Origin of the sequence: Nocardia salmonicida, assembly GCF_036142455.1 — a bacterium.
Taxonomy (GTDB): domain Bacteria; phylum Actinomycetota; class Actinomycetes; order Mycobacteriales; family Mycobacteriaceae; genus Nocardia; species Nocardia salmonicida.
On record NZ_CP108014.1, the window covers coordinates 3,499,933 to 3,557,603 of the forward strand.

Annotated in this window: 54 protein-coding genes (2 of these 54 only partly in view); 23 read left to right on the plus strand and 31 right to left on the minus strand. The window is 68.2% G+C overall.

The features are described 5' to 3' along the window. The 5 genes from OHS03_RS16610 to OHS03_RS16630 all read left to right on the plus strand — a co-directional run. Positions 1–525, plus strand: the 3' portion of a protein-coding gene (locus OHS03_RS16610) for a hypothetical protein (protein WP_328663828.1). The gene continues 6 nt to the left of window position 1, outside the view; only the last 525 of its 531 coding nucleotides appear in the window; its start codon lies beyond the left edge, outside the window; the stop codon is at positions 523–525. 170 nt (positions 526–695) lie between these two features. Beyond that, positions 696–2,414, plus strand: coding sequence for a polyprenol phosphomannose-dependent alpha 1,6 mannosyltransferase MptB (mptB, locus tag OHS03_RS16615; protein ID WP_328663830.1), 1,719 nt, complete (start codon positions 696–698; stop codon positions 2,412–2,414). Further along, entirely contained in the window at positions 2,411–3,343 is a 933-nt protein-coding gene (locus OHS03_RS16620) for an ABC transporter ATP-binding protein (RefSeq protein ID WP_056810401.1), read from the plus strand. The genes mptB and OHS03_RS16620 overlap by 4 nt, the downstream gene beginning before the upstream one ends. Beyond that, positions 3,340–4,122 carry an ABC transporter permease gene (locus OHS03_RS16625; protein WP_328663833.1) on the plus strand — a complete coding sequence of 261 codons (783 nt, stop codon included), beginning with the start codon at positions 3,340–3,342 and terminating at the stop codon, positions 4,120–4,122. Before OHS03_RS16620 ends, OHS03_RS16625 begins: the two co-directional genes overlap by 4 nt. A 68-nt stretch (positions 4,123–4,190) precedes the next feature. Beyond that, positions 4,191–5,162, plus strand: coding sequence for a COX15/CtaA family protein (locus tag OHS03_RS16630; protein WP_328663834.1), 972 nt, complete (start codon positions 4,191–4,193; stop codon positions 5,160–5,162). A 72-nt stretch (positions 5,163–5,234) separates the two neighbouring features. Here OHS03_RS16630 and OHS03_RS16635 read toward each other — a convergent pair whose 3' ends face one another. Continuing rightward, positions 5,235–5,600, minus strand: a complete 366-nt coding sequence (locus OHS03_RS16635; protein ID WP_328663836.1) for a hypothetical protein — start codon at positions 5,598–5,600, stop codon at positions 5,235–5,237. 76 nt (positions 5,601–5,676) lie between these two features. On the opposite strand from OHS03_RS16635, the gene OHS03_RS16640 reads away from it, so the two are divergent. After that, positions 5,677–6,642 (plus strand): quinone oxidoreductase family protein, encoded by a 966-nt coding sequence (locus tag OHS03_RS16640; protein WP_328663838.1) that lies wholly within the window; start codon positions 5,677–5,679, stop codon positions 6,640–6,642. Between the two features lie 43 nt (positions 6,643–6,685). Here the strand turns inward: OHS03_RS16640 and OHS03_RS16645 are convergent, their stop codons facing one another. After that, entirely contained in the window at positions 6,686–7,288 is a 603-nt protein-coding gene (locus OHS03_RS16645) for a TetR/AcrR family transcriptional regulator (protein ID WP_328663840.1), read from the minus strand. Between the two features lie 95 nt (positions 7,289–7,383). On the opposite strand from OHS03_RS16645, the gene OHS03_RS16650 reads away from it, so the two are divergent. Next, complete coding sequence (locus tag OHS03_RS16650) at positions 7,384–8,862, plus strand: FAD-dependent monooxygenase (protein WP_328663842.1); 1,479 nt, start codon at positions 7,384–7,386, stop codon at positions 8,860–8,862. A gap of 98 nt (positions 8,863–8,960) precedes the next feature. Here OHS03_RS16650 and OHS03_RS16655 read toward each other — a convergent pair whose 3' ends face one another. Further along, entirely contained in the window at positions 8,961–9,896 is a 936-nt protein-coding gene (locus OHS03_RS16655) for a heme o synthase (RefSeq protein WP_235569431.1), read from the minus strand. A gap of 502 nt (positions 9,897–10,398) precedes the next feature. On the opposite strand from OHS03_RS16655, the gene tkt reads away from it, so the two are divergent. From tkt to pgl, 5 genes are read left to right on the plus strand one after another with little or no spacing between them, the layout of a single operon-like run. Continuing rightward, positions 10,399–12,540 (plus strand): transketolase, encoded by a 2,142-nt coding sequence (tkt, locus tag OHS03_RS16660; RefSeq protein WP_328663844.1) that lies wholly within the window; start codon positions 10,399–10,401, stop codon positions 12,538–12,540. Positions 12,541–12,545: 5 nt separating this feature from the next. Further along, positions 12,546–13,679, plus strand: a complete 1,134-nt coding sequence (gene tal / locus OHS03_RS16665; protein WP_328663846.1) for a transaldolase — start codon at positions 12,546–12,548, stop codon at positions 13,677–13,679. Positions 13,680–13,683: 4 nt separating this feature from the next. Next, positions 13,684–15,255, plus strand: a complete 1,572-nt coding sequence (gene zwf / locus OHS03_RS16670) for a glucose-6-phosphate dehydrogenase (RefSeq protein WP_328663848.1) — start codon at positions 13,684–13,686, stop codon at positions 15,253–15,255. Then, positions 15,252–16,160: a glucose-6-phosphate dehydrogenase assembly protein OpcA gene (gene opcA / locus OHS03_RS16675; RefSeq protein ID WP_174555374.1), complete on the plus strand. Its 909-nt coding sequence runs from the start codon at positions 15,252–15,254 to the stop codon at positions 16,158–16,160. The genes zwf and opcA overlap by 4 nt, the downstream gene beginning before the upstream one ends. After that, complete coding sequence (gene pgl / locus OHS03_RS16680) at positions 16,153–16,938, plus strand: 6-phosphogluconolactonase (RefSeq protein ID WP_328663850.1); 786 nt, start codon at positions 16,153–16,155, stop codon at positions 16,936–16,938. Before opcA ends, pgl begins: the two co-directional genes overlap by 8 nt. A 48-nt stretch (positions 16,939–16,986) precedes the next feature. Here the strand turns inward: pgl and OHS03_RS16685 are convergent, their stop codons facing one another. From OHS03_RS16685 to OHS03_RS16695, 3 genes are read right to left on the minus strand one after another with little or no spacing between them, the layout of a single operon-like run. Next, on the minus strand, positions 16,987–18,696 hold the full coding sequence (locus OHS03_RS16685; RefSeq protein ID WP_328663852.1) for an ABC transporter ATP-binding protein: 1,710 nt from the start codon (positions 18,694–18,696) through the stop codon (positions 16,987–16,989). Beyond that, complete coding sequence (locus tag OHS03_RS16690; protein ID WP_328663855.1) at positions 18,693–20,465, minus strand: ABC transporter ATP-binding protein; 1,773 nt, start codon at positions 20,463–20,465, stop codon at positions 18,693–18,695. Before OHS03_RS16690 ends, OHS03_RS16685 begins: the two co-directional genes overlap by 4 nt. Further along, positions 20,462–21,427: an alpha/beta hydrolase gene (locus OHS03_RS16695; RefSeq protein WP_328663856.1), complete on the minus strand. Its 966-nt coding sequence runs from the start codon at positions 21,425–21,427 to the stop codon at positions 20,462–20,464. Before OHS03_RS16695 ends, OHS03_RS16690 begins: the two co-directional genes overlap by 4 nt. 280 nt (positions 21,428–21,707) lie before the next feature. Here OHS03_RS16695 and OHS03_RS16700 point away from each other — a divergent pair, with 280 nt between their 5' ends. Next, positions 21,708–22,454 (plus strand): DUF8176 domain-containing protein, encoded by a 747-nt coding sequence (locus OHS03_RS16700; protein WP_328663858.1) that lies wholly within the window; start codon positions 21,708–21,710, stop codon positions 22,452–22,454. A 24-nt stretch (positions 22,455–22,478) separates the two neighbouring features. Here the strand turns inward: OHS03_RS16700 and OHS03_RS16705 are convergent, their stop codons facing one another. Next, on the minus strand, positions 22,479–23,165 hold the full coding sequence (locus OHS03_RS16705; RefSeq protein WP_328663860.1) for a hypothetical protein: 687 nt from the start codon (positions 23,163–23,165) through the stop codon (positions 22,479–22,481). A 262-nt stretch (positions 23,166–23,427) separates the two neighbouring features. Between OHS03_RS16705 and OHS03_RS16710 the strand changes: the two genes are divergently transcribed. Then, positions 23,428–25,605: a thiamine pyrophosphate-dependent enzyme gene (locus OHS03_RS16710; protein WP_328664265.1), complete on the plus strand. Its 2,178-nt coding sequence runs from the start codon at positions 23,428–23,430 to the stop codon at positions 25,603–25,605. Positions 25,606–25,702: 97 nt separating this feature from the next. Here OHS03_RS16710 and secG read toward each other — a convergent pair whose 3' ends face one another. Both secG and OHS03_RS16720 read right to left on the minus strand, forming a co-directional pair. Continuing rightward, on the minus strand, positions 25,703–25,936 hold the full coding sequence (gene secG / locus OHS03_RS16715) for a preprotein translocase subunit SecG (protein WP_056815392.1): 234 nt from the start codon (positions 25,934–25,936) through the stop codon (positions 25,703–25,705). A 34-nt stretch (positions 25,937–25,970) separates the two neighbouring features. Beyond that, the gene (locus tag OHS03_RS16720) at positions 25,971–27,566 is read right to left on the minus strand and encodes an MFS transporter (protein WP_056810461.1); all 1,596 of its coding nucleotides are present in this window, start codon (positions 27,564–27,566) and stop codon (positions 25,971–25,973) included. A 235-nt stretch (positions 27,567–27,801) separates the two neighbouring features. On the opposite strand from OHS03_RS16720, the gene OHS03_RS16725 reads away from it, so the two are divergent. Both OHS03_RS16725 and OHS03_RS16730 read left to right on the plus strand, forming a co-directional pair. Then, positions 27,802–28,311 carry an MmpS family transport accessory protein gene (locus OHS03_RS16725; protein WP_328663861.1) on the plus strand — a complete coding sequence of 170 codons (510 nt, stop codon included), beginning with the start codon at positions 27,802–27,804 and terminating at the stop codon, positions 28,309–28,311. A gap of 68 nt (positions 28,312–28,379) precedes the next feature. Then, the gene (locus OHS03_RS16730; RefSeq protein ID WP_328663864.1) at positions 28,380–29,165 is read left to right on the plus strand and encodes an META domain-containing protein; all 786 of its coding nucleotides are present in this window, start codon (positions 28,380–28,382) and stop codon (positions 29,163–29,165) included. Positions 29,166–29,236: 71 nt separating this feature from the next. Here OHS03_RS16730 and tpiA read toward each other — a convergent pair whose 3' ends face one another. From tpiA to uvrC, 7 genes are all read right to left on the minus strand, one after another. Beyond that, positions 29,237–30,025 (minus strand): triose-phosphate isomerase, encoded by a 789-nt coding sequence (gene tpiA, locus OHS03_RS16735; protein WP_062983072.1) that lies wholly within the window; start codon positions 30,023–30,025, stop codon positions 29,237–29,239. 3 nt (positions 30,026–30,028) lie between these two features. Further along, positions 30,029–31,243 (minus strand): phosphoglycerate kinase, encoded by a 1,215-nt coding sequence (locus OHS03_RS16740; protein WP_328663865.1) that lies wholly within the window; start codon positions 31,241–31,243, stop codon positions 30,029–30,031. A 5-nt stretch (positions 31,244–31,248) separates the two neighbouring features. Further along, on the minus strand, positions 31,249–32,265 hold the full coding sequence (gene gap, locus OHS03_RS16745; protein ID WP_056810475.1) for a type I glyceraldehyde-3-phosphate dehydrogenase: 1,017 nt from the start codon (positions 32,263–32,265) through the stop codon (positions 31,249–31,251). A gap of 217 nt (positions 32,266–32,482) precedes the next feature. After that, positions 32,483–33,466, minus strand: coding sequence for a DNA-binding protein WhiA (gene whiA, locus OHS03_RS16750; RefSeq protein ID WP_056810477.1), 984 nt, complete (start codon positions 33,464–33,466; stop codon positions 32,483–32,485). Next, positions 33,457–34,503, minus strand: a complete 1,047-nt coding sequence (locus OHS03_RS16755; RefSeq protein ID WP_056810479.1) for a gluconeogenesis factor YvcK family protein — start codon at positions 34,501–34,503, stop codon at positions 33,457–33,459. Before OHS03_RS16755 ends, whiA begins: the two co-directional genes overlap by 10 nt. Beyond that, a complete protein-coding gene (gene rapZ, locus OHS03_RS16760; protein ID WP_328663867.1) occupies positions 34,500–35,456 on the minus strand; it encodes an RNase adapter RapZ in 957 nt (318 codons plus the stop codon). The genes OHS03_RS16755 and rapZ overlap by 4 nt, the downstream gene beginning before the upstream one ends. A gap of 119 nt (positions 35,457–35,575) precedes the next feature. Further along, entirely contained in the window at positions 35,576–37,561 is a 1,986-nt protein-coding gene (gene uvrC, locus OHS03_RS16765) for an excinuclease ABC subunit UvrC (RefSeq protein WP_056810486.1), read from the minus strand. Between the two features lie 376 nt (positions 37,562–37,937). Here uvrC and OHS03_RS16770 point away from each other — a divergent pair, with 376 nt between their 5' ends. Beyond that, positions 37,938–38,351: a hypothetical protein gene (locus OHS03_RS16770; protein ID WP_328663868.1), complete on the plus strand. Its 414-nt coding sequence runs from the start codon at positions 37,938–37,940 to the stop codon at positions 38,349–38,351. Between the two features lie 111 nt (positions 38,352–38,462). Here the strand turns inward: OHS03_RS16770 and OHS03_RS16775 are convergent, their stop codons facing one another. Further along, positions 38,463–39,155, minus strand: a complete 693-nt coding sequence (locus tag OHS03_RS16775; RefSeq protein WP_328663870.1) for an HAD family hydrolase — start codon at positions 39,153–39,155, stop codon at positions 38,463–38,465. A 168-nt stretch (positions 39,156–39,323) separates the two neighbouring features. Between OHS03_RS16775 and ggt the strand changes: the two genes are divergently transcribed. Beyond that, positions 39,324–41,276: a gamma-glutamyltransferase gene (gene ggt / locus OHS03_RS16780; protein WP_328663872.1), complete on the plus strand. Its 1,953-nt coding sequence runs from the start codon at positions 39,324–39,326 to the stop codon at positions 41,274–41,276. An 81-nt stretch (positions 41,277–41,357) separates the two neighbouring features. Here ggt and OHS03_RS16785 read toward each other — a convergent pair whose 3' ends face one another. From OHS03_RS16785 to OHS03_RS16800, 4 genes are all read right to left on the minus strand, one after another. Continuing rightward, entirely contained in the window at positions 41,358–41,843 is a 486-nt protein-coding gene (locus tag OHS03_RS16785) for a PH domain-containing protein (protein WP_371852118.1), read from the minus strand. Positions 41,844–41,845: 2 nt separating this feature from the next. Continuing rightward, positions 41,846–42,322: a 6,7-dimethyl-8-ribityllumazine synthase gene (gene ribH, locus OHS03_RS16790; protein WP_194824598.1), complete on the minus strand. Its 477-nt coding sequence runs from the start codon at positions 42,320–42,322 to the stop codon at positions 41,846–41,848. A 25-nt stretch (positions 42,323–42,347) separates the two neighbouring features. After that, positions 42,348–43,592, minus strand: coding sequence for a bifunctional 3,4-dihydroxy-2-butanone-4-phosphate synthase/GTP cyclohydrolase II (locus OHS03_RS16795; protein WP_056810501.1), 1,245 nt, complete (start codon positions 43,590–43,592; stop codon positions 42,348–42,350). A gap of 207 nt (positions 43,593–43,799) precedes the next feature. Then, positions 43,800–44,423, minus strand: a complete 624-nt coding sequence (locus OHS03_RS16800) for a riboflavin synthase (RefSeq protein WP_062983060.1) — start codon at positions 44,421–44,423, stop codon at positions 43,800–43,802. Positions 44,424–44,975: 552 nt separating this feature from the next. On the opposite strand from OHS03_RS16800, the gene OHS03_RS16805 reads away from it, so the two are divergent. Beyond that, on the plus strand, positions 44,976–45,446 hold the full coding sequence (locus OHS03_RS16805; protein ID WP_056810506.1) for a hypothetical protein: 471 nt from the start codon (positions 44,976–44,978) through the stop codon (positions 45,444–45,446). Here OHS03_RS16805 and rpe read toward each other — a convergent pair whose 3' ends face one another. Next, positions 45,447–46,103, minus strand: a complete 657-nt coding sequence (gene rpe / locus OHS03_RS16810) for a ribulose-phosphate 3-epimerase (RefSeq protein WP_056810509.1) — start codon at positions 46,101–46,103, stop codon at positions 45,447–45,449. A gap of 153 nt (positions 46,104–46,256) precedes the next feature. On the opposite strand from rpe, the gene OHS03_RS16815 reads away from it, so the two are divergent. Together OHS03_RS16815 and OHS03_RS16820 are read left to right on the plus strand one after the other, a co-directional pair. Further along, positions 46,257–46,625, plus strand: a complete 369-nt coding sequence (locus OHS03_RS16815) for an ATP-binding protein (protein WP_245661788.1) — start codon at positions 46,257–46,259, stop codon at positions 46,623–46,625. A 119-nt stretch (positions 46,626–46,744) separates the two neighbouring features. Beyond that, positions 46,745–47,530: an RNA polymerase sigma factor SigF gene (locus OHS03_RS16820; RefSeq protein WP_056815400.1), complete on the plus strand. Its 786-nt coding sequence runs from the start codon at positions 46,745–46,747 to the stop codon at positions 47,528–47,530. A gap of 24 nt (positions 47,531–47,554) precedes the next feature. Here OHS03_RS16820 and OHS03_RS16825 read toward each other — a convergent pair whose 3' ends face one another. The 7 genes from OHS03_RS16825 to OHS03_RS16855 all read right to left on the minus strand — a co-directional run bounded on the left by OHS03_RS16825 (position 47,555) and on the right by OHS03_RS16855 (position 53,732). After that, on the minus strand, positions 47,555–47,899 hold the full coding sequence (locus OHS03_RS16825; RefSeq protein WP_328663873.1) for an MmcQ/YjbR family DNA-binding protein: 345 nt from the start codon (positions 47,897–47,899) through the stop codon (positions 47,555–47,557). 94 nt (positions 47,900–47,993) lie between these two features. After that, the gene (locus OHS03_RS16830) at positions 47,994–49,352 is read right to left on the minus strand and encodes an RsmB/NOP family class I SAM-dependent RNA methyltransferase (RefSeq protein ID WP_082844177.1); all 1,359 of its coding nucleotides are present in this window, start codon (positions 49,350–49,352) and stop codon (positions 47,994–47,996) included. A gap of 719 nt (positions 49,353–50,071) precedes the next feature. Next, positions 50,072–50,995: a methionyl-tRNA formyltransferase gene (fmt, locus tag OHS03_RS16835; protein ID WP_328663875.1), complete on the minus strand. Its 924-nt coding sequence runs from the start codon at positions 50,993–50,995 to the stop codon at positions 50,072–50,074. Further along, entirely contained in the window at positions 50,995–51,534 is a 540-nt protein-coding gene (def, locus tag OHS03_RS16840; RefSeq protein WP_056810519.1) for a peptide deformylase, read from the minus strand. Before def ends, fmt begins: the two co-directional genes overlap by 1 nt. Positions 51,535–51,609: 75 nt before the next feature. Next, complete coding sequence (locus OHS03_RS16845; protein ID WP_082844159.1) at positions 51,610–52,629, minus strand: esterase/lipase family protein; 1,020 nt, start codon at positions 52,627–52,629, stop codon at positions 51,610–51,612. Positions 52,630–52,691: 62 nt separating this feature from the next. Beyond that, positions 52,692–53,369 (minus strand): PadR family transcriptional regulator, encoded by a 678-nt coding sequence (locus OHS03_RS16850; protein WP_328663876.1) that lies wholly within the window; start codon positions 53,367–53,369, stop codon positions 52,692–52,694. An 84-nt stretch (positions 53,370–53,453) separates the two neighbouring features. Further along, the gene (locus tag OHS03_RS16855; RefSeq protein WP_328663879.1) at positions 53,454–53,732 is read right to left on the minus strand and encodes a hypothetical protein; all 279 of its coding nucleotides are present in this window, start codon (positions 53,730–53,732) and stop codon (positions 53,454–53,456) included. A gap of 214 nt (positions 53,733–53,946) precedes the next feature. Between OHS03_RS16855 and OHS03_RS16860 the strand changes: the two genes are divergently transcribed. Continuing rightward, complete coding sequence (locus OHS03_RS16860; protein WP_328664267.1) at positions 53,947–54,282, plus strand: nuclear transport factor 2 family protein; 336 nt, start codon at positions 53,947–53,949, stop codon at positions 54,280–54,282. 24 nt (positions 54,283–54,306) lie between these two features. On the opposite strand, the gene OHS03_RS16865 is transcribed toward OHS03_RS16860, so the two are convergent. Further along, a complete protein-coding gene (locus OHS03_RS16865; RefSeq protein WP_328663881.1) occupies positions 54,307–54,894 on the minus strand; it encodes a TetR/AcrR family transcriptional regulator in 588 nt (195 codons plus the stop codon). A gap of 80 nt (positions 54,895–54,974) precedes the next feature. Between OHS03_RS16865 and OHS03_RS16870 the strand changes: the two genes are divergently transcribed. Beyond that, positions 54,975–55,820: an NAD(P)H-binding protein gene (locus tag OHS03_RS16870; RefSeq protein ID WP_328663883.1), complete on the plus strand. Its 846-nt coding sequence runs from the start codon at positions 54,975–54,977 to the stop codon at positions 55,818–55,820. Positions 55,821–55,841: 21 nt separating this feature from the next. Here OHS03_RS16870 and OHS03_RS16875 read toward each other — a convergent pair whose 3' ends face one another. Beyond that, positions 55,842–57,671 carry the 3' portion of a primosomal protein N' gene (locus OHS03_RS16875; protein ID WP_328663884.1) on the minus strand. 354 nt of this gene lie beyond the right edge of the window, so 1,830 of the gene's 2,184 nt are visible here — the last part of the coding sequence; its start codon lies off the right edge, out of view — the gene reads right to left on this strand; it ends in the stop codon at positions 55,842–55,844.

The window sequence follows — 57,671 nt, forward strand, 5'->3', positions numbered from 1 at the left end:
CGGTCGGGGAGACTGGTCAACCCGATGACGCTGGTGTGGATATCGGGTGTGGTGGTGGGTTCGGTGACCTTCCTCGGAGGCGCACTGAATCTCGGTATCGCACTGGCCCGATGGACCGGTTCCGACGTCGCCATGGCGCTGTTCTTTCCAGCGAGCCTGATACTGGGCGTCTGGGGATGGATGGGCGTCCTGGCCGGTGTTTGGCGGGTGCGGCGGGCTTATCTCCAGCGGGTCGGCAGCGAGGTGTCCGCAGTCGTGGTCGAGTCGGATCTGGAATGTGAACGCGGTAGAAGGCTGTTCAACTTCGATTCGTGGCGGCTCCAGATCGAAGCTCAGTTCCCGCACCCGGATTCCGGCGCGGAGGTCCAGGTACAGAAGCAGTTCTTGTACCACCAGTTCCGCGTATCCAAGGCACGAGCAATGAGTGAACGGCTGAGCATAGGGGCCCCGGTTCCCCTCGTCGTTCATAAGAAGTCGGCCTTGATCGACGTTCCGAAGCGGCCCCTGTGGATCGATATCTGGTGATGTGCGGATCGGTGGGGACTGCTCGATGAAACTGTGGTCCACGAGGCGGAGAACGTCCGGTCCGGTTCGCGGATGCCCCGGTCGCTGCCGCGTCGACTCGGTCGCGGCCGCAACGGTCCCGTTCGACCGCCCGAGGGTAATCGTGTCCGCGCACACTAGGCTCTGACTTCGTGGCAGTACTGGAGGGCGCGGCGCGCAAGACACTGGCGTTCGGGCGTAGAGCTCTCGGGCTCGACGTGTCGGCGCCCGATCACACCGTCGCGGTGCTGCATCGCGACGAGACCGAGGTCCCCGGGCTCGACAAGCGCGAACGCGCGCAACTGGACCGGATCCGGCTGATGGGCGCGACCGGTGCGGTGCTCATGGCGATCGCGGCGCTCGGCATCGGCGCCCAGCCGGTGCATCAGAATCCGGTCTCGGGCGTTCGCGTGCTCGGCATCTTCGCGCGCGCGCACACCGGCTCACTGGCAATGTGCATGTTCGGCACCGCGCTGGTGATCGGAGCGTGGCTGCTGCTGGGGCGCTTCGCCATCGGCAGGCTCGCCGGTTCGCCACTACACCGGCTGAGCCGCTCGCAGCTGGATCGCACGCTGCTGCTGTGGATCATTCCGCTGTCCGTGGCGCCGCCCATGTTCAGCAACGACGTCTATTCCTATCTGGCACAAAGCGAGATCGCCGCGCGCGGCATCGACCCCTATTCCGAGGGTCCGGTCGCCGGACTCGGGATCGACAATGTGCTGACCAACAACGTGCCGACGATCTGGCGCGATACGCCCGCGCCGTACGGTCCGCTGTTCCTGTGGATCGGGCGCGGTATCGCGGAGCTGACCGGGGACAACATCATCGCGGGGGTGTGGGTGCACCGGCTACTGGCGCTGGCCGGTGTAGCGCTGATCGTGTGGGCGCTGCCGCGGTTGTCGGTGCGCTGCGGGGTCGCGCCGGTGAGTGCGCTGTGGCTCGGCGCGGCCAATCCGCTGGTGCTGTTCCACCTGGTCGGCGGCGTGCACAACGACGCGCTCATGCTCGGCCTGATGCTGGCCGGTGTGGAGCTCATGCTCCGCGCGGTCTACGGCGAGGGCGGCAGACCCGACCGGCTGACGGCCACGAATCTGCCACCGTTCGATGCCCGCGCCTACGGGCTGCTGATCGGTGGCGCGGTGGTGATCACGCTGTCGTCGTCGATCAAACTCACCTCCATCATCGCGCTCGGGTTCGTCGGGATGGCACTGGCCAGACGCTGGGGCGGCTCGTTCGTCGCCATCGTGAAGGCCGCCGCGCTGCTGGGCGTCATCGCCGTGGCGACAACGCTTTTCATCGGATTCGCCAGTGGTCTCGGCTTCGGCTGGGTCCACACCCTCAGCGTCGCCAACGCCGTCCGGAGTTGGATGTCGCTGCCGACCATCATCGGAATCGTCACCGGATTCGGCGGCGTGCTGCTCGGCCTCGGCGATCACACCACCGCGCTGCTCTCGATCACCCGCCCGATCGCGGGCTTGGTCGCGGTCTTCGTGACCGTCCGCATGCTCGTCGCCACCAGCATGGGCAGGCTGCATCCGGTCGGTGCGATGGGCGTGTCCCTCGCGGCGATCGTGCTGCTGTTTCCGGTGGTCCAGCCCTGGTACCTGCTCTGGGCCATCGTGCCGCTGGCCGCGTGGGCCACCCAGCCGGTGTTCCGCGTGCCCGCTGTCGCGTTCTCGGCGGTGGTCTCGATGTTGGTGATGCCGCGTGGCGCGGAATTCCAGGTCTTCCAGATCATCGGCGCCGCACTCGCCGCCGTCGTGTGCTTCGCGCTGTTCTTCGCGCTCACCCGGCACACGCTGCCATGGCGGGCACAGGCGGGGGTGTCGGCTCCGTCACAGGAGGGCACGGCTTACCGTGTGAGATCGTGACAAGTCGCCCTGGACCCGCCGTTAGCGTCGACGGTGTGGTCAAGCGCTATGGCGAGACCACCGCAGTAGACGGTCTCCGGTTCGACGTGGAGCCCGCCCAGGTGTTCGCTCTGCTCGGCCCCAACGGCGCGGGCAAGACCACCACCGTCGAGATGTGCGAAGGCTTCGTGCGCCCGGACGCGGGCACCGTACGCGTCCTCGGCCTCGACCCGATCGCCGACTCCGAGCAGTTGCGTCCGCGCATCGGCGTAATGCTGCAGGGTGGCGGCGCCTATCCCGGCGCCCGCGCCGGGGAGATGCTCGATCTGGTCGCGGCCTACTCGGCCGATCCCATCGATCCCGATTGGCTGCTGTCGACGCTGGGTCTGCAGGACAACCGCCGCACCCCCTATCGACGCCTGTCCGGTGGTCAGCAACAGCGGCTCGCACTCGCCTGCGCGCTGGTCGGCAGGCCCGAGATCGTCTTCCTCGACGAACCCACCGCCGGTCTGGACGCCCAGGCCAGGCTGATCGTCTGGGAACTGATCGACGCCCTGCGCCGCGACGGCGTGAGCGTCGTGCTCACCACACACATGATGGACGAGGCCGAACAGCTCGCCGATCAGCTCGTCATCATCGATCACGGGCAGATCGTCGCCCAGGGCACTCCCGCCGAGGTCACCGCTCATGGCGCGGCAGGCCAGCTGAGGTTCTGCGCCCCACCGAAACTCGACCTGAACCTGCTGACATCGGCTCTCCCCGAAGGCTTTTCGCCGCGAGAGACGACGCCGGGCACCTATCTCGTCGAGGGCGAGATCAACCCGCAGGTGCTGGCCACCGTCACCGCGTGGTGCGCCAGGATGGACGTGCTGGCCACCGACATCCGCATCGACCAGCGTCGCCTCGAAGACGTCTTCCTCGAACTGACCGGACGGGACCTGCGCGGATGAGCGAGACCACCAGCCGTTTCCGGCCCGGCACCTTCACGCCCGACCCGCATCCGGCCACGCGGGCGGCGATGCTCACGGCGCAGACCGGGCTCGAGCTGAAACTGTTGTTGCGCAACGGCGAACAGCTGCTGCTCACCATGTTCATCCCGATCACCCTGCTCATCGGGCTCACCCTGTTGCCGTTCGGCGACCTCGGCGAGCACCGGGTCGACCGGATCGTGCCGATGGTGATGATGACCGCGGTGATGTCGACCGCGTTCACCGGCCAGGCCATCGCCGTCGGCTTCGACCGCCGCTACGGCGCCCTCAAACGCCTCGGCGCGACACCGCTGCCCCGCTGGGGCGTGATCGCGGGCAAGTGCGCGGCCGTGCTGATCGTGGTGGTGCTGCAGGCGATCCTGCTCGGCGCGATCGGCGTCGCGCTGGGATGGCGGCCCGGTATCGGCGGACTCGCCCTCGGCGCGCTGGTGATCGCCCTCGGCACGGCCGCCTTCGCGGCGATGGGGCTGTTGCTCGGCGGGACGCTCAAGGCCGAGGTCGTGCTCGCGCTGGCCAATATCCTGTGGTTCATCATGCTCGGCATCGCCAGCCTGGTCCTCGTCGGCGACACCCTGCCCACCGCGCTGACCGTGATCGCGCGGCTCATCCCGTCCGGTGCGCTGGCTTTCGCGCTGGACACGGCCTTGACGGGGTCGATCGACTGGTTCGGAGTGGCGGTGCTCGCGGTGTGGGGCGTGGTGTGCGGCTGGCTCGCGACCCGGCTCTTCCGGTTCCACTGACGTGACCAACGACGCACTGTAGTAGCCCTGGTATCAGCGCCGAATCCTCGGCCGGTACCATTCCTGACGTGCTGTATCGCGCCTTCATTGGCCTCGTCGACCGGCTACCGCTCCCCTCGCTGCGGGTGCAGCGGCTCATCGCCGTCGCGGTGATCCTGAGCCAGGCGGGCATCTCGGTGACCGGCGCCATCGTGCGCGTCACCGCTTCCGGCCTCGGCTGCCCGACCTGGCCGCAGTGCTTCCCCGGCAGCTTCACCCCCATCGGGGTGTCGGAAGTGCCGGTCCTGCACCAGACCGTGGAGTTCGGCAACCGGCTGCTCACCTTCGCGGTGACGCTGTGCGCCGCGCTGATCGTGCTGGCCGTCGTCCGGGCGCGCAGGCGCAAGGAAGTTCTGGTCTATGCCTGGCTGATGCCCGGCGGCACCGTCGTGCAGGCCGTGATCGGCGGAATCACCGTGCGCACCGGCCTGCTCTGGTGGACGGTGGCGGTACACCTGCTCGCCTCGATGGCGATGGTGTGGCTCGCGGTGGTGCTGTACGCCAAGATCAGCGAACCCGACGACGGCATCGAGACCGTCCAGGTACCCGCTCCCCTGCGTTGGCTCACCGCGCTGTCCGGCGTGGCGCTCGCGGGTGTGCTCGTCGCGGGCACGCTGGTCACCGCCGCCGGACCACATGCCGGCGACAAGAGCATCGACCGACAGGTCGAGCGACTGGAAGTCGAGATCGTCACGCTGGTGCACCTGCACTCGCAGCTGCTGATCGGCTACCTCGCGCTGCTGATCGGACTCGCCTTCGGCCTGTACGCCGTCGGGATGTCGGCGGCCATCCGCAAGCGGTTGTTCGTGCTGCTCGGGCTGGTGCTGGCGCAGGCGCTCGTCGGCATCGTCCAGTACTTCACCGATGTGCCCGCCGCGCTCGTCGCCATCCACGTCGGTGGGGCCGCGGCCTGCACCGCGGCGACCGCCGCACTGTGGGCGTCACTGCATACGCGCGAGAAGATCGACGCGCCTGCCTTGTCGCAGCCTTCCCCGCGCTGACATCCGACCACCTCGAACAACGAAAAAGCCCGCGTCGCAGTGCGATTCGCGGGCTTTTCTCGTCGGTGGCCGTCAGGCGCCGGCGAGCAGCTTCCAGTTACGCGCCTTCGGGAACTTGGTCTGACGGGCGACCCAGCCGGCCATCTTGGCCCAGTGCGTCGGGGCGGGAGTGACGATCGAGCCGAGCTCACGGCTCCACTCGTCGGTCTCGGCGAGGCCGTCGACGCGCTCGACGAGCGCCTTCGCGATCGCCATATCGCCGACCACCCGGTCGCCGAGGATGCCGTCGGCGCCGACCAGGGTGATCCGCACGCCCTGCTTGCCGAGGTACTGCAGCACGGCCGTTCCCGAACCACCGTGCTGGGCGAGGAACTTCACGATGGACTTCTCGACCTCGGCCGGCACCTTCACGGCCTCGGGGGCGGCGGTTGTACTCATGGCGGTGAGTTTACCGGCAGGTAGTTTCCAGTCCAGCCCCGAGTGGTCCGGAACACGGGGTGTAGAAAGGGGACTCATGCGCGCGATTCAGGTTTCCGAGCACGGTGGTCCCGAGGTCCTGCGGTACGTCGAGGTGCCGGACCCGCAGGCCGGGCCGGGTCAGCTACTGGTCGATACCCAGGGCGTCGGCGTCAACTACATCGACATCTACTTCCGCACCGGCCAGTATCCGCAGGCGACGCCCTACCTTCCCGGCTCGGAGGGCACGGGCATCGTGGTGGCGATCGGCTCGGACGTCACCGAGTTCGCCGTCGGCGACCGAGTCGCCTGGGCGTCGGCGCCCGGCAGCTACGCGGACCTGGTCACCGTCGACGAGGCCGTCGCGGTGAAGGTGCCCGACGACGTCGAACCCGCTGTCGCGGCCGCTGCCCTCCTGCAGGGCATGACCGCCCACTACCTGACCGAATCGGTGTTCTCCCCCGAACCCGGCGACCCAGTACTCGTCCACGCGGGCGCGGGCGGCGTCGGCCTGCTGCTCACCCAGATGGCCGTCGCGAAGGGCGCCAGGGTCATCACCACGGTCTCCACCGACGCCAAGGAAAAGCTCTCGCGCGAAGCGGGCGCCACCGAGGTCCTGCGCTACGACGACGACCTCGCCGCCCGCGTGCGCGACCTCACCGACGGCATCGGCGTCGCCGCGGTCTACGACGGCGTCGGCGCCAGCACGTTCGAAGCCAGCCTCGCCTCGCTCCGCGTCCGCGGCACCCTCGCCCTGTTCGGTGCGGCCAGTGGCGCGGTCCCGCCCTTCGACCCCCAACGCCTCAACGCCGCCGGTTCCCTCTGGCTCACCCGCCCGTCGCTGGGCGCCTACACCCGCGATCGCACCGAATTCCTCTGGCGCGCGACCGAGGTCTTCGACTGGATCGCCGCGGGAACCCTGAACCTCCGCATCGGCGCCACCTATCCGTTGGCCGATGCCGCCCAGGCGCATCGCGACCTGGCCGACCGCAAGACCACCGGCTCGATCGTCCTGCTGCCCTAGCCGACACCGGCCGGGCACTCCGGTGCCCGGCCCTGCGCTCGGTTCAGTAGTCGCGGCCCGTGAGGCCGCGGTAGACGAAGCGGGTGATCGACTCGATCGCCTCCTCGTCGGTGAGGGTCACCGACCCGTCTTCGACCATGCGCAACATCCCGTCGACCGCCGCGAACATCATGGCCAGGCTGGCGTCGACCGTTCCCGGCAGGCGTAGTTCGCGTTCCGGGAAGTCCGCCACGTGATCGGCGATATCGGCGCGCTGCTCCGCGCCGAACCCGGCGATGATCCGGGCGAAGTCCGGGCTGACCAGCGCCGCCTGCCCGATCGCGCGCAGGACCGAGGCGTGTTCGCGGGCGAAAGTCCAGTAGCCGCGCACGTGGTATCGCACTGCCGCCGGATCGGTGAAGTCGCCGTTGTGCTCGGGATCGGCCGCGCGCTCGTCACCCGCGACGGCCATATCGCGCAGAAGCGCTTGCAGCAGTTCCTCTTTGCTCGCGAAGTGGTTGTAGAACGAGCCCGCGGCGCGGCCCGCGGCGGTGGTGATGTCGGTGATCTTCGCGTTCAGGTAGCCGTGTTCGGCGAAAACCTGCCGGGCGGCGTCCTTGAGTGCCTGCTCGGTTTCCGCGGATTTCTCGCGCCTGCTGCCCGCCACCGGACATCACCTCCTTGACAAGCACGGTACCAACACTGAAACTGAATTCATATTCACTGAATGTCGGTTCAGTTCTTGTTTCAGGAGGTATTTCCATGTCAGAACAGGTACTCGTCGCCGGTGCGGGCCCGACCGGTCTCACCCTCGCCATCGACCTCGCTCGGCGCGGCGTGGACGTCCGGATCGTCGACCGGGCCGATTCTCCGTTCCAGGGATCACGCGGGGACGGCCTGCAACCGCGCACCCTGGAGGTGTTCGACGACCTCGGCGTCATCGACGCGGTACTGGCGGCCGGGCGCGAGCTCCCGGTGATGCGCGCCTACTTCGCGGGGGCCTTCGTCGGCGAGCGGCGCATGGCCGAACCGGTCGAGCCGACGCCGGATGTGCCGTATCCGAATGCCTGGGTGCTCGGCCAGTCCGACACCGAGGCGATCCTGCGGGCACGGCTCGCCGAGCTCGGGGTGCGAGTCGAATTCGGCACGGCGCTAGCCGATTTCACTCAGGACGACACCGGTGTCACGGCGACATTGCACCGCGACGGCACACCGGAGACGGTGCGCGCGAGCTACCTGATCGGTGCCGACGGTGGCGCGAGCGCGGTGCGCAAGCGCCTCGGGATCGCGTTCGACGGCAGCACCGACGACTCGATCAAGATGCTGCTCGGCGATGTCCGCGCCGACGCCCTCGACCACGAGTACGGCTACTGGTTCGCCGCCGCGGCCGACCAGCCGATGACCGGCTTCGCCCTGTCTCCACTACCGGGCGCGCGGCGCTTCCAGTTCGCCGCCCCGCTGGCCGACGACCGCTCCCCCGATCTGGCCACACTGCAGGATCTCGCCGACCGCCACGGCCCCGAGGAAGGTCTGGTGCTGAGCGACCTGTCCTGGATCACGGTGTGGCGCCCCAACATTCGACTCGCGCAACGATTCCGCGACGGCCGGGTGCTCCTCGCGGGCGATGCCGCCCACGTCCACCCGCCCACCGGCGGCCAGGGCTTGAACACCGGTGTCCAGGACGCCTACAACCTGGGCTGGAAACTGGCCGCCGCGCTCGGCGGCGACCCCGCCCCGCTCGACACCTACGAATCCGAACGTCGCACGGTCGCGGCCCGGATCCTCGGCCTGAGCACCGAACTCCTCGACAAACTCGTCGACGGCGACGAGGACGCGATGCAGCGCGGCCCCGAAACCCGCCAGCTCGGCATCACCTATCGCTCCCCCACCGAGCACGGCCAGCTCGTCGCGGGCGACCGCGCACCGGACGCCCCGCTACACGACGAATCCGGCCGACCGATCCGCCTGTTCGACCTCTTCCGTGGCCCGCATGCCACCCTGTTGCGTTTCGCCCCGACGCCCGGGCCCGCTGCGACGGACGCCGCAGCCCTCGATGATCCCGACGTCCACACCGTCGAGATCCACCGGTTCGACGCCCCCGGCGACCGATCCACCGACACCGACCGCCCCACGTTCACGACACTCGTCGACACCGACGGCCACGCCTTCACCGCCTACGCGGCCACCTCCGGCACCGCCGTCCTGATCCGACCCGACGGCCACCTCGCACATCGCTGGTGACGTTCACCCGACACCGCCCTTGACCCGACGAGCGTGACCGGGTCCGGAAACGCCAGTGGCCGGGCATCGCTGCCCGGCCACTGTCGCGAAAGAATGTCTTACAGCCCGACGAGGCTGCCCACCGTGTCCCACCCGAGCACCGAGTCGACGGCCAGGCCACAGAACACCACCGCCAGGTAGTTGTTCGACTGCAGGAACAACTTCAGCGGCTTCACCGACTCACCACGGCGCACCCCGGAGTAGAGCTGGTGCGCCATCAGCAGGAACCAGGCGCCGGCCACCAGCGCGACCGCCGCGTAGATGACGCCCGTCGCGGGCACCAACGCCATCGTCGCCAGCACGGTCAACCAGGTGTAGATGACGATCTGCTTGGTCACCACCTGCTCGGTGGCGACCACCGGCAGCATCGGCACACCGGCCGCGCGGTAGTCCTCCTTGTAGCGCATGGCCAGCGCCCAGGTGTGCGGCGGCGTCCAGAAGAAGATCACCGCGAACAGCACCAGTGCGGGCCAGCCGATATCGCCGGTCACCGCGGACCAGCCGACCAGAGCGGGCATGCACCCGGCCGCGCCGCCCCACACCACATTCTGCGAGGTCCGGCGCTTGAGGCCCTTGGTGTAGACGAAGACGTAGAACAGGATCGTCGCGACGACGAGCGCGCCGCTGAGCAGGTTGGCCTGCCACCACAGCCAGGCGAAGGAGATCGCGCCGAGCGCGACGCCGAACACGAGCGCGTGCGAGGTGGGCACCGCATCGCGGGCAAGTGGCCGCCGCGCGGTCCGCTTCATCACCTTGTCGATGTCGGCGTCGGCGACACAGTTGAGGGTGTTGGCACTGGCCGCGCCCATCCAGCCACCGAACAGGGTGACCAGGATGAGTCGGATGTCGACGGTGCCGCGGTCGGCCAACAGCATCGTCGGAATGGTCGCGACGAGCAGCAGCTCGATGACGCGTGGTTTGGTGAGCGCGATATAGGCAAGGGGCTTGCGCACGATTCGCGCGGCCAGACTGTCGCCCGCGAGGCGGTCGGCCAGGGCCGTCGACGAAGTTCCGTGCGCACCGCTACTACCCGGCTCGTGACCGATCCGCACTGTTTCTCCTCGCACGCTGTGCTTCGCTTCGCATCCGGTAATGGAACGAGCAGCGCGCGGCTGCGGCGCGGCCACTACTACAGAGGATGGTAGACCCACTCACCTGCCGCTCCGCGCCAGACCCCCGCCACCGTGGGCGCGGTCACTACTCCTCGCGACCGGGTATCCCGGGCCCACGCGGCGGTGAACCCGTATCGACGCGCAGGTGAACGGCACCGCGACGATCCTCGCGTGCGTCGCGGCGACGGTCGACACCGCACACCGCCGGTACGCGGCGATCCGCACTAGACTCACTGCCAGGGTTCGCGCCGATCCGGTGTCACAGCACCACTAGGGTATTCCTGTACATCGGTACGCACCCCGGCCGCGTGCGACCCGCTTCGATCATCATCGCCGCAGCCAAGCTATCGCCGTCGACGAAACCTAGGTCAGGAGAACCACGGTCGTGCCAGTCACAGACGACATTCGCGCCCTCACTCAGCGGAACTACCCCAGCGACTGGACGGACATCGACACCAAGGCCGTCGACACCGCCCGGGTACTCGCTGCCGACGCCGTGCAGAAGGCGGGCAACGGGCACCCCGGCACCGCGATGAGCCTCGCGCCGGTCGCCTACACCCTCTTCCAGCGCACGATGCGCCACAACCCCGCGGACCCGAGCTGGGTCGGTCGCGACCGGTTCGTGCTGTCCTGTGGGCATTCCAGCCTCACCCTCTACATCGAGCTCTACCTGGCCGGTTTCGGCCTGGAGCTGACCGACCTCGAGCAGCTGCGCCAGTGGGGCTCGCTCACCCCGGGCCACCCCGAGTTCCGCCACACCGACGGCGTCGAGATCACCACCGGCCCGCTGGGTCAGGGTCTGGCTTCCGCGGTCGGCATGGCGATGGCCGCGCGACGTGAGCGCGGGCTGTTCGACCCGAACGCCGCCGAGGGCGCCAGCCCGTTCGACCACTTCATCTACACGATCGCCTCGGACGGCGACCTGCAGGAGGGCGTCACCGCCGAGGCCTCCTCGATCGCGGGCACCCAGCAGCTGGGCAACCTCGTGGTGATCTACGACGACAACGAGATCTCCATCGAGGACGACACCGACATCGCCTTCACCGAAGACGTGGCCAAGCGCTACGAGGCCTACGGCTGGCAGGTACAGATCGTCGAAGGCGGCGAAGACGTGGTGGCCATCGAGAAGGCCCTCGACGCGGCCAAGGCCGAGACGTCCAAGCCCTCGATCATCATCCTGCGCACCATCATCGGCTTCCCGGCCCCGAACAAGATGAACACCGGCGGCGCGCACGGCGCCGCCCTGGGCCCCGACGAGGTCGCCGCGGTGAAGAAGGCGCTCGGCTTCGACCCGGAGAAGTCCTTCCAGGTCGACCCGGCCGTCATCGAGCACACCCGCAAGGCACTGGCCCGCGGCGCGCAGGCACAGGCGCAGTGGCAGCAGGGCTTCGACGAGTGGGCCGAGGCCAACCCGTCGAACAAGGCGCTGTTCGATCGCCTGCAGACCCGCACCCTGCCCAAGGGCTGGACCGAGGCGCTGCCGAGCTTCGAGGTCGACCCCAAGGGCATGGCCACCCGCAAGGCGTCGGGCAAGTTCCTCGCCGCGGTCGCCGACGAGCTGCCCGAGCTGTGGGGCGGTTCGGCCGACCTGGCCGAGTCCAACAACACCACGATGCCCGGCCAGCCGAGCTTCGGCCCCGAGTCGATCTCCACCGGCGCGTGGAAGGCCAACCCGTACGGGCGCACCCTGCACTTCGGTATCCGTGAGCACGCGATGGGCTCGATCCTCAACGGCATCGCGCTGCACGGCCCCACCCGCCCCTACGGCGGCACCTTCCTGGTGTTCAGCGACTACATGCGCCCGGCCGTCCGCCTGGCCGCGCTGATGCGGGTGCCCGCGATCTACGTGTGGACCCACGATTCCATCGGCCTCGGTGAGGACGGCCCGACCCATCAGCCGGTCGAGCACCTGGCCGCGCTGCGCGCGATCCCCGGCCTCAATGTCGTACGCCCTGGCGATGCCAACGAGACCGTCCACGCCTGGCGCACGATCCTCGAGCGTGACTCCGACGAGCACACCTCGCACTTCCCGGTGTACGAGTCGCCGCAGCAGGACGGCCCGTCCGCACTGGCGCTGACTCGCCAGGACGTTCCCACCCTGGAGGGCACCAGCTACGAGGGCGTCAAGAAGGGCGGCTACGTGCTGGCCGAGGCGTCCACCGGCGCCCCGGAAGTGATCCTCATCAGCACCGGCTCCGAGGTCCACCTCGCGGTCGCCGCGCGCACTACCCTGGAGGAGCAGGGCATCCCGACCCGCGTGGTCTCGATGCCGTGTGTGGAGTGGTTCGACGTGCAGGATCAGGGATACCGCGACGAAGTGCTGCCCCCGTCGGTGCGGGCAAGGGTCGCGGTCGAAGCCGGTATCGCGATGCCGTGGTACCGATTCGTCGGTGATGCGGGCGAAATCGTGTCCATCGATCACTTCGGCGCGTCGGCCGACTACAAGACTCTGTACCGCGAATTCGGTATCACCCCCGATGCCGTCGTCCGCGCGGCACTGCGTTCCACCGACAAGGTGAAGGGGTAAAAACCATGGCACAGAACGAGAATCTCGCCGCGCTCTCGGCCGCGGGCGTCTCGGTGTGGCTCGACGATCTCTCGCGTGATCGCATCCAGTCCGGCAACCTCGCCGAACTGGTCGCGACCCGCAGCGTCGTCGGCGTCACCACCAACCCGAGCATCTTCCAAGCCGCGTTGAGTGTCGGCCACGCCTACGAGGGACAGCTCAAAGACCTTGCGTCCCAAGGCGCCGACGCCGACGCGGCGATCCGCACGATGACCACCGACGACGTGCGCGCCGCCTGCGACGTGCTCGCGCCGGTGTTCGAGGCGACCGGTGGCGTGGACGGGCGCGTGTCGATCGAGGTCGACCCGCGCTTCGCCTTCGACGCCGACAAGACCGTCGCCCAGGCGATCGAGCTGTGGAAGATCGTCGACCGCAAGAACCTGTTCATCAAGATCCCGGCCACCGAGGCGGGCCTGCCCGCGATCACCTCGGTGATCGGTGAGGGCATCAGCGTGAACGTGACGCTGATCTTCTCGGTGCCGCGCTACCGCGCGGTGATGGGCGCCTACCTCGACGGTCTGCGCAACGCCAAGATCGTCGGCCACGACCTGGCCAAGATCCACTCGGTCGCTTCGTTCTTCGTCTCCCGCGTGGACACCGAGATCGACAAGCGCCTCGAGGCGATCGGCACCCCGGAGGCCCTCGCGCTGCGCGGCAAGGCCGGTGTGGCCAACGCTCGGCTGGCGTACGCCGAGTACCAGGATGTGTTCGACGGTGGCGCGCATACCTCCACCTACAACCACCTGGCCGCACAGGGCGGCAACCGGCAGCGGCCGCTGTGGGCGTCGACCGGGGTGAAGAACCCGGATTACCCCGACACCCTCTACGTCACCGAACTCGTCGGCCCGAACACAGTCAACACCCTGCCGGAGAAGACCCTGCAGGCGTTCGCCGATCACGGCGAGGTGCTGGGCGACACGCTCAGCGGCCGCGGCGCCGAGGGTGCCCAGGTCTTCGCCGACCTGGCAGCGGTCGGTATCGATCTCGACGATGTGTTCGCGCTGCTCGAGCGCGAAGGCGTCGACAAGTTCGAGAGCGCGTGGGGTGAACTGATCGAGGCGACCACCGGCGCGCTCGGCGTCGCTGCGGAGGGCAACTAACACGATGGCCGGCACAGCATCGACGGATCAGGCGGCGGGGCTGTGGCACAACCCGCTGCGCGACGAACGCGACAAACGGGTTCCCTTCATCGCGGGCCCGTGCTCCATGGTGATCTTCGGCGTCACCGGAGATCTGTCCCGTAAGAAGCTGATGCCGGCCATCTATGACCTGGCGAACCAGGGGTTGCTTCCCCCTGGTTTCGCTCTGGTCGGCTTCGCTCGGCGCAACTACGCCGACGAAGACTTCGCCTCGGTGGTACTCGAGGCGGTGAAGAAGCACGCGCGCACCCCTTTCCGCCAGGAGGTCTGGGACCACCTGGCCGAGGGAGTGCGGTTCGTGCAGGGCAGTTTCGACGACGACGCGGCCTTCGCGACGCTCGCCGACACCTTGAAAAATCTCGACCAGACCCGTGGCACCGGCGGCAATTACGCCTTCTACCTGTCGATTCCGCCGAATATGTTCCCCGTGGTGCTCGATCAGCTCTCCGAGCACAATCTGGCTCAGGCCACCCCGGACCCCGACGGGTACACCCCGTGGCGGCGCGTGGTGATCGAGAAGCCGTTCGGCCACGATCTGACCAGCGCCAAGGAACTCAATGCCCTGGTCAACCGGGTCTTTCCCGAAGAGCAGGTCTTTCGCATCGACCACTACCTCGGCAAGGAAACGGTCCAGAACATTCTGGCGCTGCGCTTCGCCAACGAGTTGTTCGAGCCGATCTGGAACGCCAACTACGTCGACAGCGTGCAGATCACCATGGCCGAGGACATCGGATTGGGCGGTCGCGCAGGCTATTACGACGGGATCGGCGCCGCGCGTGACGTCATCCAGAACCACCTGTTGCAGTTGCTCGCGCTGACCGCGATGGAGGAGCCGACCTCCTTCGAGCCGATGCAGCTCACCACCGAGAAGATCAAGGCCCTCTCGGCCACCAAACTCGTCGCGCCGCTGGACGAGACCACCGCGCGCGGGCAGTACACCGAGGGCTGGCAGGGCAGCGAGCACGTGGTCGGCCTGCATCAAGAAGAAGGCTTCGATCCGCAGTCGCGGACCGAGACCTACGCCGCGCTCACCCTGCACGTGGAGAACCGCCGCTGGGCGGGTGTGCCGTTCTATCTGCGCACCGGAAAACGCCTCGGCCGCAGGGTGACCGAGATCGCGGTGGTGTTCAAGCGCGCGCCGCACCTGCCCTTCGACCAGACCATGACCGAGGAACTCGGCCAGAACGCACTGGTCATCCGGGTGCAGCCGGACGAGGGCATCACCTTGCGCTTCGGCTCCAAAGTCCCTGGCTCCGGCATGGAAGTGCGCGACGTGAACATGGACTTCAGCTACGGCGAGGCGTTCACCGAGTCCTCCCCCGAGGCCTACGAACGGCTGATCCTCGACGTGCTGCTCGGCGTGCCGTCGCTGTTCCCGGTCAACGCGGAGGTCGAATTGTCCTGGCGCATCCTCGATCCCGTGCTCGCGCACTGGGCCGCGGGCGGCAAACCCGAACCCTACGAGGCCGGTACCTGGGGGCCCACCTCGGCCGATGAGATGCTCGCGCGCAGCGGGCGGGAATGGCGGCGTCCGTGATCGTCGACATGCCCGATACCAACACTGTCGATGTCGGCAAGCGGATGGTGCAGTTGCGCGAGACCAACGGCGTGATCACCCAGGGCCGGGTGCTCACCCTGGTGGTGTGCACGCTGGACTCCTCCGAGGCCGAGGACGCGATCGACGCCGCCAACGACGCCAGCCGCGAACATCCATGCCGCGTCATCGTTCTGGCCCGCGGTGACCGCGATGCCGAGACCCGCCTCGACGCTCAGATCCGCGTCGGCGGTGACGCCGGTGCGGCCGAGGTGATCGTGCTGCGCCTGCAGGGCGCGCTGGTGAACCACGAGAGCAGCGTCGTGACCCCGTTCCTGCTGCCCGACACCCCGGTGGTGGCGTGGTGGCCGCGTGGCGCGCCGGACTTCCCGTCGATGGACTCGGTGGGCAAGCTGGCCAAGCGCCGCATCACCGATGCCACCTACGCCCGCGATCCACAGGCCGCGATCAAGAAGCGCCGCTACTCCTACGCGACCGGCGACACCGATCTGGCGTGGAGCCGCATCACCTACTGGCGGGCACTGCTGGCCGCGGCGCTGGACGAGCCGCCGTTCGAACCGGTCATCTCGGTGACCGTGTCCGGCCTGGCCTCCGAACCCGCGCTCGACACCCTGGCCGGTTGGCTGGCGTCCCGTCTGCACTGCCCGGTGATCCGCAAGACCGGGGAGTTGAAGGTGGAAATCCAGCGCGCCACCGATTCGATCGCCATCGAACGCCCGCAACTAGGAAGGACGGCAACGCTGACCCGCACCGGCGAACCCGATCAGCGGATCGCGCTGGCACGCCGGGAAACTCGCGATTGTCTCGCCGAAGAACTGCGTCGGCTCGATGCCGACGAGATCTACGCCGAGGCGCTCGCCGGAATCGAGAAGGTGACCTATGAGTGACCACGTAGACGTGCACGACGACCTCGGTGCCGAATTCCCCGCCAACACGATCGAGATCCACGACGACGCCGACTTTCTCGCCGACGCGGCCGCCGAGCGCTTCATCGATGTGATCGTCACCGCCCAGGCCGAACGCGGCCACGCGTCGGTCTCTCTCACCGGTGGCAGCGACGGCATCCGCCTGCTCGAGCGAGTCCGGCAGTCCCCCGGCGACATCGACTGGTCCACCCTCTACGTCTACTGGGGCGACGAGCGTTTCGTCCCCGACGGCGACAAGGACCGCAACGAACTCCAGGCCCGCGAGGCGCTGCTGGACTTCGTCCCGCTCGACCCGGCGCACGTCTTCCCGATCGCTCCTTCCGACGGCGCCTACGGCTCTCCAGAGGAAGCCGCCGCCGCGTACGCCCAGCTCGTGCACACCGAACTCGACGAGCGCGGCGAGTTCGACCTCACCGTCCTCGGCATGGGCGCCGAAGGCCACATCGACTCCCTGTTCCCGCACTCCCCCGCAGTGCAGGAAACCAAGGAATACGTTGTCGCCGTGCACAATTGCCCGAAGCCTCCGCCGACCAGGATCACGATGACCCTGCCCGCGATCCACCGCTCCCGCCACGTGATGCTCGTGGTCAGCGGCGAGGCCAAGGCCGCCGCGGTGGCCGCCGCCGTCAACGGCGCCTCCCCCGACGACATCCCGTCGGCAGGCGCGGTCGGGATCGAGTCGACCACCTGGGTGATCGACGAACCCGCGGCGACAGGTCTGCTGCTCGACGACGAATAACGCACCTGACGAAGCCGGGCCCGATGATCGCGGCCCGGCTTCGTCGTGTCAGGTGACCGGAGTCAGGGAGCTCGCCCAGAAGTCGGCGTAGCGGCCTGCTCGGTGGAGAAGTTCGTCGTGGGTGCCGTCTTCGGCGATGTGGGCGTTGTCGAGGAAGACGATGCGGTCGGCGCGGCGGACGGTGCGGAGGCGGTGGGCCACCATCACGACGGTTCGCCCGGCCATCAGGCGTTCGATGCCCTCATGGACTGCTGCCTCGTTCAGGGGGTCGAGGGCCGAGGTCACCTCGTCGAGTAAGACGATCGGGGCGTTCTTCAGGAGGGCTCGGGCGATCGAGACTCGTTGGCGCTCACCGCCGGACAGCGCTGTGCCGCCTTCGCCGACGTTCGTTGCCCAGCCGCCGGGGAGTCGGTCGATCACCTCGTCGAGACGGGCCGCACCGGCCGCGGTTCTCACCTCTTCGTCGGTGGCGTCGGGGCGGCCGAGGCGGATGTTGTCTTCGATCGTGCCGTCGAAGAGGTAAACGTCCTGGAAGACGATGGCGAACTGGGCCATCAGCGTGTCGGTGCCGATGGAGCGCACGTCGACGCCGCCGATGCGTACGGTGCCCGCGTCGACGTCGTAGAAGCGGGCGATCAGTTGCAGGAGCGTGGTTTTGCCCGCTCCGGACGGTCCGACCACGGCCAACCGTTGGCCTCGGGGAACCGTCAGCGATACATCGTCGAGCACCGTGCGGCCGCCGTGCCGGAAGGTGACGGCATCGAAGGACAGGTCGTGGGCTTTCGGCTCGAGCGGAGTCGCGGGTTCAGGCAGGGTTTCGGTCCGCAGGAGTGCTTCGAGGCGCACCAGTTCCGATCGGGCGCTGCGGAGTTGGCCGCCGATATCGGCGAGCGACAGGAGCGGGTCGGCGCAGCGGGCGGCGAGGACGAGGATTGCCAAAACTTCTGCGGAACCGATGTTTCCGTCGAGGGCGAGGTAGGTGCCGAGGGCCAGCAGCCCGGTGAACACTGTTTGCACCGCGAGTGAGAGGCCGAGGATTCCGGGCAGCGCTGTGAAGGCGCGACGGCGCGAGGTACGCGCGACTTCCTGGAGCGAATCGTCGAGCAGGTCGAACCGTTGCGCGGTGCGCCCTCCTGCCCGCAGCACCGGCTGCGCCTGGAGATATTCGATGACGCGTTGCGCGGCGTCGTGGTCACGTTCGTGCCGCTGCGCGTCGTCGGCCGCCATCGCGCGCCCCGACCAGACCTGGATCGCCGCCACGATCGGCACAGCGACAGCGGCGGCCGCGCCCATCTGCCAGTTGAACGCGAAGATCACGACGATGATCGTCAACGGGGTCACAGCGGCGGAGATCAGCGGCGCCATCAGGTGTGCGAGCACGCTCAACGCCTGCAGCACACCACGACTGGCGAGCACCGACACCTCACCCACGCGACCCGCTGTGTACCAACCGATGGGCAGGCGGGCCAGATGATCACCGAGCCGGTAGTACACCCCGCGCAGCAGCGTGGTTCCGACGCGGAAGCCGGAGAGGTCGCTGCGGTAGCGCAGCATCGCGTAGACGGCGACAGCGATGCCCATCGCGATCAGCCAGGGGCGCGCGCCGGCGGGATCGTCGCCGAACAGCGACCGCAGCACGGGAACCAGCAGCGCGTAGGACAATCCCTCGGCGACCGCGGTCACGGTCATCAGCGCGACGGTGCGCCGGACCGGTCCGGCGTATTCGGGTCCGAGCACGCGAAACAGCATGCGAATCATCGTGGGTCTCCCTGTAATTCCGCGGTCACCGTTCGGTGCGAGTGCCAGAAGTCGGCGAATTTTCCCTGTTGGGATAGCAGATCGGCGGGTCGGCCGCGTTCGACGATCGTGCCGTTGTCGAGCATCACGACCATGTCGGCATCGGCGATCGTTTCCAGCCGGTGGGCGATCACGAGCAGGGTCCGGTCGCGACCGAGCGATGTCAACGCCTGGCGCACCGCCTGCTCGGTCTGCGGGTCGGCGAAGGCGGTCGCCTCGTCCAGGACCAACACCGGCGCGTCGGCGAGTAAGGCCCGCGCCAGCGAAATCCGCTGCGCCTCACCACCGGACAACGCCGTGTCATCGCCGATCACCGTGTCGTAGCCGTGCGGCAACTCGAGAATACGCTCGTGGATATTCGCCTGGCGGGCGGCGCGAATCACGTTGTCGCGGTCCGTCTGTGGAACGGCGAGGGCGATATTGTCCGCGACCGACGCGCGCAGCAGTCGCACATCCTGGAAGACGAACGAGACCGTCCGATAGAGCTCGCGGCTGCCGAGTTCGCGCAGGTCGACTCCGCCGAGGGAGACGGTGCCCTCGACCGGATCGAAGAACCGCGGCAGCAACTGGACCAGGGTGGATTTGCCGCTGCCCGACGGCCCGACGAGCGCCGTCACGGTGCCGGGTTCGAGCACCAAGTCGATCCCGCGCAGTACTTCGTGTTCGGCGTCGTACCCGAACCGGACCCCGCGCATTTCCACCCGGTGCCCCTGCGGTGCTCTCGGCTGGGTCGGCTCGGGCAGCGGCGCCTCGTCGAGAACGTCGCGAATCCGGCCTGCCGCGCGACCAGCGGCCTGGAGATCGTCGAAACCGTGCCCGAGCGCCGCCACCGGTGCGGTCAGGCCGATGCCGAGTAGCAGGAACGGCAGCAGATCGGCCGAGGCCATCCCACCGTTCGTGATCAGCGCCGTACCGCCGATCAGCACGACCAGCAGCACGAACGGCGGCGACAGCGCCACCTGCATGCCCGCCGCGATTCCGGCCAGACCACGCACCATCCGCAGGAAGATGTCGGCGAAATCGTCGGTGGCGGTGCGGAATCTGCGATGAGCGCGCTCGGACCCGCCGAAGGCCTTCACCACCGCGATGCCCTGGACGAACTCGACGACCGAGCTGGCGATCGCGCCCATCGCGGTGTCGAAATCCTGTTGTTCGCGTAGCCGACTCGGGGTCATCATCAATGGGACCAGCGCGATGGCCAGCACCACCGGGATCCCGGTGATGAGCGTGAGCCGCCAGTCGACGGTGAACAGGTAGATCAGCGAGACCAGCGGCACCACGAACGCCGACACCAATTCGCCGGGCGCGTGAGCGATGAACGGGTGCACAGCGCTCACGTCGTCGCCCACGATCTTGGCCAGCTCACCGGTGCGACGCCGCGCGAACCAGCCGATCGGCACCCGCCCCAGCTGATCGGCCAACTGCCGCCGCAGCGACAGCTGGACTCGATCGTCGAGCAGGTGTCCGATCGCCGAAGAGGCTGCGGTACACAGCAATCGGACGAGCAGGCCCACCGCTCCGGCCAGCACGACGAACCACACGTGAGCGCGGTCGACCTCACCGGGCGACAACAGGGTACGACCCAGCTCGACGACTGCCAGCAAGGGAGCCAGCCCCGCCACGGCGCCGACGACCTGCAGGATCACCACCGCGCCGAAGCTGCCGAGATACGGCCGAAGCAGGCTCGTGAGACGCGTTGTTCGAGTCGGATGTTCGCTGATGGTGGTCATCGGCGCACTCCCGAACGCACAGCCAGGTGGCTTCGCAGATGGTCGAGGATCTCCGTGCGGGCGGGTCCGGCGGCCGGGATCAGGCCCTGCATGCTCAAGAAGCCATGTGTCGCTTCGGGATAGCGGGTCAGCGTGACTTCGACACCGGCCTTTCGTAGACGATCGGCGTAGGCGGGCGATTGATCTTCTAACGGATCCAGTCCAGCGGACAGGATGAGGGTGGGGGCCGAACCGGCGAGGTCGTCGTGGAACATCGGCGATATCGTCCGCGCATCGAAGCCTTCGGGCAGCGCGATACGTTGCACCGCGCGGCAATTGGCCGGTGTCGCGGTGGGACTGTCCGCGTTCTCGGTGAACGAGGGGTACTCGAACACCCCGTCGGTCCAATCGAGTTGCGGGTTGATCAGGACCTGCGTCCGCAGCGCAGGCGTCTCGAAGGCGGTCAACACCGCGAGCGTCGCGCCCGCGCTGCTGCCGAGCAGCGCGAGCCGAGTTCCGTCCGCACCCCACTTTTCCGCCTGGGCGACAAGTTCCGGCACCGCGTCGCGGGCATCCTCGACAGCGGCGGGAATCGGATGCTCCGGCGCGAGCCGATAGTCGACCGAAACGACCACCGCCGGACACTCGGCAGCCAGGTGGCTCAGCAGCCAATCATCTTGCTCGGGAACGCCACTGATGAATCCGCCACCGTGGAACGCGACGATCAGGTGCAGCCCCGAACCCTCGCGGACCGGTCGATGCACCCGAACATTCACGGTACGACCGGGCAGTTCGAGCGTGTGCGTGGTGCTGCGCGCACCCCGGTCCGGCTTACCGGTGATGAACGTCCCGATGGCGGACCGACGCAACTTCTCCTGTGCCCCACGCAGCTCGACGATCTCGGTCGGCGTGATCGAATCCCAATCCGGCCCACTATTGAGCGCGGACAACACTCGCATCCGTAAGGGAACTCTGCCTCGCATGATGTGCCTCCTGGCGCTCGCTCACCACCCGCTCTCGCGGCGGCGTAGAGCAACCCTGGCAGGAAGGCTCACCGGTCCGCTTTCGGAAACATGCGGTTCCCGCCCAGCCGTTTCGCGACAGCGCCTGGTTAAAATGTCGGGCGATCGGTGTGGCGGGGGGACGAGTTGCCAACCGGGAACATCATGGGTTGCCGACCTGTGGTGGTGCCGTGCCCCCGTGCGCTGAGGTAGCGCTTGGGTCGGATGCGAGGTGCCGGCATGGGAAGGGAAAGGGTGATGGGTGGCTTCCACAGGACCGCGGGAGGACGGGAGTTCGGGGTTACCGTTCGGTCCACCACTGGACGTACTCGGGCCTGATCCGGCCGCGATTGTGCCGGGGTACGCGCCGACTTCGTGGCGACCGGCCGATCCGGAGCCGATGATTCCGCCGCCACCCCCGCAGTTCCAGGCGCACAAGAGGATCGAGCCACAGAACACGGGTCGCAGCAGGATCGGCTTCGTCGTTCTGGGTTCGGTGGCAACGATCGTGGTCGGCGTGGCGGCGCTCACCTACGTCGTGGCAGGTCGAGACAGCGAGCCAGAGGAAGCCGTGCTCATCGCCGCCACAAGCCCGCCGACGACCAGGAAGACGGCTGGACCACTGCCCTGCGCCGACGAACAGCGCGGCAGCCTGACCATCGGCCGCGGTCCGGGTGACCACAACTCCGGTCCCGGCGCGATCCTCGGCTTCGAGTACGCGTTCTACAGCGACCGCGATGGTGAAAAGGCGCGGTCGTTTGTGGCGCCCGACGCCGACACCGTCGGTTCGGCCCCGAGCATTCAGCGCGGCATCGACGAGCACGTTCCGCGCGGAACCACCTACTGCGCCCAGATCAACCAGATCGGTCCGGACAACTACGAACTCGACCTCACCGAACGTCGCCCCGGCGGCACGTCGGCAGAAGACCTGCTCTACACCCAACTCATCACCACCGCGGTCCGCGACGGGCGAACGATGATCACGGCGATTGCCGTACGGGGACAGTGAGATTCGGCTCGACCCCCGAGACTGTCAGCCCGAGACCGCGCGCGGATCCGGGAGGTACATGCCGGCCTTACCGCGCACGGTGCTCCACATGGCGAATCCCAGCACGGGAGTGTTCTGAGCGATCATCATCTGACGGTTGCCCAGGTCGATGACGGCGGGCACCACGACAGTGCCGTAGCTCATGGCTTTATTGGTCACGGCGCCGAAACTGGCCGGGTGTACTCGGTCGGAGATCAACGCGGCGACAGCGCACGCGCTACCTTTCACCGCGAAGGCGCTGGGGCGACGGATCGAGCGGGCGAATTCGTCTACCTGCCGGGTGAATCCGGCAACCGTCGCGGGTGAGATCTCACCCGCGTGGCCGACACAGACGGCCAGTTCGATCGGGTTCAGCGAACTCTTGATCACCGCGCCGATACCGATCAGGGAAAGCACCGGACCGATCCAGTTCCGGCTCACCTGGAGGCCGCCCCTAGTCATGTGGTGAGCGACGGCCGCCAGATAAGCCTGCACCGCCGCACTCTCCGGTGGTGCGACCGGACCCGGCGGTTGCTGTGGCGCACCGTAATTCGGTTGCGGAGCACCGAATTGAGCAGGCGCCTGCTGGTACTGCGGTTGCTGCGGCGCAAGATGCGGCTGCCCGTACTGCTGCGGCGGGTACGGCTGCTGCGGATACCCCCACTGACCTCCCGGCCCACCCGGCATAGTCAATGCCCCTCCATCGCCGTCCCACATGAACACCGGACACTACCGCGCACCCGGATCACCCCACACACGAGCTCCATCTACGAGATCGATGTTCGTCGGCGGATAACGCAGTTGCGCGCTTCTGGCGGGAATTGCCCGTCGTTCATCGAGGAGCACAGTAGCTTTCTTGGCATGCCGACGGTTCGGACGTCGACTCGACTGCGGGCGAGGAGTTGTGACGGTGGCACTGGGTTCGCTTGACCTCGATGGGGCGTTTCGGGCCGCGATGGACAGTCTCGCTGTGCCCGACCGGATCGAGCCGATCGCGACCATCGATGCCGCGTTCGGGATCGAATTGTTCGAATCGCAGGTTGCCAGTCGGCATCTCGATCTGGCGGCTCGGCGGTTAGGGGCCGCTCGGCAGGGGTTCTACAGCATCGGGTCCTCGGGGCATGAGGGGAATGCGGCGGTGGCGGCGGCGGCGCGCGTCGATGATCCGGCGTTGTTGCACTATCGGTCGGCGGCCTTTTTCGTCCAGCGATGCAAACAGATTCCGGGGCTGGATCCGATTCGGGACGTGCTACTCGGGGTTGTGGCGGCGGCCGCTGATCCGATTTCCGGTGGTCGGCACAAGGTGATCGGGAGCGCGGCGGCGTCGATCATCCCGCAGACCTCGACCATCGCTTCACATCTGCCGCGTGCGGTGGGGTTGGCCTTCGCGCTGGATCGGGCCGCGAAACAAGGGGTTTCGTGTCCGTGGCCCGCTGACGCGGTGGTCGTGTGCAGTTTCGGTGATGCGTCGGCCAACCATTCGACGGCGGTCGGTGCGATCAATGCCGCCCTGCATGCCGCTCATCAGGGCGTGCCGATGCCGCTGGTGTTCGTCTGCGAGGACAACGGTCTCGGCATCAGCGTGCCGACCGCCCCGGACTGGATCGAACGTGCCTACGGCCCGCGCCCAGGGCTCACCTACCTCGCCGCCGACGGTTGCGACCTGCCCGACGTTCTCGGTGCCGCCGAAGACGCGGTGCACCTGGCGCGGACCTGGCGGATGCCGGTATTCCTGCACCTGCGCACGGTCCGACTCGGTGGGCACGCGGGATCCGATGTCGAGTCCGCCTATCGCGGTCGGTCCGATATCGCCGCCGACCTCGCCCGCGACCCCCTTCTCGGCTCCGCCCGCTATCTGATCGCGGCGGGTGCCGCCGACGCGGGCGATCTCCTCGAGCGCTACGAGCGGATCGGTGCGCGCGTGCGCGAGACCGCCGACGAGGTGGTTCACGAAGCGCGGCTCGATTCCGCCGCGGCCGTGATCGCGCCGCTCGCGCCGACTCATCCCACCGCGATCCGCGACGATGTCACCCGCCTCGGTCCGCCGATGCCCTCTCCACAGTCGGCGGCTGACGAACGGGCTCGTGAAGCGTCGCCCCGGCCTCCCGATTCCTCCGGGACAACCGACCTCCGGATGACGCTGGCGCAGGCGATCAATCACACCCTCGGTGAACTCCTCGCCAAGGATCCCGATGTCCTGGTATTCGGCGAAGACGTCGGACGCAAGGGCGGCGTCTACGGCGTCACGAAAGGACTCAGAAAGCGGTTCGGAGCGCGCCGGGTCTTCGACACCCTCCTCGACGAACAGTCCGTCCTCGGCACCGCGCTCGGTACCGGATTGGCCGGATTCATCCCGATCCCCGAGATCCAGTACCTGGCCTACGTACACAACGCGGCCGATCAGATCCGCGGCGAAGCGGCCACACTGCAGTTCTTCTCGAACGGGCAATACCGCAATCCGATGGTCCTGCGCATCGCCGGCCTCGCCTATCAAAAGGGCTTCGGCGGCCACTTCCACAACGACGATTCCCTGGCGGCGCTGCGCGATATCCCCGGCGTCGTCGTCGCGGTGCCCGCGCGCGCCGACGACGCGGCCGCGATGCTGCGCACCTGCGTGTCAGCGGCTCGAGTCGACGGCCGAGTATGCGTGTTCGTAGAGCCGATTGCGCTGTACCACACCAAAGATCTCCATCCCGGAGACGAAGCCTGGCTGGCCTCCCCCACCAGCGACCACATCCCGATCGGCAGTGCCCGCGCCTACGGCGAAGGCACCGACCTCACCATCGTCACCTTCGGCAACGGCGTCCCGATGAGTCTGCGCACGATGAATCGCCTTGCCGCCCAAGGAATTCACGCACGGGTGCTCGACCTCCGCTGGCTCAATCCCCTACCGGTCGCCGACCTGATCCACCACGCCGAAGCCACCGGAAAGGTGTTGGTCGCCGATGAAACCCGGAGCACCGGTGGAGTTTCCGAATCGGTCTACGCGGCGCTGATCGACTCGGGCTACCGTGGAGCGCTCGCCCGAGTCACCAGCGAGGACAGCTTCATCCCACTCGGTCCCGCCGCGGACACCGTGCTGCTGAGCGAGTCGGCGATCGAGACCGCCGCACGGCGTCTGCTACTGGGCTAGGTCGAGAACCGATACCGGCGCAGCGCCCCTGTAGGTCGCGGAAAAAACCCTACCGACATGCTCTGCGCTGGTCGGTAGGGCAGCACGTAGAGCGAACTCAGGCGAACTTGATCTCGAGGCCGATGCCGAGGATCGCGATGAACCAGACGACGCCGACGAAGATGGTGATGCGGTCGAGGTTCTTCTCGACGACGGTGGAGCCGGACAGGCTCGACTGCACGCCGCCACCGAAGAGGCTGGACAGGCCGCCGCCCTTGGCGCGGTGCAGCAGCACCAGCAGCACCAACAGCAAGCTGGTGATCACAAGGAGGATATCGAGGAACAGCGACATGACGTTCATCCTAGGTGGTGCGGGACCGACTGGTCTAACCAGGCTCGACGGCGACCAGGTGTGAGACCGTCTGGGGGCCCGCGGAGTACTCGACGACGGCCTGTTCTATCTCCCGATCACGGGCGGTCAGACGCACCTGATGCTGGTGCATGTGCTCGGCCCATGACCGCACGACGAAGGCTTCCACGAAACGGTCGACGGTGCCGACATCGCGGTAGAGCCGCCATTCCATCGCGCCCGTACGCTGCCGGGATCGCCCGACCAGCGCCATCGACTCGGTGAAGGCCGCGACGTCGCCGGGTGGCACGTCGTAGCCGCGCATCACCAGGACGGGGCCGTCCGCGGGTTCGGGCTCGACGACGAGTTGCGGCTCGGGCCAGTACGCCGCCGGGGAGAGGTCGATCTCCTCGACGTTGTGCCGGATCGGCCACCACAGGGTGCTCACGGCGCAGCATGCCAGCATCGCCGCCGCGATCAGCAGCGCCGTCACGGCACCGTAGGCACCGGCGACCAGGCCCCAGAGCAGCGACCCGATCGCCTGCCCACCCATGAACACCAGCATGTACACCGACAGACCGCGGGCGCGGACCCAGGCGGGCAGCAGCAACTGCATGGTCGAGTTCAGCGTCGACATCGCCAGCAGCCACGCCAGCCCGGCCCCGACCAGCAGGACGAGGACCAGCACCACGTTCTGGACCAGCGCGGCCGCAACCGCGCCGAGGCCGAACAGGACCGCGGCGAGCGCGAGTCGCTGGGTGGGGGTGAACAGGACCCGCAGGCGCGACAATCCGAGCGCGCCACACACCGCGCCGAGCCCGAGCGCGCCGAGCAGCAGACCGTAGCCGGACGACGACAGTCCGAGGCGGTCGTGCGCGATCACCGGCAGCAGCGACCACACCGCGCTGGCGGGGGCGATGAACAGGCTCGCACGGAACAGCACCCTCCTGATCGCGGGCGCGGCGCGGATGAACCGGGTGCCCGCCTGCAAGGCCGCGAGCGGCCGTTCACTGGGCAACGGGCTCGTTCGCGTCGGCCACTTCGACACCAGCAGCACCACGACGATGCCGATGAACGACACCGTGTTGAACCCGAACACCACGGTAGGCCCCGCTATCGACACGATCACCCCCGCGACCGCGGGTCCGACGGCTCGACCGATATTGACGCTCATACTGCCCAGCGCCGCCACCGACGTGATCTGGTCGCGCGGCACCAGCTCGGGCTGTATCGCCTGCCACGCGGGAGCCGTGAGCGCCTGCCCGCAACCGAGTAGGAACAGCAGGCTGAGCAGGACCGCGGGGGTGGTATGGCCGGTGGCCGTGAACACCGTGAGGGTGAGCGAGGCAAGGGCCATGCCCGCCTGCGCGCCGATCAGCAACCTGCGCCGGTCGACCAGGTCGGCCAGCACTCCGGACGGAATCGACAGCAACATCACCGGCAGGGTGAGGGCGGTCTGCACGAACGACACCAGCGCCGCCGCGTTCGGTTGATCCACGAGAATCCACTGCGCGCCGACCGTCTGCATCCAGGTGCCCAGATTGGACACGAGCTGCGCGATCCACAGCGCCCTGAACACCGGCGAACGCAACGGCGCCCAGGTCGAGATCCGCTCCGCCGCCACAGTGCCCACGCGTCGAGCATATCCCTGGCGACCACCGAGCCCCGGCACGCAGTCTCCGCCGCGACAACGGCGGGCTACCGACACCTCCTTCTGCGACGGATCACCCTGAACCACCAGATGCCTTGTGCTTCAAGCCGATATCCCTGCGATTCTTCGATGCGGTGTTACCTTCTGGCCGCCTTCGAGCGATCAGTACAGAGCTCCCGTGTCGTTCGGAGAGCCCGCACCACACGGAGGAAACCGCATGACTGTCCCACCCGGCCACCCGCAGCAGCCCTATGGCCAGCAACCGCCGTACGGCCAACCACCCGGCGGTGGTTACCCGCAGCAGGGTGGCTACCCGCAGCCGCCGCGCAAGAAGAAGGTGTGGCCGTGGGTGCTCGGTGGTGTCCTGGTGGTCCTGCTACTGATCGTCGGCGGTTGTGTCGCGCTCGTCGGCACCGTCGCCAATGAGATCGAGAACGAGGTCAGCCGGGAGGTCACCGTCTCCTATCAGGCCGGTGGCACCGGGACCTCGACGGTGACCTATTCCGACGGAAGTCTGGATGTCGCACAGGAATCCGATGTGACGCTGCCGTGGTCCAAGGAGGTCACGGTCACCGGGCTGGTGAAGTTCGTTTCGCTGAGCGTGCTCTCCGGGGCCGACGGCGGATCGGTCTCCTGCAAGATCACCGTCGGCGGCACAGTGATCGCCGAGGACCAGGCCAGCGGCCAATTCGCGAGCGCCATCTGCTCGGGCGACGCGGCCGGCTAGGTAACGAGTTCGCGAACCGCCCCGAACACCGCGCCGTGGCGTTCGGGGCGGTCCGTACCATCGGCTCCATGCGGATATCACCTCGTCCTCTGGCTGTTCTGCTCGCGCTGGTCGGCACCGTGGCGGCCGGGTGCGGGTCAGCCGACAAGGAACCGGTGGACGACACCGCCACGCCGACGGACCGCACCTACGTCTCCACCGAGGTCGTCGGCGACCAGATCCCGGGCGGCGGTCCGATGACGCTGACCTTCACCGACGGCCGGATCTCGGCGAACTCCGGCTGCAACTCCGCGGGCGGCACCGTCGACCTGAGCAACCACGTCGTGCACACCTCGCCGCTGGCGAGCACCCTGATGGCGTGCGCCGACGGCCGTGACGGCGCCGACGCCTGGCAGAACACCTTCCTGGAATCCGGCCCCACCTGGCGCCTCGACGGTGATCGGCTGACGCTGACGGGCAAGTCCGTCACCGTCCATCTCACCGACAAGAAGATCGTGAGCCCCGACAAGCCACTGACCGGTACCACCTGGGTGGTCACCACGATGCTCACCCCGGACGCGCAGATCCGCTCGACCACCCTCGACCAGGTGAGCCCGAATCTCACCATCGGTGACGGCGGCACCGTCAACGGCTTCGCGGGGTGCAATCGGATCACCGGAACCGCGGGCGTCGGCCCCGGCGACGCGGTGAACTTCGCCGTCGCCACCACCAGAATGATGTGCCCGCCGGAGGTGATGGAGGTCGAGCAGAACGTGCTGCGCGCGCTGGACGGCCGAACCACCGCCACCATCGACGCGGCCACTCTGACCTTGCGCAACGACAACGGCTACGGCCTCATCCTGCACGCGCAGTAGCCTCGCAGCGCACGACAAGCGAAGGGCCGGAAACCCAACACGTTTCCGGCCCTTCGGCGTTCAGAACCCGATCAGGGCAGCGGTCCGCCCGCGGCGATCGCCGACAGGGTGGCGAACTCGTCACCCTTGAGCGAGGCACCGCCGACCAGCGCGCCGTCGATATCGGGCTGACGGATCAGCTCGCCGATGTTCTTGGCGTTCACCGAGCCGCCGTAGAGCACGCGCACACCGGCGGCGATCTCCGGGGAGGCCAGCTTCTCCAGCTCGCCACGGATCGCGCCGCACACTTCCTGCGCGTCGCCCGCCGAGGCGACCTTGCCGGTGCCGATGGCCCAGACCGGCTCGTAGGCAATGACGACCTGCGAAATCTGTTCCGCCGTCAGACCTTTGAGCGAACCACGCAGCTGCTCGAGGTTGTACTCGACGTGCGTACCCGCCTCGCGGACGCCGAGACCCTCACCGATGCAGACGATCGGGGTGATCTCGTACTTCAGCGCCTGCTTGGCCTTGGCCAGTACAGTCGCGTCGTCCTCGTGGTGGTACTGACGACGCTCCGAGTGCCCGACCACCACGAAGGTGGCGCCCAGCTTCGCCAGCATCGCCGCGCTGATCTCACCGGTGTAGGCGCCGGAGTCGTGCGCCGAGACGTCCTGCGCGCCGTAGGTGATCAACAGTTTGTCGCCGTCGACGATCGACTGCACACTGCGCAGATCGGTGAACGGCGGAATCACCGTCACGTCGACCTTCGCGAAGTACTTCTCCGGCAGCGCGAACGCCACCTTCTGCACCAGGGAGATGGCCTCGAGGTGGTTGAGGTTCATCTTCCAGTTGCCAGCGATGAGCGGTTTCCGTGTTGCCATCGCTCAGCCCTCCAGCACCGAAATACCGGGCAGCTCTTTGCCTTCCAGGTATTCGAGAGAAGCGCCGCCACCGGTGGAGATGTGCGAGAAGCCGTCGTCGGGCAATCCGAGGGAGCGCACGGCGGCAGCCGAGTCCCCACCGCCGACCACGGTGAACGCACCCTTGGAGGTGGCGGTCACGATGGCTTCGGCGACGCCACGGGTACCCGCGGCGAACGCGTCGAACTCGAACACGCCCATCGGGCCGTTCCAGAACACCGTCTTGGCCTCGGTCAGCAGCGCGGAGAACCGCGACACCGACTCGGGGCCGATATCGAGGCCGAGCCAGCCGTCGGGGATCTCGGTCGAGGCGACGGTCTTCGTGTCGGCGTCGGCCGCGAACTTGTCCGCCACCACGATGTCGACCGGCAGGTGCAGCACGTCGCCGAAGCGCTCGAGCAGCGACTTGCAGGTGTCGATCATCTCGGTCTGCAGCAGCGAGCCGCCGACCGGAAGTCCTTGTGCGGCAAGGAAGGTGAAGCACATGCCGCCGCCGATCACCAGGGTGTCGACCTTGGGGGCCAGCGCCTCGATCACCGCGAGCTTGTCCGAAACCTTGGAGCCGCCGAGCACCACCGCGTACGGACGGGCCGGGTCCTCGGTGAGCTTGCGCAGCACCTCGACCTCGGCCGCGACCAGGGTGCCCGCGTAATGCGGCAGCACCTGTGCCACGTCGTAGACCGACGCCTGCTTGCGGTGCACCACGCCGAAACCGTCGGAGACGAACGCGCCGTCGTCGCCGACCAGCTCGACGAACGCCGCGGCCAGCTTGGCCCGCTCCGAGTCGTCCTTGCTGGTCTCGCGCGGGTCGAAGCGCACGTTCTCGAGCAGCAGCACGTCGCCGTCGGTGAGGCCTTCCGAGCGCGAGAGCGCGTCGTAGCCCACCACGTCACCGGCCAGCTGGACGTTGCGGCCCAGCAGCTCGGCCAGCTTCGCCGCCACGGGAGCGAGCGAGAACTTGGCCTCGGGCTCACCCTTGGGACGGCCCAGGTGCGCCATCACGACCACCTTGGCGCCGGCATCGACCAGCGCCTGGATCGTCGGCACCGAGGCGATGATGCGGCCCGGGTCGGTGATCTGGCCGTTGTCGTCGAGGGGAACATTCAGGTCGGAGCGCACGAGCACGCCCCGGCCCTCGACACCCTCGGTCAGGAGATCCTGCAGTGTCTGCACTGTCATCGCGATCAGAGCGACTTGCCGACGAGATCGACCAGGTTGGCCAGGCGGTTGGAGTAGCCCCACTCGTTGTCGTACCAGGAGACGACCTTGACCTGGTTGTCGATGACCTTGGTCAGCGGCGCGTCGTAGATCGACGAGTGCGGGTCGGTGACGATGTCGCTGGAGACGATCGGGTCCTCGTTGTACTTGAGGATGCCCTTCATCGGGCCCTCGGCGGCGGCCTTCATCGCGGCGTTGATCTCCTCGATGGTGGCGGGCTTGGCCAGGGTCGCGGTCAGGTCGGTGACCGAGCCCGTCGGGACCGGAACGCGCAGCGCGTAGCCGTCGAGCTTGCCCTGCAGCTCGGGCAGCACCAGGCCGATGGCCTTGGCGGCGCCGGTGCCGGTGGGCACGATGTTCAGGGCCGCGGCGCGGGCGCGACGCAGGTCCTTGTGCGGCGCGTCCTGCAGGTTCTGGTCCTGGGTGTAGGCGTGAATGGTGGTCATCAGACCGTTAACGATGCCGAACGAGTCGTTGAGCACCTTGGCGATCGGACCGAGGCAGTTCGTGGTGCAGGAGGCGTTGGAGATGATGTTCTGGCTGCCGTCGTACTTGTCGTCGTTGACGCCCATCACGATGGTGATGTCGTCGCCGGTGGCGGGCGCGGAGATGATGACCTTCTTGGCACCGGCGGACAGGTGACCCTTGGCCTTCTCGGCGGCGGTGAAGATGCCGGTCGACTCGACGACCACGTCGACGTTCAGGTCGGCCCACGGCAGCGCCGAGGGGCCTTCCTTGATCGCGAGCGCCTTGATGCGCTGCTCGCCGACCACGATGGTGTCGCCCTCGACGGAGACATCCTGCGGCAGACGACCCAGGATCGAGTCGTACTTCAGCAGGGTAGCGAGGGTGTTGATGTCGGTGAGGTCGTTGACCGCGACGATCTCGATATCGGTCTCGCCGACGGCCTTCAGCGCCTCCACCGCACGGAAGAAATTACGTCCGATACGACCGAAGCCGTTGATACCTACCCGGACAGTCACGTTATCGCTCCTCAGCTTTCAAGCGGATTCATTCCGACGGTAACCACAGTAGTAGCCGCGCCAGCCTTTCACGACAGCCACCTGTGAGTTGTGAGCTCCCCGGCCTCAGGCCTGCGGAGCCCCCAGAATAGAGGGCAGAGCGGTCATCGATGACCGCTCTGCCTTAATCGTCGGATTCGCCACACCTTTCGGCGTGCGGAGTCTGTCGATATTCCTATTACGCGTCGTCGAGCAGTTCCGCCGTCACCGCGGACTCGGTATCGGGGATGCCGAGGTCCTTGGCGCGACGGTCGGCCATCGACAGCAAGCGCCGGATCCGGCCGGCGACAGCGTCTTTGGTCATCGGCGGCTCGGCCAGCTGACCGAGCTCCTCGAGCGAGGCCTGCCGGTGCTGCACCCGCAGCCTGCCCGCCGCGGCGAGATGCTCGGGCACATCGTCGGCGAGGATCTCGAGCGCCCGTTCCACCCGAGCCGCCGCCGCGACGGCCGCACGCGCCGAACGACGCAGGTTCGCATCGTCGAAGTTGGCGAGCCGGTTGGCGGTGGCCCGCACCTCACGGCGCATCCGCCGTTCTTCCCAGGTGAGCCGGGTGTCCTGCGCGCCCATGCGGGTGAGCAGGGCGCCGATCGCCTCGCCGTCGCGCACCACGACCCGATCCGTGCCGCGCACCTCGCGCGCCTTCGCGGTGATGCCGAGCCTGCGCGCCGCGCCGACCAGCGCCAATGCCGCCTCCGGCCCGGGGCAGCTCACCTCGAGCGCCGAGGAACGACCCGGCTCGGTGAGCGAACCGTGCGCGAGAAACGCGCCACGCCATGCCGCTTCGGCGTCACCGATGCTGCCGCCGACCACCTGTGCGGGCAGCCCGCGAACGGGACGTCCGCGCACGTCGAGCAACCCGGTCTGGCGCGCCAGCGCCTCGCCTTCCTTCGACACCCGCACGACGTAGCGGGAGGTCTTACGCAACCCGCCCGCGCCGAGCACATGCACGTCGGAGCCGTATCCGTACAGCTCGAAAATCTCTCTGCGCAGTCGCCGGGCGATGGACCCCATGTCCACCTCGGCTTCCACGATCACCCTTCCCCCCACGATGTGCAGACCGCCCGCAAACCGCAGCAACGCCGACAGTTCCGCTTTGCGCGAGCTGACCTGCGATACCACGAGCCTGCTCAGCTCGTCCTTCACCTCGGCTGTCATCGCCACGAGACGCGCTCCTTTCCCACCGACCCGGAACGCACATCTGAGACACTGTGTCGTCCCTCGACTCGAAGCCCTGCCAGTTGCGACCGCGGCGACCGGATCAGCTGATCCAGTGCGGCGGCAAGTTTTCCGGGATGATGCCGATCCGTTCCCGGCTCGGCGACATCGCAGAACGTTACCCGTGCACGCAACTGTTCGGCGGCTCTTGCCACATGTTCCCGTTGCCGCCCCTCGGGCACCGACGCCGAGTCGACGAGCACATCGTCGACCGCGAAATCCGGTGCGTGCTGGGACAATACATGCAGATGACGTTCCGCGGAAAAGCCGGCGGTCTCGCCGGGCTCGGCCGCCAGATTCAGTACGAGCACTTTGCGTGCCTCGGTGCGTACCAGCGCCGCGTGCAATTGCGGCACGAGGACATGCGGAATGACGCTGGTGAACCACGAACCAGGTCCCAGCACAACAACATCCGCGTCTTCGATGGCCGCGGTCGCCTCGGGACTGGCAGGCGGATCGGACGGAATCAGCCGCACCCGCCGGACCTTACCCGGCGTGGTCGCCACCGCAACCTGACCGCGTACACACCGGCCGATCCGCGGATCCGACTCGAGGCCCGACACTTCGGCCTCGATGTCGAGCGGAATCGGCGACATCGGCAGCACCCGGCCGGTGATCCGCAGCAGGCGGCCCACCTCGTCGAGCGCGGCCACCGGGTCACCGAGGATGTCGGTGAGTCCGGCCAGGATCAGATTGCCCACCGAGTGCCCGGCGAGCGCGCCGGTGCCGCCGAAGCGGTGCTGCACCGTCGTGGTCCATACGTCGCCGGCGTCCTCGGACAGCGCCGCGAGGGCCATCCGCAGATCTCCCGGCGGGAGCATGCCCAGCTCGGCGCGTAGCCGACCGGACGACCCACCGTCGTCGGCGACGGTGACCACGGCGGTGATCCGCCGCGTCAGCCTTCGCACCGCTGTCAATGTCGCGTACAGCCCATGTCCACCGCCCAACGCGACAACGGCTGGGTCGGCTTCGGTTCCACTCATTCGCGCCCCAGATCCCGGTGCACGACGCGAACGACGTCCACCGCCGCGTGTCCGGTATCGGCGCCGATGCGCTCACCCAGTGCCTCGGCGATAGCGACACTGCGATGTTTGCCGCCGGTGCACCCCACTGCCACGGTCATGTATCGCTTCCCCTCTTGGCGGTATCCGGTCGTCGTCAAGTCGACCAGGTGTTTGCCGGTCTGCAGGTAGTCCCGCGCACCGGGCCTGGACAGCACGTAATCGCTGACCACCGACTCCTGTCCTGTGTGTTCCCGCAACTCCGGAATCCAATGCGGGTTGGGTAGGAATCGCACGTCCAACACCATGTCGGCGTCGAGGGGAACACCGTACTTGAAGCCGAATGATTGCACGGTCAGTTGCAGTGCGGCTGGCGCGCCCGCGCCGTATGCCTCCTCCAGCTTGCGGTGCAGCTGGTGGATCGACAGCTCGGTGGTGTCGATGACGAGGTCGGCGGCGCCCTTGACCGGGGCCAGCCTGGCTCGTTCGGCGGTGAGCCCGGCCGAGAGCGTCCCGTCGGGGCTGTCGCTCTGCAGCGGATGACGGCGTCGGGCGAAGCCGAATCGCCGGATCAGCACATCGTCGGACGCCTCGAGAAACAGCACTCTGGTGCGGATGCCCGCGCCGCGCAACTGCTCGGTGACGCCGGACAGCTCACCGGTGAAGAAGCGGCTGCGCACGTCCATGACCAGCGCGAGCCGACGGATCGGCGGGTCGGCGGCGGCGCCTAGTTCGATCATCCGCCCGATCAGTTCGGGCGGTAGGTTGTCGGTCACGTACCAGCCCAGGTCCTCCAGCACGCGCGCGGCAGTGCCGCGGCCCGCGCCGGACAAGCCGGTCACGATGACCACTTCTACTGGTTGCTGTGTGTCGGTGACCGTCCCGGATTGACCGGGTGCCGCCCCCGCATTGCTATTCGATTCGACGCGTGTCATGTCCTACCGGATCCGTTTCTGGGTGCCTTTCGATCATCCCGCACCGGTTCGGGTATCGGGCGCAGACACACAACGTACGGCACACGCAATCTTGCGTCCTGCGATCCCGCCCGTCGCGGTTACGGACTGTTGAGTGCCGCGAGCACTGCTTTCGCCGTCGATACTCCGATTCCGGGCACCGAGGTGATTTCCTCGACGGTCGCGTCCTTGATCCTGGCGACCGAGCCGAAGTGGGTGACCAGGGCCGTTCGCCTCGTCTCGCCGAGGCCCGGCACCGAGTCCAGTGCCGATGCCGTCATCCGACGGGAGCGTTTGCTGCGGTGGAAGGTGATGGCGAAACGGTGAGCCTCGTCGCGCACCCGTTGCAGCAGGAACAGCGCCTCGCTGTTGCGCGGCATGATCACCGGGTCGGCTTCGCCGGGCACCCATACCTCTTCGAGGCGTTTGGCCAGACCGATCACCGCCACGTCGGTGATACCGAGTTCATCGAGGACCTCGGCGGCGGCGGCGACCTGGGGTGCGCCGCCGTCGACGACGTAGAGGTTGGGCGGGTAGGCGAAGCGGCGCGGGCGGCCCGTGGTGGGGTCGATGCCGGGGCGTGAGGCGGGTTCGTCTACCTCGTCGGGTTCGATCTCGACGGGTTGTTCGCGGTCGCGGGCCAGGCGGGCGAAGCGGCGGCGGGTCACCTCGGCGATGCTGCCGACATCGTCGGAGCGGCCGTCGCCCGCGGCCTCCTTGATCGCGTAGTGGCGGTAGTCGGACTTGCGCGCCAGGCCGTCTTCGAAGACCACCAGCGAGGCGACCACGTCGGTGCCCTGCACATGGCTGATGTCGACGCATTCGATCCGCAACGGGGCGCTGTCGAGTTCGAGTGCGTCCTGAATATCTTGCAGCGCTTGCGATCTCGAGGTGAGGTCACCGGCGCGGCGGAGCTTGTGCTGGGCCAGTGCCTCGGCGGCGTTGCGCTGCACCGTCTCGGCGAGCGCCTTCTTGTCGCCGCGTTGCGGGATGCGCAGCGAGACCGCCGAGCCGCGCATCTCGCTGAGCCACTCGCCGATCTCCTCGGCGTCGGCGGGCAGTTCGGGCACCAGCACCTCACGCGGGACGACGATGGCCGCGTCGCCGTTCTGATCGGCCATGGCGGCCTGTTCGCCGTAGAACTGGGTGAGGAACTGTTCGACCAGGGCCGCCATCTCGGTTCCCGATTCCGCGACGTCGAGCGCGTCACCGGATTTGTCGACGACCCAGCCGCGCTGGCCGCGCACGCGTCCGTCGCGGACGTGGAAGATCTGGACCGCGGCTTCGAGTTCGTCGGTGGCGAAGGCGATCACATCGGCGTCGGTGCCGGTGCCGAGCACCACGGCCTGCTTCTCCAGCGCGCGGCGCAGCGCCTGCACGTCGTCACGCAGGCGGGCGGCGTTCTCGAAGTCGAGGTCTTCGGCGGCCTCGTGCATGCGGCGTTCGAGCGCGCGCACCATCTTGTCGGTCTTGCCGGAGAGGAAGTCGCAGAAGTCCTCGACGATCTGGCGGTGCTCGTCGGCGCTGACCCGGCCCACACAGGGCGCCGAGCACTTGTCGATGTAGCCGAGCAGGCAGGGGCGCCCGATCTGGTTGTGCCGCTTGAAGACTCCGTTGGAGCAGGTGCGCGCGGGGAACACCCGCAGCAGCAGATCGAGGGTCTCGCGGATCGCCCAGGCGTGGGCGTAGGGGCCGAAGTACCGCACGCCCTTCTTGCGTGCCCCGCGGTAGACGAACAGCCGCGGATACTCCTCGTTGAGGGTCACCGCGAGCACCGGGTAGGTCTTGTCGTCGCGGTAGCGCACATTGAACCGCGGATCGAATTCCTTGATCCAGTTGTACTCGAGCTGCAGCGCCTCCACCTCGGTGGACACCACCGTCCACTCGACGGCGGCCGCCGTGGTGACCATCTGCTTGGTACGCGGATGCAGCGAGTACACATCGGCGAAGTAGGAATTCAGCCGACTCCGCAGGCTCTTGGCCTTGCCGACATAGATGACCCGCCCGTGCACGTCCCGGAACTTGTACACACCGGGTTCGACGGGGATCGTGCCCGGCGCCGGCCGGTACGTCGCGGGATCTGCCACCCATCCAGCCTAGCGAGGGACTCCGACAGGTCCGCACCGCCGAGGTGCCGACTGGCGCGGGCGACCCTTGACCGACACCGAAACCGTTCTGGCACAATCCTTTCCGCGTCCGAAAACGCCACACGGACTCAGCCCTACCTGAGCGCGACGAAACCGTCCGACCGGCGGCTGGGAGATCAGGACGACGGCTATTGTGGTCGGCGGGTCGACGGCCTTGTGTGGGCTCGGCTCGATGGCGAGTCAGGCACCGCCCGAGTTTGCTCAGGATTGCTGACCAGCGGGGTCGGCGCAAACCTGCTCGCGAGGTCGCCGGGGTGAGCTGTGCGCCCGCCTGTGTAGCGTGAGTGCTCGGATTCTGTGCCCGAAAGGACGTCCGATGAGCAATGCCGCCGCCCTGTCACAAACCGGCGATGACCTGTACGACGACGAGGCGTCCCCGCAGGGAGCCATGCCGGGGACGGTGCGCGGGGCGCGGCTGATCGCCGCGGTAGCGACCGCTGTCGGTGTGGTGCTGATCGCGATCACGGTGGCGCTGGGCGGCTCGCTCGGCGCGCTGCTCGCCGGGTATCTGCCGTCCTTCGCCCTGATTCCGCTGGTGCTGTTGTTCCGGCAGGGTGGCGATCTGGTGCGCAAGGCGGCGATCGGGGTCGCGGTGCTGGCGTGCCTGGTGTCGTCGACGGGCATTCTCACCGGGCTGCCGCCGGGGGTGGTCGGCGTCGTCGCCAATGCCGCGGTCGCGGGGATGCTGCTTCGGCCCTCGGCCCGGGCCTGGTTCACCCGCGAACGCTGACCTGCGCCTCGCGCTGGTCAGCACGGCAGTGCGCGTCCGCGGGCGTCTCGACCGGGGCGTAGGAGTCGGTTGCCGGGCACGACTACCGACCGACGAGTCGCCCGCATACGGTCAGTCGGCAGTTCGGATGCCGTGTTCGGCGAGTGCGTCGATGAGGGCACGGGGGCGATCGATGGTGGGGACCGCGTCGACAAGGACGAAGCGGGCACCGAGGGAGGTGGCGCCGCCGTCGGCTTCGGCGCTGTCGCCGATCATGAGGACACGTTCGGGGTCGACGCCGAGGCGGTCGGTGGCGTCGCGGAAGATCTGGGCGTTCGGTTTGATGGCGCCTACTTCGTAGGACAGGGTCATCGCACCGATCAGGTCCGTCCAGCCGTGCTTCGCGAAGGCGGGGCGGATGTCGAAGGCGATATTGCTGACGATGCCGACCGGGATTCCCTGGGCGGCAAGCGATTTCAGGACAGTGCCGGTATCGGGGTACGGAGTCCAGGTGAGCGGGTCGATGAGGCGTTCGTAGAGGCGCGTCGCCTGGGTATCGGGCAGGCCGGATCCGCGCAGCACCTCCAGATAGGCGTGGCGGTGCAGGGCGGGGTCGAGATCGCGGTTGTCCCAGGCATGTTGGCCCGCGGCGTCGAAGGTCATGAACTGCTCGACCGGGGCCGTCATCCGCCGCAGCACTTCGGCTTTCGCCGCGATGTCGAAGGGTGTGCCGTCGTCGCCGACGAGCTCGTCGGCCCAGGTCCGGTCGTCTTCCAAACGAAAGACCGTGCCCGAGTAGTCGAAGAGCACCGCGTCGATATCCATATCAGCCAGGGTAGCCAGACGGCGAGTACGGCTCCGGCGGAAACCGGCCGGGGAGTCCAGGATTCGCGAACACGTCATCCGGGCGTCGAGATCACCGAGGAGGTCGGCGACCTGCGCCCCGGCGGAAAAAGCTCGAATGGTGTCGGACCGGCGCGTTACGCTGCCTCTATGACGCCAAGGCGACGGACGTGGATCGGGGCCACGACGGCCGCAGTGCTCGCGGTGGGGGTACTGGCCGGATGTTCGACAGATGAGAAGACGGCTGCCGAGTGTACGAGCACGCCCAACGGCACACCGGTGTCCGCGGCGCCCGCGACCGGTGCGGGTGCGCCGACCTCGCAGAACCTCAGCACCAACCCGGAGATCTCGTCGGGATACCGCTCGGACATGACGGCGGTCCGCACCAGCACCTACGCGGTGTCGACCGCCAATCCGGTTGCCACGGAGGCCGCGTGCAGGGTGCTGCGCGCGGGTGGCACCGCCGCCGACGCGCTGGTCACCGCACAGGCGGTGCTCGGGCTGGTCGAACCGCAGGCTTCCGGAATCGGCGGCGGCGCGTTCCTCGTCCACTACGACGCGAAGTCGCGCACGGTCGACACCTACGACGGCCGCGAGACCGCGCCCGCCGCGGCGACCGAGAACTATCTGCGCTGGGTCAGCGATACCGACCGCACCGAACCCGCGCCGAACACCCGCGCCAGCGGTCGCTCGATCGGTGTTCCCGGCGTGCTGCGGATGCTCGAACTCGCGCACCAGGAGCATGGGATGAGCGCCTGGAAGGAACTGTTCGATCCCGCGATCAGTTTGTCCGACAGCGGTTTCGAGATCAGTCCGCGGCTGGCCGGGCAGATCGCAGAGTCCGCCAAGGACCTGGCCGCCGACGAAGCCGCGCGCGGCTACTTCCTCGAGGCCGATGGTTCGCCCAAGAAGTCCGGCACCGTCCTCACCAATCCGGCGCTGGCGAAAACGCTGTCGACGATCGCGACCGACGGCGCGAAAGCCTTCTACAGTGGCGCCATCGCCCAGGACATCGTCGAGGCCGCGGGCAGCACGGCGGGTGGTCGCACCCCGAGCGCGCTGACCACGACCGACCTGGCGAATTACGAGGCCAAGAAGCGCACGGCACTGTGCACCGGGTACCGCAAGTACGAATTGTGCGGCATGCCCGCGCCGTCCTCCGGTGGCAGCACCGTCGCCGCGACGCTGGGCATCCTCGCCAACTTCGACCTCCCCGCGCTGCGTCCCCAGGAGCTCGACGCCAACGGCGGCCGCCCCGACGCGCAGGCCGTGCACCTGATCTCCGAGGCCGAGCGGCTGGCCTACGCCGACCGCAACAAGTACGTCGCCGACCCGGATTTCGTTCCGCTGCCGGGTAATTCGGCCCTCTCCCTGGTCCACCCGCAGTACCTCAAGGAGCGGTCGACGCTGATCGACCCGCAGCGCAGCATGGGGACCGCCAAGCCGGGCAACCTCGGCCCGGTCCCCCTCGGCAACGGCCCACAGCCGCCCGAACACGGCACCAGCCAGATCTCCGTCATCGACAAGTACGGCAACGCCGCCGCGATGACCACGACGGTCGAATCGGCGTTCGGGTCGTTCCATCTCGTCGACGGATTCGTCCTCAACAATCAGCTCACCGACTTCGCCGCCGACCCCGTCGACCCCGACGGCACCCCGGTGGCCAACCGCCTCCAGCCCAACAAGCGCCCGCGCAGTTCGATGGCTCCGACCCTGGTGTTCGATCGTGACGACAAGGGCGACCGTGGCGAACTGAAGCTCGTCACGGGTTCACCGGGCGGTTCGGTGATCATCCAGTTCGTCGTGAAAACGCTGGTCAACGTTCTGGATTGGGGTCTCGACCCGCAACAGGCGGTCTCCGGGGTGTCGTTCGGCGCGGGCAATACGCCGGTCACCGGCGTGGGCGGCGAGCACCCCGACATCGATGCCACCGACAACGGCGCCCACGATCCGCTGGTCGAGAAGCTACGGGCGATGGGCCATCAGGTCTCCGTGGCGCCGCAGTCCAGCGGACTCAGCGCCCTGCAACACAACGGCGAGGACGGCTGGATCGGCGGTGCGGATCCGCGCCGCGAGGGAGCGGTCCTCGGCGACACCCGCTGACGCGTCGGCCTGTGCGTCACCAGGTGGCGCACAGGCCGCTGTCGGCAGACAGCGGCCCCGGGTGACTACGGTCAGCGAAATTCAGTCCTGCGGAGCGTAGCGGGCGCCGAGTTCGCGGACGCGTTCGATGGCGTCGGCAGCGTGGGTCTTGTCGTTGGAACGGATCGCCAACATCGGGACATAATCGTCATCGGCCAGTTCGAGGCGGGCCCACGCCTTGCCGTCCGGGAAGGCCGCGCCGCGGATGTAGGCCCACGGGTACACCTGCTCGCCCAAGATGTTGCGTACCCCGACACCCTGGCTACCCACGCGCACTCGCGGCCGGGTCAGCATCAGTACCGCACCCGCACCGACCACGCCGATCAGGATCATCGCGACCTGATCGGCGACCCGGAAGTTCACCCCGGTCGACCCGGTGCGCAGCAGCACCCCACCCGCGGTGAACGCGACGAGGATGATGATCGCGACCACCACGGCGGTGCGGATCGCCCGGCGCGGACGCACCTCGAACTCCCAGCCCGAGTCGGGCTCGGGAGCACCGCGACGCCACGTCCGCACCACCGGCACGGTCACACCGATCGCAGCGCGCGCAACGTGAGCGCGGCATCGAGGGCAGCGGCACACGCCTGCTCGCCCTTGTCCTCCGACGAACCGGGCAGCCCGGCCCGATCGCGCGCCTGCTCCTCGTCGTTCGTGGTGAGCACGCCGTTGGTGACGGGAGTGGCCGCATCCAGCGACACCCGGGTCAGCCCGGCCGTCACCGCATCACAGACATACTCGAAATGCGGTGTGCCACCACGGATCACGACGCCGAGCGCCACGACAGCGTCATGGGTGCGCGCCAGCTCCTGCGCGACGACCGGCAGCTCCATCGCGCCGGCGCAACGCACCACGGTCACGTGTTCGACGCCGGCGTCCTTGGCCACCCGTTCGGCGTTCGCCACCAGGGTGTCGCAGATCTCGGTGTGCCAACGCGAGGCGACGATGCCGAGCTTGACGTCTTTGGCCTGCGCCAAGGCGAAGGACGGAACACCCGTGCCGCTCATCGTTACTGCCTTTCCGAAGTGGTGATCACTGCGCGGTTTCACCCAGGTCGAGATCGTCGAGGCCGACCAGGTCGTGGCCCATCCGATCGCGCTTGGTGCGCAGGTAGTGCAGGTTCTCGGCATTGGCGCGCAACGGCATCGCAACGCGCTCGGTGATCGCGAGGCCGTAGCCGTCGAGGCCGACTCGCTTGGCCGGATTGTTGGTGAGCAGTCGCATCGAGCGGATACCGAGATCGACCAGGATCTGCGCGCCGGTGCCGTAATCACGAGCGTCGGCGGGCAGGCCGAGATCGAGGTTGGCGTCGACGGTGTCGCGACCGGTGTCCTGCAGCTGGTAGGCCTGCAACTTGTGCATCAGACCGATGCCACGGCCCTCGTGCCCGCGCATGTAGAGCACGACGCCGCGCCCCTCCTGATCGACCATCTCGAGCGCCGCGTCCAGCTGCGGGCCGCAATCGCAGCGAAGCGAACCGAAGACGTCGCCGGTCAGGCACTCCGAGTGCACGCGCACCAGCACGTCCTCGCCGTCGCCGATGTCGCCGCGCACCAGCGCGACGTGCTCGGCGTCGTCGAAGATGCTCTGGTAGCCCACGGCCTTGAAGTCGCCGTGCGCGGTGGGGATCCGGGCCTCGGCCACCCGCACGACATGCTTCTCGTGCTTGCGCCGCCAGGCGATCATGTCGGCGATCGAGATCATCGCCAGGTTGTGCTCGTCGGCGAACACGCGCAGCTCGTCGGTACGGGCCATGTGCCCGTCGTCCTTCTGGCTGACGATCTCGCAGATCACGCCCGCGGGACGCAGTCCGGCCATCCGCGAGAGATCGACCGCGGCCTCGGTGTGGCCGGGCCTGCGCAGCACGCCGCCGTCCTTGGCGCGCAGCGGCACCACGTGGCCAGGGCGGGTGAATTCGTCGGCCTTGGCCTCGGCGCTGGCCAGCAAGCGCATGGTGACGGCCCGGTCGGCGCCGGAGATGCCGGTGGTGATGCCCTCGCGCGCGTCCACCGAGACGGTGTAGGCGGTGCCGTGCTTGTCCTGGTTCATCGCGTACGCGGGCGGCAGGCCGAGGCGGTCGCAGTCGTCGGCGGTCAGCGGCACGCAGATGTAGCCGGAGGTGTAGCGGATCATGAACGCGACCAGCTCCGGGGTGGCCTTCTCGGCCGCGAAGATGAGATCGCCTTCGTTCTCCCGGTCCTCGTCGTCGATGACGACAACAGCCTTGCCGGCCGCGATATCGGCGACCGCGCGCTCGATGCTGTCCAACCTGGTCACGTCTGCTTGCTCCGTATATTTGGCGGCCGGGGCCGCGGGTTTCTCGGCCCGGTGGGCCTCGATCTTCCCTCCCGGCGGGCACTCCTTCGTCGCACCCTCTGGTCAGTCCAGATCGAGGCGGCCGAGAAACTGCCCTGGGATGGCAATGACTTCCTACATTACGACGGTGGCGACGGGGTGTTCTGTGAGGCCCGGCGCAGATCGGTGTCAGCCTCGTTGGGCGAGGCGTTCTACGTACTTCGCGATGACGTCCACCTCGAGGTTGACGGTGGCGCCGACGGGGGCGGTACCGAGGACGGTCAGTGCGAGGGTGGTCGGGATCAGCGAGACCTCGAACCAATCACGGCTTCCGTCGGCACCGGGTTCGTCGTCGATGCCGAGACCCGAGACGGTGAGGGAGACGCCGTCGACCGTGATCGAGCCCTTCTCCACCACATAGCGCGCGATGGAATCCGGCAGCGAGATCCGCACGATCTCCCAGTTCTCCGACGGGCTGCGGCGCAGCACCGTGCCGGTGCCGTCGACGTGGCCCTGCACGAGGTGCCCGCCGAGGCGACTGTTCAGCGCGGCCGCGCGCTCGAGGTTGACCGGCGATCCGGTGACGAGGCCGCCGATGCTCGAACGCTTCAACGTCTCGTCCATGACATCGACGGTGAAGCTGTCGCCGTCGACCACGTCGACCACGGTGAGGCAGACGCCGTTGACGGCGATCGAATCGCCGTGTCCGGCATCGGAAGTCACCAGCTTGCCGCGGATCGTCAACCGGGCGGCGTCGGTCAGCGCTTCGGTGGCCACGACCTCGCCGAGCTCCTCGACGATCCCTGTGAACATGCCTGAACTCCCTTGTCGCGTCATCCGTACCCGTTGGGCCCAACAGCAGGCGGGTGGCCGCTATTCCCACGCGACCGCCCAGCTCGTCGCACAGCCTAGTAGCGCGGCCGGTGAGCCCGGGTCGGGGGCCGAACCCGACCGTGGGCAGCACTCGGCCACCGGAACCGATCGACAGGGCATCGTTTCGGCGGCGAAGGTGTATCGACATGACGTGACACCGCCGTTAATCATCCCGGCGGTTGTCGTTCAATCCAATTTTCAGCGAACCGGTCCCCCGCATTCATCGGGCGGCCTTAATCTGGGAATACCCAGCCATCACGAACTGGAAACACGGTGAGTGGAATGCTTGCGCCCCCCGCACCATTGACGCAATATTGTTACGTCATTGATTCCTGCTGTTCAACCAGATGTCGGGGCCTGGAACTGCGGGTTCTTCCCGACATCATCGCTCGGAGCGCCGCTGCCACCGAGTGTTCGCCCCAGGGATAGTCCACCACTCCAGGAAGACAACACTGTGGGTTACAACAGGTTCGCGATATGTGGGGGTGCCGCATGAGCACATTGATCGATTCGACGCTGGAAATGCGCTGCGTGCGTTATCGGCGCGAGTTGCATCTACCGGCCAAGATAGATTTCGATTCCCGCCGCATTCTGCTCCAGATCGGCGCGCACTACGGCGCGGTGACCATGCCCGGCGACTTGGGCGAGCGAGTGCAGGCCAAGCTGCGCGAGGCCGCTATCGCGGGTCCGGTCGTCGATCACCCCCGTGCCCGGCGTTGGACGTTCCTCACCGGCCCGTGCCGACCCGACTCTCTCACCGCGACCGCCTCGGCCGAACTGTTCCGCCTCTACGCGACCGTCGCCTGCGCGGGCAGCCAGATCGTGCTGCCCTCCCCCGACGACGAGCGCACCGGCTATCGCACCTGGGTGCAGGAACCCGAATCCGGCGACCATCGGCCGCCGGTGCAGGCCGTCATCGACGCGGCGCGAGCGCTGGGCACCCGCAAACTCCGCGCCCTGTAGCTAGGGCAGCCAGACCGCCGCTGCGAGGTTGCGCAGCGTCTGCACAGCGGCACCCGGATCGGCGGTGTTGTAGACCGCCGATCCGGCCACGAAGCAATCGATACCGGCCGCGGCGGCCTGCTCGATGGTGTCGTCGTTGATGCCGCCGTCGATTTCGACGACCAGGTGCAGCTCACCCGAGTCCACCAGGTTGCGCACGATCCGCGCCTTCTCCAGCACGCCGGGAATGAACGACTGCCCGCCGAATCCGGGTTCCACGCTCATCACCAGCAGGGTGTCGAACTCGCGCAGGATTTCCAGGTACGGCTCGATCGGGGTGTTCGGCTTCACCGACAGCCCGGCCCGGCCGCCCGCGGCGCGGATATCGCGCGCCACCGCGATCGGATCATCGGTGGCCTCGGCGTGGATGGTGACGTTGTAGGCGCCCGCCTCGGCGTAGCTCGGCGCCCAGCGGCCCGGATCATCGATCATCAGGTGGCAGTCGAACGGGATATCGGTGGCCTTCAGCAGGCTCTGCACGATCGGCAGACCCAGTGTGAGGTTCGGCACGAAGTGACCGTCCATGACGTCGACGTGGAGCCAATCGCATCCTTCGACAGCCGCGGCCTCGGCTGCCAGGTTCGCGAAGTCCGCGGACAGGATTGACGGGGCGATCATCGGCTTGGACGGACGAGAGAACGTCGGAGTGGACACAGCGCGCCAGTGTAGCGACGGCGATGGTGATTGCCCTGCCGGGATATGGGTAGCCTTCTGAGGGTGACCAATTTTTCGGCGGAACATGGGCCCTTCGGCGCCCCGGTGGAGATTCGTGTGGCAGCACAGCTGACGCAGCTGCCAATCGTGCGCGGACTGGCCGAAACACTGGTACTACTCAGTGATTTCACCCTCGACGAGGTAGCCGACGTGCGCCTGGCGGTGGACGAGGTGTGCTCGACTCTGATTGCGATCGCCGCCCCCGATACGCTACTCACCTGCGAATTCCTCGTCGGTGACACCGAATTGCAGGTCCGCGTCGACGGCGTCGCGGGATCGCAGGGCATGCCGGATCAGCGCAGCTTCGGGTGGCATGTGCTGCGCACGCTGTGCGACGAGGTGACTGCCGAGCAGCAGGATTTCGACGCAGGCGTGTCCGGGTACCCGACGACGGTTCGATTTCGACGGGTCCGGGGGAAGGCGTAGTGCACGGCGAGGACACATCCGACCAGCACAGTCTCAGCGAACCCGACAAAACCGACTCCCCTGCCGCGGAATCGGACAAGGCCGCTGAACCGGACAAGGAAGCCCTCGAGCAGGAATCGCTGGAGGACGAGACCGAAACTCCGGAGCCGGTATCCGGGTACGACGACGTCAGCGCCCTGTTCGAGCGTCTCGCGGCGACCGAGCCGGGCAGCGTGGCGCACGCGGTGGCGCGTGACGCGCTGATCAACCGCTGCATCCCGCTGGCCGACCACATCGCGCGCAAGTTCAGCGGGCGCGGTGAGCCGTTCGACGACCTGTCGCAGGTGGCGCGGGTCGGTCTGGTGCACGCGGTGGATCGGTTCGATCTGAGCCGGGGCTCGAACTTCCTGTCCTTCGCGGTGCCGACCATCATGGGCGAGGTCCGGCGATATTTCCGGGACAACACCTGGGCGATGCGGGTTCCGCGGCGCGTCAAGGAAACCCACCTGCGCATCGGCGCGGCGGTGGATCAGCTCTCGCAGCGACTGGGACGCTCCCCCACCGCCAAGGAGATCGCCGCCGAACTCGATGTCGACCCCGACGAAGTCACCCAGGCGGTCATCGCGGGCAACGCCTATCAGCCGACATCGATCGATGCCGCGTCGATCGGGCGCGACAGCGATGCGTCGCTGCTCGACACCCTCGGCGAGGAGGAATCGCAGTTCGACCGGGTCGAGGAGTACATCGCGGTGCGCCCGCTCCTGGCGGGCCTGCCCGAGCGTGAGCGCCGCATTCTCACCATGCGGTTCTTCGAATCGATGACGCAGACGCAGATCGCCTCGCAGCTGGGGATCTCGCAGATGCACGTATCGCGGATTCTCGCGAAAACCCTTGCACGCCTGCGTGAATTGTCCGAACGGGACTGACGCCAGCGGGACAACGGAGTCCCCCTACGCGCTCTCCCTGGCGCGCCGAAGCTTCGCGGGTGCGCGCAGCCACCAGGCGCTGTCGATCAGCTCGGCGAGCTGTCGCGGGTCGACCGCGGCGAGGTCGACGAGAACGAACGGGTGCCCGTCGTAGTGCGGGGTCGTGTAGAACGCTGGATCGCCGGAGGCGAGCAGGGCTTGCTTCTCCGCGAGCTCGCAGAGCAACGCCAGGCCGCCCTCCGCTTCGACACGTAATCGTGCGAAGCCCTTTCCGCTCACCTTCAGGCCGGGACTGCGCCACCAGGTGCCTTCCTCCACACCCGGCAGCGCCGTCGCCACCGCGACCACCTGCTCCCATGTCATCGCCATACGTCGATTCTGCACCGCGGCGATCGGCACCCGCTTGGACGAATGGAACGGCGCCGCTCCCGGTATGGGAACGGCGCCGTGTGTTCGCGCGGGGCTACTTCTTGCGCAAGGTCGCCAGGAACATGGCGTCGGTACCGTGGCGGTGCGGCCAGAGCTGTGCGGACGGGCCGTCGCCGAGATCGGTGACGCCGGGCAGGAACTCGCGACTGTCGAGTTCCTCGGCGCCGGTGCGACGGACGAAATCGGCGACCACCGACACAGTTTCGGCGAGGTGCGGTGAGCAGGTCGAATACACGACGACACCGCCCGGACGCACCAGATCCCATGCGGCGGTGAGGAGCTCGCGCTGCAAGGTGACCAGTTCGGCCACGTCGGCCGGGGTGCGACGCCAGCGTGCCTCCGGGCGCCGGCGCAGCGCGCCGAGGCCGGTGCACGGCGCGTCGACCAGAACGCGGTCGTAGCCGGGGGTCAGCCCGCTGTCGCGGCCGTCGGCGACGTGCACGGTGACGGGCAGGTTCCTGGTGGATTTGCGGACCAGCTCGGCGCGGTGCTCGGCGGGTTCCACGGCGTCGACGGTGAACAGGTCGATCGCGGCGAGTGCGCCGAGCAAGGCCGCCTTCCCGCCGGGACCGGCGCAGAGGTCGAGCCAGCGACCCTTGTCCTCGCCTTCCAGCGGCGCCCGGGTGAGAGCGAGCGCGACCAACTGGCTGCCCTCGTCCTGGACCGAGGCGATGCCGTCGCGGACCGGTTCCAGCAGGCCGGGATCACCACCGTCGAGATACACGGCGTACGGCGACCAGCGGCCTTCTTCGCCGCCGGTGACCAGCGCCAGTTCTTCGGCGGTGATCTCGCCGGGGCGGGCGACCAGGTGCACGACCGGGCGCTCGTCGTCGGCTGCCAGGAGTTCGTCCAGCTCGCCCGCCTGCGCGCCCAGCGCATCGGCGAAGGACTGGGCAATCCACTTGGGGTGCGCGTGTTCGAAGGCGAGCTTGCCGACCGGGTCCGCCGGGGCCAACTCGGTGATCCACTGCTCGGCGGTCTTCTCCCCCGCTCGACGCAGGACGGCATTGACGAAACCGGCACGGCCCTGGCCGAATTCGGCACTGGCCAGGTCGACGGAGGTGTCGACGGCGGCGTGCGCGCTGGTGCGGGTGCGCAGCAGCTGGTAGACGCCGAGACGCAGGATATCGAGGATGGGGCCGTCGATCTCGTCGACCGGGCGGCCCGCGCAGGCCGAGATCACCGCGTCGAGCTGCCCCTGCGAACGGCTCGCGCCGTAGGTGAGCTCGGTCGCGAACGCGGCGTCACGCCCACTGATCTTGCGCTCGCGCAACAGCTTCGGCAGCGCGAGGTTGGCGTAGGCGTCGCGCTCACGCACTGCCCGCAGTACATCGAGGGCGACCTCGCGCGCCGGGTCCACCGGCTCGCCGCGCCGCTTGCGCGGACTGGGCACGCTGGGATCGGGCCGCTCGGGGCGACGCTGCGTGGCGGCCTCGGCCGCCGGTCCCGCACCAGCATCGCGGCTGCTGCTCCGTGAATCTCCTCGGCGCGCACCGCGGTCGGGACGGGAGGTGCCGCGATCGGCACGTCCCGCGCCGGAACGTCCGGCACGATCACCGCGCTGGTCGGCCGTGTCACGCCCCTGTGCCCGGTCGTTCGCGCCGCCGAAACCGGGACGGTCGTCCTCGCGGCGAGGGGCACCGGAGCGCGGAGCGTCCGCACGTCGACTACCCGCGTCACGGCCTTGCGCCCGGTCGTTCGCGCCGCGGCCGAAACCGGGACGGTCGTCTTCGCGGCGGGGCGCGCCGGAGCGCGGGGCGTCGCCGCGTTGGTTGGCTGCGTCGCGACCTTGCGCGCCGCGGGTGAAACCGGGGCGGTCGTCCGCGCGCCGGGGTGCGCCGGAGCGATAGGCGCCGTCGTCGCGACGGGGTCGATCGGAGCCGCCGCGGTCGTCGCGGCCCGTCCAGCGGTCGCCGTCCGCGCGCGGGGTGGTGGTGCCCTTCGCGGCGCGGGCGGCCCAGCCGCCGTCGACGTTCTTGCCGGTGATCTTGCGGTCGTCGCGGGGGCTGCCGCCCCGCTGCTCACCCGTTTTTCCGGCGGGCTTGCGGTCGTCGCGGGACGTGATGCCCTTCGCCGCGTCGGCGTCGCGACGTCGGCGGCGGTCGGAGGCGCTCATCCGATCACCGTGCCGGGAGCCAGGCGGGCGCCGCGGGCCCAGTCGAGGGCGCTCATCATCTTCTTGCCGGGCGGTTGGACCTGCCCCAGGCGGACCGCTGTGGTCGACGTTCCGACGAAGACGCCGGACTTGCGCACCTCGATCTCGCGTTCGGGCAAGGTTTCCTCCACCATTTCCACCGGGCCGAGTTTGAGGCGCAGCCCGTTCACCTCGGTCCACGCACCGGGCGCCGGGGTAACGGCGCGGATGTGGCGGTGGATGGCCAGGGCAGGTTCGTCGAATCCGATCCGCCCTGCCTCCACGGTCACCTTCGGTGCGTAGGACACGCCGTCGTGGGATTGCGGAATCGCTTGCAGCGAACCGTCTTCCACTCCGTCCAGGGTCTTCTCGAGCAGCACGGCGCCCGCGTCGGCGAGCCGGGCGAGCAGCTCGCCAGCGGTGTCGGTGAGCCCGATCTTCTCGGTCATCACTCCGTACACCGGGCCGGTATCGAGGCCCGCCTCGATCAAAAAGGTCGACGCGCCGGTCATGTCGTCGCCCGCGTCGATGGCCGCCTGCACGGGCGCCGCCCCGCGCCAGGAGGGCAGCAGCGAGAAGTGCAGATTGATCCAGCCGTGCGCGGGGATATCGAGCACCTGTTGCGGCAGCAGCGCACCGTAGGCGACGACCGGGCAACAGTCTGGCGCGAGCTCGGTGAGCGCGGCGACGAATTCGGGCTCGGACGGCTTACGCGGCGTGAACACCGGAATACCGTGTTCGTCGGCGAGCTGTCCCACGGGCGAACGCATGATCTTGCGGCCACGGCCCGCGACGGCGTCGGGCCGGGTGACCACCGCGACGACCTCGTGGCCGGCGCTCTCGATCAGCCTGCGCAGTGAGGGCACCGCGGGTTCGGGCGTGCCCGCGAAAACGAGGCGCATCAGCGACCACCGCCGACGCCGCTGGATTCGCGCACAGTGATTCCGCCGCGGAACCAGTCGGATTCGCGGATGGTGCGCATCGCGTCCTTACGGTCGGCGGGTTCGAGCCGGTTGATGAACAGCACGCCGTCGAGGTGATCGTGTTCGTGCTGTACGCAGCGCGCGAGCAGACCCTCGGCCTCGAATTCCACCGGCGCACCGGTGATGTCGACGCCGGTGACCCGAACGCGCGATGCCCGGCGCACGTCGTAGCGCACGCCGGGAATCGACAGGCAGCCCTCGGGGCCGACCTGTTCGTCGGCCCCGACGGCCGACCATTCCGGGTTCACCACGTGCCCCGCGGCGTCGCCGGTGTCGTAGACGAACACCCGCAGCCCGACCCCGATCTGCGGCGCGGCCATCCCGACCCCGCCGTCGTCGTGCATGGTCTCGGTGAGGTCGGCGACCAAGGTGGCGAGGTCGGGACCGAACTCGGTGACCGCGTCGGCACGCGAGCGCAGGATCGGGTCGCCGAACAGGCGGACGGGCTGAATGGTCACGGTGGCTCCCGGGGAGGACGAATGCGGTCGTCCCAGTCTAGTGACCCCGCCAGGCGCTTCCGTCCAGCCCGGCTGTCAGGAGTTGCCCGCGATGATCACCTCGGGGATGCCGGTGCCGAGCGGGACCGGCGCGCAGACCGGAGCGGGTGCCCGGACGGGGTCGAGGACGCGCTGGAGCAGTTGCTGCACGAAGGGGTCGTAGACCAGGTGGAAGTGGCCGGTCAGGTTGTCGGCGCACAGGTCCTGGAGGACGAGGTTCTCCGCACCCGCGCCGCGCAGGGCGATGTTCGAGAACGGCTGGATCATCTCGTCGACCCGACTGCCGACGGTGACGTAACGGACACCGGGCACGGTGTCGCCGCCCGCGTTGAGCTCCACCATGAGTGGTTCGCCCTGGGCTTGCTGGACCGCGGCCGTCGAGGTGACCTTCGCGAAGACATCCATCATGCCGGGAACGGCCTGCCCCACCGGAACCAGTCCGTACATGACCCCGCCGTAGCTGGGTGAGGCCAGACCGACCCAGGTCCCGACCTTCGGCGCGCCCCCGAGCTTGTTGACGTAGAACCGGCTGACGGTGGCCCCCTGCGAGAATCCGACCAGATCGACCTTGGTCGCCTCGGTCGCGACCAGGACATCGTCGACGAACCCGGCCAGCTGGGCGAAACTGATCCGCATGTCCTCGGTGCCATAGGTGTCGGCGCCCGGCGCCCCGCCGTAGTTCAGCGCGAAGACGCAGTAGCCTGCCGACACCAACTGCGGTCCGATTCCCGCCCAGTCGGAGTACGCACTCGAGTCGGTGCCGTGCACCAACACGATCGGCCGCGGATGCTCGGCGGTGGGTGTACACCCGAAGTTGTTGAGCCCCACCGGAACCGAGTTCGGATGAGCCTTGATGTAGTGGGCTGCGTCCAAGTGATCGGCCTGCGAGGGACCCGCCTCCATCGGAATGACAGCCGGCCGAAAATTCGCCGGTTCAGCGGCGGCGATCGGCGCGACGGACACACCGATCACCGCCGTGCAGGCGAGTGCCGTGACCGACACCGCTCCGCGCAATCGTGATGTTCCCCAACCCCACAACGTTCCCAGTTGTTCCATGCCCCAAACATTTACTCCATGGGATCGACAACCGCACGCCGGGAAGGGCGTTCACGACGCCCTCACTTCTCGGGGGTTGCGTCGCCCTCGGAAACGACATCGTCTTCGGCGAGGATCCGGTACAGCGCCCGACGGGTTTCGGCGAGCACCTCGGCCGCCTTCGCCGCCTGCTGCGCCGTGCCGACCTGGGCCACCTGACCGACCGCGCCCATCACCTGTCCGACCAGACCGCGCAGGTCCAGCGCCTGAGCGCCGACATCCTGCTTGACCTCGGCCCACGGGTCACCGAGATCGTCGCGATGAGTCTCGACATAGGCCTTGCCCTCGTCGGTGAGCTGCGCGGTTTTGCGACCGGCGACCTTCTCGATGAGCACCAGGCCCTCGTCCTCCAGCTGGGCCAATGCCGGGTAGATGGACCCCGGGCTGGGGCGCCAGACATCGTCGCTGCGATCGCGGATCTGCTGGATCAGTTCGTAGCCGTGCATGGGGCGCTCGACGAGCAGCAGCAGCACCGCGGCCCGCACGTCACCGCGCCTGCCACGACCGCCACGGCCGCGTCCACGACCGAAGCCAGGGCCGAAACCGGGCCCGAAACCTGGGCCGAAGCCCGGTCCGAACTCCGGGCCGTGCCCGTGTCGCCCGCCGTGGCGGAACTGCTGCCGGTCGGGACCGAATTCCCGGGGGCCCGGTCCACGACCGCGCCGGAAGTGTCCGAATTCTCGTTGTTCTTGGTTCTGCATGACAGCCTCCTGTGGCTCTCTCGTTTGTCTTGACACTATCGACGATATATCGGCAATGCATCGAATGCAAGGAGTAATCTGAATTCACCACGACGCCGAAGTCCATGCCAGGGTCGGTAGTGTCGACGCCGCCCTGCGAATGTTGCGGTCGCGCAGCGGAACCGAGTTCGATCCCACCCTGGTCGAATGTGCACCCGCGACGACGGGGCACTGCTCGCCGGACTCGACCGCATCGATGCCTGGCAGCAGGTGATCGACGGCTGCGCGGCACTCGACAGACCGATCGCGGACGACGAACTCACCGACCTCCTCACCGTCTTCGCCGACTACTCCGACGCGAAAGCGACCTGGTTCCTCGGTCATTCGCGCGCTGTCGCCGACCTGGCCGCCGCCGCGGCGCGCGAGTCTACGAACGGATGGACTACGCCACGGGTTACTCCCCGACGAGGATCAAACCGCAAAGATCGGGTGATCACCCGATGGTCGACATCCGCGCAGGTCGCAGACTTTTCCCAAGACCACTTCGACCCCGACCCCGCAGACGACCTCCTCGGTCGCCGACCTGTTTCTCGCCGCGCTGATCCAGCGCGACTTCGCCACCATGACGACCTACCTCGCCCCCGAGGTCACGCTGCGCGGCCTGATCCCGCCCGGCCCGTTCACCGCGGTCGGCCTCGATCCGGCGATCGAGCGCTTCCGCGGTTGGTTCGGCGGTCCCGACGATTTCACCGTCGTCGATTCCGGCCGCGAACGCGTCGGCGACAAGCTCGCGCTGCACTGGTTGGTCCGCATGCGACCCGCCAACGGCGCCACCCGCGTCGCCGAGCAGCGCGTCTTCCTCACCACCGACCACGGCGAGATCACCGGCATCGACCTGTTGCGCTCGGGCTGGCAGCCCGGCGATCGCGCCTGAATCCGCCGCGTACCCGAGTCGGGTCTACCGCGCACCCAGCTCGTCGATCCACCGCTCCAGCCGCGCGCCCTCGGTGACCATCAGTTCCGGGTCGCGGAAAGTGTTGGTGAGCAAGGAGATTCCCTGATAGGCAGCCACGAATGCGATCGCGAGCTCGGCGGCATCGGTGCGCCCCAGCTCGGCGAACTGCGTGCGTGCCCAGTCCACGAGCAGGCCCATCACGCGCGCAGGCTCGCCGCGGAAGGCGTCCTCCCGCTTGTCGAGCTCGGCGGCCAACGAGCCGAACGGGCACCCGTATCGCGCCGCCATCTCCCGCTGGTCGACCCAGCTGCGTACCATCGCCTTCAATCGGTCGGCGGGCCCCGGCAGCTCGGCGATCTCGGCGACGGCCCCGGTCAGCACCTGCGCGTGCAGCTCGATGACCGCCGCGACGAACTGATCCTTGGTCTTGAAGTAGTAGTAGACATTGCCGACCGGCACGTCGGCCTCGCGCGCGATCTCGGCGATCGTCGTCTTCTCGATGCCCTGCTGGTAGAACACCCGCATCGCCGCCTGGACCAGCCGTTCCTGCTTCCCGATCTTGGGGCTGACCTGCGCATCCGATTTAGTCATACAACTAACTATAGACAGCCGATGCCCGATGGGATACATTCTGTCCATCAAGTAAGTCAGCTAACTAACTAAGGAATCACATGATCGTCGTCACCGGAGCGACCGGCAACATCGGCAGTACCCTGGTCGGACTACTCGCCGACGCGGGTGAGCAGGTCAGGGCCGTCTCCCGAGGTACTCGTCCCGTCGACCTACCCGCGGGCGTCGAGCACACGGTCGCCGACCTGGGCGATCTCGACAGCCTCTCCCCCGCGCTACATGACGCCGACGCGCTGTTCCTGCTGATCACCGGGGAGCAACTGATGATCGGCCCCGAGCCGGCGCTGCTGCTGAAAACCGCCGCGGACGCCGGCGTGCGCCGAGTCGTCTTCGTGTCCTCGCAAGGCGCGGTGACCCGCCCCCACTCCGACGGCTACGCCCGAACGATCGCCTTCGAACAGGCACTCGCCGAGTCCGGCCTGGAGTGGACGGCGCTGCGACCCGGCGCGTTCTTCTCCAACACCTTCGCGTGGATCGAACCGATCCGCACCCAGCACATCGTCCCGGCGCCCTTCGGCGATGTCGGCCTTCCCTCGGTAGACCCCGCCGATATCGCCGCCGTGGCCGCGGCCGCCCTCCGCGAAGACGGCCACCACGCCCGCGCCTACACCCTGACCGGTCCCGCCGTGGTCACCCCTCGCGACCAAGCCGCGGCACTCGCCGAAGCGATCGACATCCCGATCGCCTTCGTCGAACTCACCTCCGACCAAGCCAAACAGAACATGCTCCGCTTCATGCCCGAGCCGGTCGCCGACCACACCCTGACCATCCTCGGCACACCCACACCGGAAGAGCTGCAGGTCAGCGACGATATCGAGAAGGTTCTCGGTCGACCGGCCACGAGCTACGCGCAGTGGGCGCGGCGTCATCGAGCGATGTACGCCTGACCGGCGTGCCGGACGCCCGGGTCAGCCGATGTCGACAGGGTCGATCTGGACGCGAAGGGGGGCATCGGAGCGGTGGGAGCTGCGAACCGCTTGGGCGGCGGTGAGGGCGCGAGCGAGGGGCGCGCCACCCGAGCGGGGTACGCGCAGGAGCATGCGCTCGACCTCGGCAGGGGAGTCGGCGCCGGAAAAGGGTTTACGGGCCGTCGGCGGCAGGGGGACGGGGCCGAGGACCTCGGTGCCGTCGGGAAGGGTGGTGGCATCGAGTAATTCGGCGATCGAGGCGGTGGTGCCGTCGACTGCGGCGAGGCGGACCGCAGGCGGGAAGCCGACCTCGGCGCGGGCTTCGAGTTCGGCGGCGGCGTGGTTGACGGGGTCCCACCGGACCAGCGCCTGGACGGTGGGCAGGGAGGGTTCGGCCATCACGATGACCTGCCCGCGAGGCCGCACCAGCGCCGCCGCGCCCATCCAGCGGCGCAAGGTGTCCTCGCTCGCGCGCAGGTCGGCGCGGCCGAGCAGCGCCCATCCGTCGAGCAGCAGGGCCACGCCGTAACCGCCCTGCACGAGCGGTTCGGCTCCGACGGTGGCGACGACCACCTGAGCACCCGGTTCGACGGTATCGAGCACTTCCCCGCCCCCCGAGGTGCGGATCGGTACCCCGGCGAAGGCGCGACCGAGTTCTTCGGCGGTCCGGGCCGCGCCGATCACCGTCGCCCGCAGAGCTCGCGCACCGCACGCCTGGCAGCGGAACGCCGCTTCGGTGAGCCCGCACCACTTGCACTGCGGGCTCGCCGCTTCACCATTGGCCGACTGCGGCAGCGCCAACGGGCCGTTGCAGTGCCGACAGCGGGCAGGCGTGCGACATTTCGCGCAGGCCAGCGACGGAACGTATCCACGCCGCGGCACCTGCACCAGCACCGCCACGTTCTCCTTGATCGCGGAGCGCGCGGCCGCGAACGCGACACCGGGCATCCGCACCGACCGCGCCAACGCGTCGCGCTCCAACGCGAAATCGCTGTCACCGGGCGCGCTGATCCGTGGCGTCACCTCGCGCAATACCTGGCGTTCGGCGAGAAGGTCACGTGCCCAACCGGATTCGACCACCGCTTGGATCTCGGCGGTCCGCGCGAAACCGGCGGCGACGAACGCGGCGCCCGTCTCGTGCGCCCGCAGCATCGCCACTTCACGAGCGTGCGGATACGGGGACCTCGGTTCGGCATAGGTGTCGTCGCCGTCGTCCCAGATCGCGATCAGTCCGAGGTCCTGCGCCGGGGCGAACACCGCCGCCCGCGTCCCCACCACGATCCGCGCCTGCCCACGTAATACCGCCAGCCACCGCCGATACCGCGCTGCGGGACCCAACCCCGCCGACAGCCCCACCGCCGAATCACCTACCAGCGCAACACATTCGGCGAGCAAACGATCGAGATCACGCTGATCCGGCACCATCAACACGGCGCTGCGTCCACTGGCCACGACCGTCGCCGCCAACTCCGCCAGCCGCGCCGCCCAGTTCTCCCCCGGCAGTGCCTGCCACGCCGCCCGCGCCCCCTTGCCGTGCGCCAGCGCGTCGACGAAGGCCAGTCCGTGCACATATCGGCCCCATGCCGAAGCATCGACCTCGACGCGCGATTGGGCTACGGACACTTCGGGTGACGACTCGGGCCAAACCTCCGCGGTCGTCGCGTCCGGCTGGTCCGATGTAGCCCCGCCCGCCGATTCGCCAGAGCCGTTCCCACCGGCCTCAGCAACTACATCAGACGGCGCATTTTCTTCGTTATCAACGATTTCCGTGACAGGTGCCGCTTTCGCCGCGGTGCCGGTCTTCTTGGTGCCGCCGGTTTCGGTCCGCGC

What these genes read in the sequence shown, in the direction of transcription:
- OHS03_RS16625 (WP_328663833.1), top strand. Translation starts at nt 3,340, where the DNA reads ATGAGCGAGACCACCAGCCGTTTCCGGCCCGGCACCTTCACGCCCGAC.
- OHS03_RS16635 (WP_328663836.1), bottom strand. Translation starts at nt 5,600, where the DNA reads ATGAGTACAACCGCCGCCCCCGAGGCCGTGAAGGTGCCGGCCGAGGTC.
- OHS03_RS16640 (WP_328663838.1), top strand. Translation starts at nt 5,677, where the DNA reads ATGCGCGCGATTCAGGTTTCCGAGCACGGTGGTCCCGAGGTCCTGCGG.
- OHS03_RS16650 (WP_328663842.1), top strand. Translation starts at nt 7,384, where the DNA reads ATGTCAGAACAGGTACTCGTCGCCGGTGCGGGCCCGACCGGTCTCACC.
- tal (WP_328663846.1), top strand. Translation starts at nt 12,546, where the DNA reads ATGGCACAGAACGAGAATCTCGCCGCGCTCTCGGCCGCGGGCGTCTCG.
- zwf (WP_328663848.1), top strand. Translation starts at nt 13,684, where the DNA reads ATGGCCGGCACAGCATCGACGGATCAGGCGGCGGGGCTGTGGCACAAC.
- pgl (WP_328663850.1), top strand. Translation starts at nt 16,153, where the DNA reads ATGAGTGACCACGTAGACGTGCACGACGACCTCGGTGCCGAATTCCCC.
- OHS03_RS16685 (WP_328663852.1), bottom strand. Translation starts at nt 18,696, where the DNA reads ATGATTCGCATGCTGTTTCGCGTGCTCGGACCCGAATACGCCGGACCG.
- OHS03_RS16690 (WP_328663855.1), bottom strand. Translation starts at nt 20,465, where the DNA reads ATGACCACCATCAGCGAACATCCGACTCGAACAACGCGTCTCACGAGC.
- OHS03_RS16695 (WP_328663856.1), bottom strand. Translation starts at nt 21,427, where the DNA reads ATGCGAGGCAGAGTTCCCTTACGGATGCGAGTGTTGTCCGCGCTCAAT.
- OHS03_RS16710 (WP_328664265.1), top strand. Translation starts at nt 23,428, where the DNA reads ATGGACAGTCTCGCTGTGCCCGACCGGATCGAGCCGATCGCGACCATC.
- secG (WP_056815392.1), bottom strand. Translation starts at nt 25,936, where the DNA reads ATGTCGCTGTTCCTCGATATCCTCCTTGTGATCACCAGCTTGCTGTTG.
- OHS03_RS16725 (WP_328663861.1), top strand. Translation starts at nt 27,802, where the DNA reads ATGACTGTCCCACCCGGCCACCCGCAGCAGCCCTATGGCCAGCAACCG.
- OHS03_RS16730 (WP_328663864.1), top strand. Translation starts at nt 28,380, where the DNA reads ATGCGGATATCACCTCGTCCTCTGGCTGTTCTGCTCGCGCTGGTCGGC.
- tpiA (WP_062983072.1), bottom strand. Translation starts at nt 30,025, where the DNA reads ATGGCAACACGGAAACCGCTCATCGCTGGCAACTGGAAGATGAACCTC.
- OHS03_RS16740 (WP_328663865.1), bottom strand. Translation starts at nt 31,243, where the DNA reads ATGACAGTGCAGACACTGCAGGATCTCCTGACCGAGGGTGTCGAGGGC.
- OHS03_RS16755 (WP_056810479.1), bottom strand. Translation starts at nt 34,503, where the DNA reads ATGAGTGGAACCGAAGCCGACCCAGCCGTTGTCGCGTTGGGCGGTGGA.
- rapZ (WP_328663867.1), bottom strand. Translation starts at nt 35,456, where the DNA reads ATGACACGCGTCGAATCGAATAGCAATGCGGGGGCGGCACCCGGTCAA.
- OHS03_RS16770 (WP_328663868.1), top strand. Translation starts at nt 37,938, where the DNA reads ATGAGCAATGCCGCCGCCCTGTCACAAACCGGCGATGACCTGTACGAC.
- OHS03_RS16775 (WP_328663870.1), bottom strand. Translation starts at nt 39,155, where the DNA reads ATGGATATCGACGCGGTGCTCTTCGACTACTCGGGCACGGTCTTTCGT.
- ggt (WP_328663872.1), top strand. Translation starts at nt 39,324, where the DNA reads ATGACGCCAAGGCGACGGACGTGGATCGGGGCCACGACGGCCGCAGTG.
- ribH (WP_194824598.1), bottom strand. Translation starts at nt 42,322, where the DNA reads ATGAGCGGCACGGGTGTTCCGTCCTTCGCCTTGGCGCAGGCCAAAGAC.
- OHS03_RS16800 (WP_062983060.1), bottom strand. Translation starts at nt 44,423, where the DNA reads ATGTTCACAGGGATCGTCGAGGAGCTCGGCGAGGTCGTGGCCACCGAA.
- OHS03_RS16805 (WP_056810506.1), top strand. Translation starts at nt 44,976, where the DNA reads ATGAGCACATTGATCGATTCGACGCTGGAAATGCGCTGCGTGCGTTAT.
- rpe (WP_056810509.1), bottom strand. Translation starts at nt 46,103, where the DNA reads ATGATCGCCCCGTCAATCCTGTCCGCGGACTTCGCGAACCTGGCAGCC.
- OHS03_RS16825 (WP_328663873.1), bottom strand. Translation starts at nt 47,899, where the DNA reads ATGGCGATGACATGGGAGCAGGTGGTCGCGGTGGCGACGGCGCTGCCG.
- fmt (WP_328663875.1), bottom strand. Translation starts at nt 50,995, where the DNA reads ATGCGCCTCGTTTTCGCGGGCACGCCCGAACCCGCGGTGCCCTCACTG.
- OHS03_RS16845 (WP_082844159.1), bottom strand. Translation starts at nt 52,629, where the DNA reads ATGGAACAACTGGGAACGTTGTGGGGTTGGGGAACATCACGATTGCGC.
- OHS03_RS16850 (WP_328663876.1), bottom strand. Translation starts at nt 53,369, where the DNA reads ATGCAGAACCAAGAACAACGAGAATTCGGACACTTCCGGCGCGGTCGT.
- OHS03_RS16855 (WP_328663879.1), bottom strand. Translation starts at nt 53,732, where the DNA reads ATGACCGAGGAACCAGGTCGCTTTCGCGTCGGAGTAGTCGGCGAAGAC.
- OHS03_RS16865 (WP_328663881.1), bottom strand. Translation starts at nt 54,894, where the DNA reads ATGACTAAATCGGATGCGCAGGTCAGCCCCAAGATCGGGAAGCAGGAA.
- OHS03_RS16870 (WP_328663883.1), top strand. Translation starts at nt 54,975, where the DNA reads ATGATCGTCGTCACCGGAGCGACCGGCAACATCGGCAGTACCCTGGTC.